The sequence below is a fragment of the Streptosporangium sp. NPDC023615 genome, from assembly GCF_040640155.1.
GTDB lineage: Bacteria > Actinomycetota > Actinomycetes > Streptosporangiales > Streptosporangiaceae > Streptosporangium.
Map to the genome: position 1 here is coordinate 1,541 of NZ_JBFABE010000007.1, position 48,552 is coordinate 50,092.

Here is a 48,552-nt window from a genome sequence, read left to right on the forward strand (position 1 = left end):
CTGGGTCGCGCTGCCCTGGGTCGCGCTGCCCTGGGTCGCGCTGCCCTGGGTCGCGCTGCCCTGGGTCGCGCCGGCCTGGGTCGCGGCGGCCTGGTTCGCGCCGGCCTGCCCAGGCCTGGGTGTGGTCGGTCCCGAGTTGTCCAAGGCCGGCCTCGGACATCAGAGGCACAGGGGTGCCTTCACGATGGGTGAGGGTCCGATGGCCCGCCCGAGTGACCTCCCCCGCGCTTATCCACAGAACGCCGTTCTAGCCATCCGGCTCCTGGGCCGATGGAGAAACCTGGTCGGGCACCGGGCGCCGGGTCCGGACGGGAGCTTCAGGAGGAGCAATGGTTGGAATGAGCACCGGTCGGGTCCGAGGCGGCCGGTCACGGTGGCTGCGCGCACGATGGTCGCTGCTGGTCTCCGGTCATCACCGCGACCGCGGCATGTCCACCGCGGAGTACGCGGTCGGAACGATCGCCGCCTGCGCGTTCGCCGCGCTTCTCTTCAAGGTGGTGACAAGCTCCGACGTCCAGCAGATGATCACGACTCTGATCAACCGAGCGCTGACCGTCGCCGGATGAGCCTTCATGTGCCGCGGGTCTCCTCTCGCCGCCGGCGCTCCAGGGGGTCGGTGACGGCGGAGACGGCCGCGGTGCTTCCCGCCTTCATGGTCGTGCTGGGAGCCGGCCTGTGGGCCGTGGCGGCGGTCGAGGCGCAGTTGGAATGCGTGGATGCGGCCCGGTCCGGAGCTCGTGCCGCCTCACGCGGTGACCCGGTGGAGCAGATCCACCGCAGTGTGCTCTCGATGGCCCCGGCCGGTGCCCGGGTGGTGATCACTCGGGGTGCGGAGGTCACCCGGGTGGAGGTCACCGTCGACGTCAGACCTGACTGGGGCGCTCTCCTGCCGAGCGTTCCCGTTCACGCGGCCGCTGTCTCGGCCACCGAGCCAGGGATGCCGGAGCAGTAGACGCGACGGGATGCGGAGAGGCGAAACACGGCGAGGCGAAACACGGCGAGGCGAAACACGGCGAGGCGAAGGAACTCGATGAATCGTGAAGAGCTGAAGGTGCCCGACGGGTCGTGCGCCGGGTCTGATTCCGAAAGCACGAGTGAACGATCTCCACGGCAGGCCGGGAGCCGGAGGCGAGTGTGAGCGTCGATGAGACGGGCGTGATCCAGGAGGGGCGCGAGCGGGGATCGGCGACGATCTGGACGGTGGCTCTCATGGCGTTGGTCTTCGCCGTCGCGATGGCGATCGCAATCGCCGGTACGGCGCGTGTCGCGCGCCATCGTGCGCAGGGCGCCGCCGATCTGAGTGCGCTCGCCGCCGCCAGACTGGCATTCGCGAATCCCGATCAGAGTTGCGTGAGGGCCGGCTCTGTCGCCGCGGAGAACGGAACCGCCGTCACCCACTGTTCCGTGGCCGAGGACGGCATCGTGGAGATCGAGGTGAAGATGGAGATCGCACTGCCGTTGAAAGGCAGGGTGACGATGACCGCCAGATCGCGTGCCGGACCGGTTCATGTGACCGATCCCGGCAGGTGAAGGTGAGAGGTGAGGGTGTGCCGGTAAGTATGGGCCCGTTCAAGATCTGATTCCTCCCGGCCGAGCAGAGAGAAAGAAGGGAAAGGATCTCGAGCCTCATTCGGCACATGGGAAAGCGCAGGTGGAAGCCATTGCCGCTCAGATGTCACGCCGAATATGACAGCGGAACGAGACACGCTGACGTGACGGCGACGACCCCGGGGCGCGATCGGAACGGTCGTCGTCCAGAGCCGTCAATCCCCTGCCCGAGGGGATGCTTCCGCAGGTGAGAAGCGCCGGCTATGTTCCCGTGGACGAATCCGAAATGGATGATCACCCTTTGGCGGCCGAGATCACAACTGTGGGCACGGAAGAGCGGCACTCGGAGAAGGCGGGGCGGGGGAATGACGTTCGGAGAAGAGCGATGATGTTCGGTGAATGAGGTCGCAATCAAATCACGAACTCTTGGACACCGTGTCCAAGAGTTCTCGACCTCGCGTAAGGTTCCACTTACCTTTGATCCGTGCCCTTTCTGGCTGGTCTTAAGGGGGTGAACTGCGCGCCATCAGGCAGGTGGAACGACGGAGTGGCCTCTCGCTCGCGCCGACGGATGCCGACGGACTCGGAGAGCCGCCCCGGAGAGCCGCATCGTAGAACCGGACCGGAAAGCGTCCGTCCCGGGAAACGGTGCCGTTCGGCCACCGCCTGCCCTCGCGGACACCGGGCGAGGCCTTGTGCACCCGAGTGGCCGAGCGCGTGACTCCTGACCTGGTGGGGCGGGGCTCTCGATGAGGGGAGACATCGTGACGACGGTTCGCGGACGCATCGCCGTGGGGGTGATCGCGCCCATCGTGTTCGTGTTCGCGGTGTTCACCGCCGCGAGTCCCGCATGGGCGGTGGCACGGCTGGACGCTCCGTCCCGGGTGACCTCCAACCAGACGGTGACCCTCTCCGGCACGGTGGACCACCTGTTCGACGCGGTGCTCTTCATCGACGGCAGGCAGGTCGCGAAGGGGGATCGCGAGGTCTCCTATGCCTGGAGGCCCCGCGACCACCGTAACGGGAGCCACCGGATCAGGCTCGAGCAGAAGGGCAAGGTTCTGGGAGCCGAATGGCACCGGACGAGTCGGACGCTGGTGCAGGTCGCTTCCCCGGTGACACCAGGTGGGCCGGTCGTCCGGCTGCGGGGCAGGCAGGTGACCCTCACCTGGAGGAGGGGGCCGGAGCCCGACCTGCGGAGGTACGAGATCACGGCGAGCAGGACCGGCAGGATCGGTTCCGTAGGGGTGAAGAGCGCGTGTTCCGACAGCGTGTGCGGCGCGACCGTCACCGTTCCGGCGAATGCGGCCGGCCGCCGGATCGGGTTCGCGGTCAGGGCCCTGCGGAGTGACGGCGCCGGTGGCACCGTGGCCTCCGGCGACTCGGCCGCCACCTCGGTGACCGTCCCCCAGGCCGGGGCGACTGGGCACCGGAAGGCCGGGGCCCGACAGGGGGCGGGTGTTCGGAGCGGAAGAGGCGAGCAGGAGAGCGCTGATCGGAACAGCGTTCGGAGCGGGGATGAGAAGAGCGTCGGGAACAGGAACGATGACGAACGGGCGGGGGTCCGGGACCTCCCGCGACTGCCGGCAAAGGAACCGGTGACGACCGCGTCCGGATCTCATGAGCCGTCCGAGGCCCCGTTGACTTCGGCGACAAAGGACGACGCTGTCACCGTACCGACCGGCCGGGACATCGAGAAGGACGGTACGAAACAGGAAAGCGAAGAGGGCGTGACGGCCACCTCCGGTTCAGAAACGGATGGCACGACCGGGGCGGGTGATCTCGTCGTCGTCGACCGTACGGACGTCACGACCCGGTCGTCGGATTCGCCGTCCGGCGGGATGAGCCTGTACGGCCTCGTCATCGCCGGAGCCCTGATCCTGCTCGTCGCCGGGGCACACGGTGGTGCCTGGTTCCGCCGCAGGTCACTCATCATGGGAAGAGGGCCCGCCGGTCGGAACGACGTGGCGACGCGTTCTACCGGCGAGACGAACGACGTGACGGCGAGCTCCGACCTCAGGTCTCTCATGGGTGACGCATCCGACGGTGAGCACAGGGACGGTCGCTCCCGGGGCGTCGCGACCGACCAGGCCGCAGGAACGAGCGTGACGGGTCGCATCAGGGAGGCCGGCAGGGCCGTCATGGCGGGCGGGAACGGCCGGTTCAGGAGAGGTGCCGAGGCCACGACCGCTTCGGAGCGTCCGACGGTCGTCCTCGCGGTGGTCAAGACACGTTCGATCCTGAAAGGAGCGCCCTCCGCCTCCCGCGAGCCTGTTCACCTCATCTCGCCCGACCGGATCGGGTCTGACCAGCCCTCTCTCTGCCAACCTCTTTCCGACCCGCTTCCTTCCGACCCGCTCCCTTCATACTTGCCTCCCTTCGACCAGGCTCCCTTCGACCGGGCTTCCTCTGACCGGGCTTCCTCTGACCGGGCTCCCTTTTCCCCACCGTCTTCCTCCGACCGGTCTTCCCCCGCCTTGCCTTCTTCCGGCCCGCCTCGCTCTGATTCGGCTCTCTCTGATTCGGCCCCGCCTGGCCGGATCCCGTTCGGGCGGAGGGTGTTCGGTGCTCCGGTCCGGCCGATCGCGGTCCGCCCTGCTTCCCTCCGTCTGGCAGCGGTTCAAAGGCTGTCCTCCCCACCCGTTGAGACAGAGGGACACCAAGGGGCGAGGCGACAGACGAACGCGGAACAGCGGGAAAAAGGTGAACACAAGGCCGACGCGAAACAGCGCGGAGAGGGGGAACATCGGGAAGAGCCGGGGCGGCGAGCGGAGACGGAACCGCCTGGAAGGCGGCAGGCCGACCCTTCTCAGGCGCCCGTCCGATGGACGAGAGCCGAACGGGCGACGAGAACTGAACGGGCACAGGACGCACGGGCGGAGACGCGATACGCGAAGGCCGATCAAGCACGGGGTGAACGGATACAAAGGCCCTCGGTACGGGTCAGGGTGACACGGATCGGGATGACCCACGATGAGGCGATGCGGGTTGAGACGGTACGACCCGGGCGTGTGCAAGACGAGCGCGTGCAGGTCGAGGGCGTAGAGGCCAAGCCCGTAGAGGCTGAACGCGTAGACGTTGAGCCCGTAGACGTTGAGCGTGTGAAGGTTGAGCGCGTAGAGGTTCAGCGCGTGCGGGGCGGGTCGGTGTCCGGCGAGACGGTACGGACCCGGCGCGGGAAGGTCGTGCAGGAGAAAGGAGAGCGGTCGGGGAACCGGTCCTCGCCAGACGCCACGGCCTTTTCGCCGGGGACGAGCCCGGGAGCGGCTCCACCGCCGGTGACGAACGCGGCTGCCCCCTCACCGGTCCGCGTGGCCCACCGGTGGGACGACTACCTCCCGCCCGCGCCCCGTTCCATGGAGGACAGCGGATTCTGGGGACGTCCGCAACCGGGAGCGACCGACTTCTGGGGCGACGACCGCCACATCCGCGACGAGTGACGGCCGGCGCGGCGTCCGGGCCTCACCTCTGAACCGTCATGTCCGGGTTCCACATCAAGCCTCACGTAGGGGTCGTCATGTCCGGGTCCCACGTCCGGGCCTCGTCTTCAGGTCCCACGCCCGAGTCCTGCGTGCGGCCCGGACGCGCGGGTCCCACGCGCGGGTCTCACCGGACCGTCACGTCCGTGGCAGGCCCCGGGAGGGGTGGCGTGTCCTGGGAGAGCAGGACCGCCAGCAGGCGAAGGGCTCCGGCCTTGTCCAGGGGTTCGTTGCCGTTGCCGCACTTGGGCGACTGGATGCACGACGGGCAGCCGCGTTCGCACTCGCAGGAGGCGATGGCCTCGCGGGTGGCCGTCAGCCAGTCGCGGGCGCGGGCGTACCCGCGTTCGGCGAAGCCTGCGCCGCCCTCGTGGCCGTCGTAGACGAAGACGGTGAGCAGCCCGGTGTCGGCGTGGAGCTCGGTGGAGACGCCCCCGATGTCCCAGCGGTCGCAGGTCGCGAAGAGCGGCAGCAGGCCGATGGCCGCGTGTTCGGCCGCGTGCGCGGCTCCGCCGAGGTCCAGCCCCTCGGCGGCCAGCGCGGCGACCGCCGAGGTGGGCAGCGTCCACCAGACGGCCCGGGTCCGCAGCGTGCGCGGCGGCAGGTCGAGAGGCTCGTCGCCCATGAGCTCGCCGCTCTGCGCGCGGCGCTTGAGGTAGCCCACGACCTGGTTGGTGACCTCCACCGAGCCGAAGTGGAGCTCCCCGGGGCCGAGGGCGTGCGAGGCGAGGGACTCGATGATCGAGATGTCGGTGACGTCCCTGGCGAAGGTGGTGTACTCCGGTGCCCCGGCCTCGACGAGGGCGACCTCCGCCTCCAGGTCCAGCTCGACCACCAGGAACGTCTCTCCCCGGTGCACGTGGACGGCGCCGGTGTGCACGGACGTGTGGGCCGAGGCCTCGTCCACGGTGCCGAGCAGCCGTCCGGTGGACATCTCCACGACCTGGACGGGCGCGCCGCCCGCTCCCCGGATGTCGGCCAGGTCGGTGGCCCGTCCCCTGCTGGTCCAGAACCAGCCCGTGGCGCGTTCCCGCAGCAGCCCGTCGGCGACCAGGTCGGCGAGCACCTCCTTGGCGGCGGGGCCGAAGACGTCCAGGTCGTCGTGGGTCAGCGGGAGCTCGGCCGCGGCGGCGCACAGGTGGGGACCCAGCACGTACGGGTTGGCGGGGTCGAGCACGATCGTCTCCACGGGCCTGCCGAACAGGGCCTCTGGGTGGTGGACGAGATAGGTGTCCAGGGGGTCGTCCCTGGCGATCAGCACCGCGAGCGCGTCCTGCCCGTCGCGTCCGGCCCGGCCGGCCTGCTGCCAGAGCGACGCGCGGGTGCCCGGCCAGCCGGCGATGAGGACGGCGTCCAGGCCGGAGACGTCGACGCCGAGTTCCAGCGCGTTGGTCGTCGCCAGGCCGAGCAGCTCGCCCGAGCGCAGCGCCCTCTCCAGGGCCCTGCGGTCCTCGGCCAGGTATCCGGCGCGGTAGGCGTCCACCTTGCCGGGCAGGTCCGCGGGCGCGCCCGCGCCGACGACGAGGTCCTGGAGCCTGGCGCGGGTGGTGAGGGCCACGGACTCGGCGGCCCGGCGGGATCGGACGAAGGCGAGGGTGCGCACCTCGGAGGCGACGAGGTCGGCCAGCAGGTCGGCGCTCTCGGCGGTCGCGGGGCGGCGGATCGGGGCCCCGCCCTCGCCGCGCAGATCGGTCAGGGGCGGCTCCCACAGCGCGAAGGTCGTGGCACCCCGGGGTGAGGCGTCCGTGGTCACCGCGGCCATCTGAAGGCCCGTCAGGCGCATCGCGAAGACCTCGGGCTCACTGGCCGTGGCCGAGGAGAGCAGGAAGGTGGGACGGGAGCCGTGGCGCGCGCAGATCCGGCGCAGGCGGCGCAGGATCTGGGCGACGTGGGAGCCGAACACGCCCCGGTACCCGTGGCACTCGTCCACGACGACCATCCGGAGCCGCCGCCAGAAGGACGACCACTGCGAGTGACGGGGCAGCAGGCCGCGGTGGAGCATGTCCGGGTTGGTCAGGACGTAGTTGGCGTACCTGCGTGTCCAGGCCCGCTCCTCGAAGGGGGTGTCGCCGTCGTGCACGGCGGCGCGCAGTTCGGGCGGGTCGAGCTCGCGCAGCGAGCGGAGCTGGTCGGCCGCCAGCGCCTTGGTGGGTGACAGATACAGGACCGTGCCGCCCTCCAGCACCGCGGAGAGCGCCGGGACCAGGTACGACAGGGATTTCCCGGACGCCGTCCCTGTGGCGATGATCACGTTTTGGCCACGGTGGAGCAGCTCGGCCGCTTCGGCCTGATGGGGCCAGAGACCGGAAATACCGTGGTTCGCCCAGCGCGTAACGAGCCGTTGATCGACCCATTCCGGCCACCGGACATCACCCGCCTGACGTGCGGGAACGTGCTCCACATGGGTCACACGCTCGCGACGTGCGGGAACGTCGAGCAGGCGGCGGAGCGCGGCGCCCGCCCGGAGGGGCGAGGATGATGGCGGGGTCACTGGTTTCCAGTCTCACATCTGTGGGCAGAGTCGCCGGGAATCGTGATTTCGTATAGACACTGAGCGTACGCATGGTTGAATGCCGCGCGTCGGGGCTTGTCGCCCAGGGGTCATCCGGCCCCGGGAGGCAGGCTCGAATCGGTACTTTCGCAGGCAAGGCGCTGGAGGATCTGTGGATCTGAAGTTGGACCACCATTCCGAGGACCGTCTCACCATCGTTGAGGTCGAGGGTGAGATCGATGTCTACACCGCGCCCAGATTGCGTGAGCTCCTGATCGACCTGGTCAACAAGGGGAACTTTCACCTGCTCGTCAACATGGAGAAGGTCGACTTCCTTGACTCCACGGGCCTTGGTGTCCTGGTCGGCGGGCTCAAGCGAGTTAGGGCGCACGATGGCTCACTGGAGCTTGTCTGCACCCAGGAGCGCATCCTGAAGATTTTCCGGATCACCGGACTCACCAAGGTCTTCGGGATCTACGCCTCGGTGGAGGAGGCCAAGGAAGCTCACGGTCGAGACAAGTAGTCGTGGCTACCGTCGAGCTGACGTTCAGCGCTCTCCCCGCGCACGTGCGGACGGCGCGCCTGGTCGCCACGGCGATCGCCAGGCGTACCGGTGTGCAGGAGTCGTTGCTGGACGAGGTACGGCTCGCTGTCGGTGAGGCATGCTCGCGGGCCGTGGAGGCACACCGCCTCCACTGTCCGGGAGAGCCGATCCGTATCGAGCTACGCGATGACCTGGGGCGCTTCGAGGTGACCGTCACCGACTCCGCCCCCAGCGACGAACTGGAGCACGATCGCGCCCTCCTGGGGTTCGACGATCCGTTCGGGCAGCTTCCCGACGACCTGATGGCCGGTTTCGGCATCGCGGTCATCGCGGGGCTGGCCGACGACGTCCAGGTCTATCCGAGCCAGAAGGGCATGCGCATCCGCATGAGCTGGCCGGCGGCGACCAACGGGCTGTCTCCGGTCTGACAGACGACTTCGGCGGCCGGGCGTGTCCTTGTGGACACGCCCGGCCGTTCGTCTGTGCATCTCCGGTTTTCGGTCAGGAGGTAATCCCTGTATACGTTGGCCGAAATCAGGGGGAAACAGGGACGGGTGAGACGGGTGTGACAGCCGAAATGGCGTTATAAGCAGGCCGGTCGACGATTGATGCTGGACCCGTCGTCAATTGGCGGACCGCAGAGGCTTCATATCCGCGTCATCGCTGCGTAGACTCCCGGAACCGGCCAAGGTTTATCCTTCGGAGCGGCCCGCACGCGAGCCGTTCTCCGTGGGGGTCTGCAACTGGAAGCGGCACTGCCAACCACCCCGGATGTGCGCCGCTTCGCTCCTCTTCACCCCTATGGCTGCGCACTCCGGGCAGGACGTGTTCCCGTCTTGCCAAGGAGAGTCGGATGTCTGTGCTCCATCTCGCCGCTGTCGAAGAACCAGCGGTATCCCTCAGCGGTCACCACTTCACCATCGTCATCGTGGTGGCCGCGGTCGCCCTGCTCGCGCTCGCCGTCGCCGGCGCCCTGGTGCGGGAGGTGCTGGCCGCCGGCCAGGGCACCGAACGCATGCAGAACATCGCGCGGGCCGTACAGGAAGGCGCTTCCGCGTATTTGACGCGGCAGTTCCGGACGCTCGCCCTGTTCGTCATTCTGATCCCTTTCCTGCTGTTTCTCCTTCCGGCCGAGACGACCGGTGTGAGAATCGGCAGATCGGTTTTCTTCGTCGTGGGCGCGCTTTTCTCGGCGCTCACCGGATTCATCGGGATGTGGCTGGCGGTACGCGGTAATGTCCGCGTCGCCGCGGCCGCCCGTGAATCCGGTGAGAAGGTCGCCATGCGGATCGCGTTCCGCACCGGCGGTGTGGCCGGAATGATCACTGTCGGTCTCGGCCTCCTCGGTGCGGCCGTGGTGGTGATCTTCTACGAGGGGTACGCCCCGGCCGTGCTGGAGGGCTTCGGCTTCGGCGCCGCGCTCCTCGCCATGTTCATGAGGGTCGGCGGCGGTATCTTCACCAAGGCCGCCGACGTCGGCGCCGACCTGGTCGGCAAGGTCGAGCAGGGCATCCCCGAGGACGACCCGCGCAACGCCGCCACCATCGCCGACAACGTCGGCGACAACGTGGGCGACTGCGCCGGCATGGCCGCCGACCTGTTCGAGTCCTACGCGGTCATGCTGGTCGCCAGCCTGATCCTGGGCAGGGTGGCCTTCGGCGTCGAGGGCCTGGTGTTCCCCCTGATCGTGCCGATGATCGGTGTGATCACCGCGATCATCGGCATCTTCGTCACCGCCCCGCGCGCCGGTGACCGCAACGCGATGGCCGCGATCAACCGTGGCTTCTTCATCTCGGCGGCCATCTCGGCGATCCTGGTCGCCGTCGCGGCCTACCTCTACCTGCCCTCCACCTTCGCGGGCCTGACCGGGGAGAGCGAGACGGTCTCCGGGATCACCTCCGACCCGCGTCTGATCGCGATCGCGGCGGTGCTCATCGGCCTGGTGCTGGCGAGCGCCATCCAGATCCTCACCGGCTACTTCACCGAGACGAACCGCCGCCCGGTGCGGGACATCGGCGAGAGCTCCCGGACCGGCCCCGCCACGGTCATCCTGGCCGGCATCAGCGTCGGCCTGGAGTCGGCCGTCTACTCGGCGCTGATCATCGGAGCCGCCGTCTACGGCGCCTTCCTGCTCGGCTTCGGCAACGTCACCGTGGCGCTGTTCGCGGTGGCCCTCGCCGGCACCGGTCTGCTGACCACGGTCGGCGTGATCGTGTCCATGGACACCTTCGGGCCGGTCTCCGACAACGCCCAGGGCATCGCCGAGATGTCCGGCGACGTCGAGGGCGAGGGCGCCGCGGTCCTCACCTCCCTGGACGCGGTCGGCAACACGACCAAGGCCATCACCAAGGGCATCGCGATCGCCACCGCCGTGCTCGCCGCCACCGCGCTGTTCGGCGCGTTCCGTACGGCGGTGGAGACCCAGCTCGCCCTGGCGTCCGAGTCGGTCAAGACGGCGCTGGGCTCGTTCAGCGTGTTCAGCCTCAGCGTCGACTCCCCGAACGTGCTGGTCGGTCTGATCATCGGCGCCTCGGTGGTGTTCATGTTCTCCGGCCTGGCGATCACGGCGGTCGGCCGCGCGGCCGGCCGGGTGGTCTTCGAGGTGCGCGAGCAGTTCCGCACCCGGCCGGGGATCATGGCCGGGACCGAGCTGCCCGACTACGGCAGGGTGGTGGACATCTGCACCCGCGACTCGCTGCGGGAGCTGGCCACGCCCGGCCTGCTGGCCGTGCTGACCCCGATCGCCGTCGGCTTCGCCCTGGGGTACGCGCCGCTCGGGGCGTTCCTGGCCGGTGCCATCGCGTGCGGCACGCTCATGGCGGTCTTCCTGGCCAACTCCGGCGGTGCCTGGGACAACGCCAAGAAGCTGGTCGAGGACGGCCACCACGGAGGCAAGGGCTCCCCGGCGCACGAGGCCACCATCATCGGTGACACCGTCGGCGACCCGTTCAAGGACACCGCCGGTCCGGCGATCAACCCGCTGCTGAAGGTGATGAACCTGGTGGCGCTGCTGATCGCTCCGGCCGTGGTGACCTACGCCGACAACACGGTGCTGCGCGTCGCCGTCACGCTGCTGGCGGTCGGCATCGTCGTCGGCGCGGTCGTCGTCTCCAAGCGCCGGTCGTCGAGCATCGCCCCGACGGAGGAGAACAACACCGACCGCAAGCCCGAGCCGGTCTCCGGCTGAGCCACGTCCGCGCGGAACCGGCCCGGTCCCCGGCCCGGTCGTCCCGTCGAAGAAGGGGTACGCGAGCCACGCGTACCCCTTCCGCGTGTGCGGACCCCCTCGATGGGAAACTGGCCGCTATGGAAGAGCAGCCCTCCGGCGGCAAGTCACTCGTTCTCATCCTGCTGGCGATGGCCGCGGTGTTCGCGGTCATCGTGGGTCTCGCCGTCTGGGCGTCGAGATGACGGCCCGCAGGCTCGTCGTCCTGCGTCACGCCAAGGCGGCCCACCCCGCCGGCGTCGTCGACTGGGAGCGCCCCCTGACCGAGAGCGGCGAGCGCGACGCCCGCAGGGCCGGCGCGACCCTGACCGAGCTCGGCCTGCGACCGGACCTGGTTCTCTGCTCGCCGTCGTCGCGGACCCGGCGGACCGCGGCGCTGGCCCTCCCGGACGCGGACGTGTCGTTCGAGCCGGCCGTCTACGAGGCCTACGCCGACGAGTTGCTGGCGCTCCTGCGGCGGAGCGGGGCCGAGGCGCGCACCCTGGCCCTGGTCGGTCACAATCCGGGCGTGCAGGAGCTGGTCGGGATGCTGGACCCGGAGGACGGCGCCGCCGGTTTCCCCCCCGGCGCCTTCGCCGTCGTCGAGACCGACGACGAGTGGGCCGGGCTCGGCACCGGCCGTGTGATCACCCGTTGGAGTCCCAAGGAGGACTGAGGGGCGCGGGCAGGGCCCGGCCGCGGTGCCGGGACCGGCGGGTGCGGGCGCCGTCCCCGGCGCCGTCCCTGAGCCTTCCGGGCGGTGGTGACGCCGTCCTCGGCGTCGGCGCTCGGCGGCGGGACGCCTTTCTCGGCGTCAGCGTTCGGCGGTGGGGACGCCGTCCTCGGCGTCGGCGTCCTCCACCTCGGCGCGGGGGATGCCCAGCAGGTAGAGGATCGAATCGAGGTAGGGGACGTTGACCGCGGTGTCGGCGGCGCGGCGGACCACGGGTTTGGCGTTGAACGCGATGCCCAGCCCGGCGGCGGCGATCATGTCCAGGTCGTTGGCGCCGTCGCCGATGGCCACGGTCTGGCTGATCGGGATGCCCGCCTGCCTGGCGAAACGCTCCAGGGCCCGCGCCTTGCCCGGCCGGTCCACGATGTCGCCGACGACCTTCCCGGTGAGCACGCCGTCGACGACCTCCAGGGTGTTGGCCGCGGAGTAGTCGATGCCGAGGTCGTCCACCAGGGCGTCGGTGAGCTGCGTGAACCCACCGCTGACGATCGCGAAGCGGTAGTCGAGCCGCTTGAGGGTCCGCACCAGCGTGCGGGCGCCGGGGGTCAGCACGAGTTCCTTGCGCACCTTCTCGAAGACCTCCTCCGAAAGGCCCTCCAGCAGCGCGACCCGGCGGCGCAGCGACTCGGCGAAGTCGAGCTCGCCGCGCATCGCCTCCTCGGTGACCCGGGCGACCTCCTCCAGGCAGCCGGCGTGCGCCGCGAGCAGCTCGATCACCTCGGCCTTGATGAGCGTCGAGTCGACGTCCATCACGATCAGCCGCTTGGCCCTGCGGTACAGGCCGGTGCGCTGCACGGCCACGTCGACCTGCTGGGTGTGCGCCTCGACGGCGAGCTCGGCCCGCAGGGTGTCGGGGTCGGCGCCGGAGACGGAGAGCTCGATGCAGGTGACCGGGTAGCTGGACAGCCGCTCGATGCGGTCGATGTTGGCGCCGGCGGCGGCGATCCGCCCCGCGATGCCCGCCATGGCGGCGGGCTGGAGGGGCGAGCCGAGCACGGTGACGGTGAGCTGTCCCCTGCGCCGCTTCTCCTTGGGGTCGGAGCCGGTGGACAGCTCCACGTGCAGGCCGAGGTCCTCGGCGGTCCGCTCGACGGCGGTCCAGAGGGCGCCCAGCGTGCCACCGGTGCCGGTCGGCGGGACGCCCGCGTAGGAGACGAGGACGCCGAGGGTGAGCCGGCCGCGGATGACGACCTGCTCCACATCGGCGACGACGACGGGGAAGCCCGCCAGGACCGAGAAGAGGCGTGAGGTCACGCCGGGTCGGTCGGGGCCGGTCAACGTGATCAGAAGCGTGCGCTGGTTCATTGGTTCCTACGCTACTTGGCTCCGAATCGGGCCGTGAATGTGGTTCACCATCCGGACGCCCGCCCCTCGCCGGGCGGTCACCCCTCCGGAGGCGTCCGTTCCCGGCCCAGCTCCGCGGTCACCTCGGCGGCGGTCCGCTTGAGGGCCTCGGCGAGCGGGGAGTGGGTGCCGGCGGGCACCGAGGAGGTGGTGCCGACGATCGCCATGGCGGCCAGCAGGACCGAGCCGCGGAAGACCGGGGAGGCGATGCTGCGCACGCCGTTGACGGACGGGGTGTTGGCCGAGATGTCGTCCTGGCGGATCTTCACCAGTTCCTGGCGGAGCTCCGGGGAGGCGTCGAGCTGCTCCTGGAGGCCGGGCACCTCGTCGGGGGGCAGGAACGCGCAGAACACGCGGCCCTGGGCCGACTCGGTCCGCGACAGGCGCGAGCCCATCCGCACGCTGACCCTTATGGTGCGGTCGGTGTTGTCGTCGACGCGGACCACCACGGCGGTGTCGCCGTCCCAGACGCTCAGGACCACGGTCTCGTCGATCTCCCTGACCAGCCGCTGCATGTACGGGCCCGCGATGCCGATCACCGGCATGCCGACGCGGGCGGCGGCCGAGAGGGTCAGGATCTGGGGGCCCAGGGAGTACAGCGCCTCACGCTCGTCGTAGCGGAGCAGGTTGCTCTCCCGCAGGGCCTTGGTGTATCGATGTGCGGTGGCCTTGCTGGTGCCCAGGCTCGCGGTGAGCTGGTTGAGGGTCAGGTGCGGCCGGCTCACCGTGAACGCGCTGAGGATCATCGCGGCCCGCTGGACGGTCTGGATCGCCGGGATTCTGGTCTCGCCCGCGGTTCCCTGCCGGCCAGGCGCGCTGTCGTCACCCATGTCGTTCCTTCGAGTCAGGTCTGCAGGCCCGGCGCCGGGCGAACATTTTGCATTGCGAGACAGCATCCTGTCATCCAGAACACCTAATGTCGATGCCCCGGCAGTCCTCACATGCCGGGAGCGCCGAGCGCGTGCCTGAGGGCGATCCCGGCGTACAGGCGGGCGAAACGCGCCAGCACCCGCGGGTCGAAGACGTCCCGTCGCGGATCGGCCGGGTCGGGCGCGGCGGCCGGGCCCACCCGGGCGGTCGGGATCCCGTGACCGCGCAGCACCACGCCGTCCGTCGAGCCCTTCCAGCCTGAGATCTCCCGCGGGGGCTCGCCGTGCTCGTCCTGCCAGGCGGTCACCGCGTGGCGGATCACCGGGGCGTCCGGGGCGGTGCTCCCGGCCGGGTGGGCCGTCCACGCGTCCACGCTCACCCGGTGGCCGTCCAGTGGCCCGTGCTCGACCCCGGCCCGCAGCCGGGCCAGCACGGTGCGGGCGATCTCGTCGGGATCGTCGCCCGGGACGGTGGTCAGGTAGAGGTGCAGCTCCATCCGGCCCGGCAGCAGGTCCGGCTTCTCCGGCAGGCCGCCCCGGACCGCGCCGATGCCCGCCTCGGCGGCGAACTGGCGTCCCGGGACGGCCCTGGCCGCGAGGTGCTCGGCGCGCCAGGACTCCAGGATCTCGACGACGGTCCCCAGGCCCGCCAGGAGCCCGCCGTCGGCCCCCCTGGCCAGCACCGGCCGGTAGGCGTCGCCCAGCCGTACCCGGAGGAAGATCGCGCCGGGCTCCTCGTGCAGGACGCCGGGCGGGCCGCACTTGGCGACCACGGCGGCCGCGGGCAGCGGGTGCGACCGGAGGTACTCCTCGATGCCCGTCGGCCGCGCCAGGTGGGGCTCCCGCGCGTGCGCGAAGGGCGAGGAGTGCGTACCGGCCGAGGCCAGGAGCAGGCAGAGACGGTGCGGCAGGCCCTCGCGCCGCAGGGCCGCCGCGGCGGCCGCGTACCCCACCAGCGCCGCGGCGGCCGGCGCCCGGGCGACGCCGAGACCGAACCCGGACAGCAGGCCGGTGGCCGGGTCGAGGGCGAGCGGGGCGACCGGCCCGTCCAGCCCGGTCGCCCACCGGTCGTGCCCGGCGTCGCCGGAGAGCGAGGTGTCCAGGTGGGAGTAGACGAGCAGCTCGGGCCCGGATCCGCCGGCGGTGGAGGTGAGGTTCGTCCCCTCGGGGCCGACCGCCTCCATGTTCCAGGGGAGCCGGGGCCAGCGGTCCCGCGCCCACGCCGCCAGCCGGGCCGCGGTCGCGCGCTCGGAGCCTCGCGGGCTGGGACCCGCGGACATCACCTGGATCGCCTCGACGATCGTCTCACTGGAGATCGCCGAGGCGGTGACCTCCCGCAGGCGTCGCAGGACATCGCTCGTCATGGCTCCATGTTAACTCTATGCAAGACGGCATCTCGCATATTGACAATGCGCGTGACAGGCTCCTACTGTTCCCCCACGTTGACGACGAGGGAGGACTGATGGTCTACGTCGTGACAGACGCGTGTGTGGACGTGCAGGACAGGTCGTGTGTCGAGGAGTGCCCGGTCGACTGCATCTACGAGGGCGACCGGATGATGTACATCCAGCCCGACGAGTGCGTCGACTGCGGCCGGTGCGAGCCGGTCTGCCCGGTGACGTCCATCTTCCACGAGGACGATCTCCCGCCGGAGGCGGCCAGGTTCGCCGGCATCAACGCCGAGTTCTTCGCCGACCTGGGTTCGCCCGGAGGCGCCAGGAAGGTGGGCCGCGTCGGGAGCGACCATCCCGCCGCGGTACCGCCCGGCGGCGGATCATGACGGCGTACGACGTCGATCTGGTGATCGTCGGCGCGGGCCCGTCGGGCCTGTACGGCGCCTACTACGCGGGCTTCCGCGGCATGTCCGTGGCCGTGATCGACTCGCTGCCCGAGCCCGGCGGGCAGATCTCGGCGCTGTACCCGGAGAAGGAGATCTTCGACGTCGCCGGATTCCCCGCGGTCAAGGGCCAGCGCCTGGTGGACGAGCTGGTGGCCCAGGCCGCGCAGGCGAACCCGGTCCTGCTGCTCGGGGAGGGCGCCGTCGAACTCCGGCACCACGAGGACTCCGTGGAGGTCGTCACCGACGCCGGCACCGTGGTGCGGGCCAAGGCCATGCTGCTCACCGGCGGCATCGGCACCTTCACCCCGCGCGAGCTGCCGGTGGGCGAGGACTACCTGGGCCGGGGACTGCGCTACTTCGTCCGCAGGCTCGACGAGGCGGCCGGTCACGACGTGGTGGTGGTCGGCGGCGGCGACTCCGCGGTGGACTGGGCCCTGGCCCTGGAACCGCTGGCACGCTCGGTGACGCTCGTGCACCGCAGGCCCGCCTTCCGGGCGCACGAGCGCAGCGTCGCCACGCTGCGCTCGTCGTCGGTGCGGGTGCTGACGCCGTACGAGGTCGCGGGGATCGGCGGCGAGCATCTGGTCGACGAGGTCGTCGTGGAAAGGGTCGGTGCCACGAGCAGGGTCGGCGTCGCGGACGGGGCCGGCGAGGGGGAGCGGGAGGACGACCGGGACGACCGCCTCACCCTGCCCGCCCAGACGGTGGTCGCGGCGCTCGGCTTCATCGCCGATCTCGGGCCGGTCCAGAAGTGGGGGCTGGAGCTGCGCAGGAGGCACGTGCTGGTCGACCGGTCGATGCGGACGAACCTGCCCCGGGTGTTCGCCGCCGGGGACATCAGCGACTACGACGGCAAGGTCAGGCTGATCTCCGTCGGGTTCGGCGAGGCGGCCGCCGCGGTCAACAATCTCGCGCCACTGGTGAATCCCGCCCTCGGTACCGCGCCGGGCCATTCTTCCGATGCGGCCTGAGTCCCCCGGTCTGTAGAGTCCGATCCAACGGACGGTCTGTGCGGAGGAGTCGGCATGGCGGAGCAGGCACGGCTCGGCGACACGGGTGTGGCCGACAGGATGCCCGCCGGTGTGCCCGGCCAGGCGCCCGCCGGTGGTCCGGCGGGGACGGCCGGGAAGGTTCCCGGCGGGGCGCGCGGGCGCGGGGCACGCGGGAGCGGTGCCGAGGGGGCGCCCGGGAGCGTCTCCGGGGGGCTTCCCGCGAGCGGCTCCGAGGACGTCCTCGGAAGTGGCCCCGAAGGCGTCCCCGACGATGTGCCCGCCATCCAGACGGTGCGCCGCGCCGCGCTGATCCTGAGCGGCTTCACCGTGGAACGTCCCCGGCTGACCCTCAACGAGATCACCGCCCGGCTGGGCGTCAGCAAGCCCACCGCCCACCGGTACGCCCGGGCGTTGCGAGCGGCCAACCTGCTGCGCTACGACGCGCGCAGCGCCACCTACTCGCTCGGCCCCCAGCTTCTCGGGCTGGAGGCCGCGGCCAGGGCGGGCCTGCCGATCGCCGCCGCCGCCGAGCCCTACCTCGAACTGCTGATGCGCGAGATCAACCAGACGGTCGTGCTGAGCGTCTGGAACGGCGAGTGCCCGGTGGTGGTCGGCTGCGTGGACAACACGATCGGCGACGTCCGGCTGAGCGTCCGTACCGGATCGCAGCTCGACGTGGTGCGCTCGGCCCAGGGCAGGGTCTTCAGCGCCTACCTGCCCACCGGTGAGGTTCCCGGGCTGGCGCGGCGGCTACGGGCCTCCGCCGAGCTGCGCGAGCTCCTCAAGGACGTCCGGCGGACCGGGGTGGCGGTCAACTCGCCGGTGGACCACGGGGTGCACGTGCTCGCGTCGCCGATCTTCGAGGGGGACCAGGTGGTCGCCGCGATGGCGGTCGTCGGCACGGTGGCCTCCCTCGCGGGCGACCGGGAACCGCAGGCCGCCGCCGCACTGCTGAGGGTGGCGGGCGACCTCTCGCGCGACCTGGGCGGCACGCGACCGGTCTGAGCGGTACGAGAACGGCCCGGGCCCGGCGGCGTGAGGCCGACCTGGCGATACGCGCCTGCCCGGGGGCGCGAGGGTGACCCACTCCCGGCCCGCCGTTCCTTGTCCTCCCGGCCCGCGGCCCTTCCCGGTCCGTGGACCTTCCCCGCCTGATGGTCTTCCCGGGCCGGGTCCTTCCGGGGTCTCACGCTCCCTTCGTGCGGCCGGACCCGTTTCCGGAGTGTGGTTCCGGTCACCCGGACAAGATCGTTCGATGGGTCCTCCCGGGGTCCTGGATCCCCTGGAAGGCGTTCTCGCTGGTCGTGGCCTTGTGGCCATGGCCGGACCGAGGATGCGTCCAAGGGAAACATGGTCGCACCATGACGCAATGCGAGATGTGATTCCGCATCTTGACACGCAGTGAGCCTTCCTCGTACGTTCGTGACGCCTGGCCGACCTGGTACGGCGACGGGAGAGCCCGCTGCCGGAGAGACGCCGGCGTTTCGACGAGAGCCCCTGAAAACCCCGTCGCCCCTCCGCGCCGGGTGGCCGCGGGAGTAGGAGCAGACATGGGTATGCGACGCACGGGAGCCGCCCCGGCCCGCCCGGCAGCCCTCCTGATCACGGCCTCGGGCCGGCAGGACCGCTGGGAACCGCGGGACCGGCGGGACCGGGACCTGCGGGACCGGTTGCCGGGGGCGGGCGCGTGAACCTGCTGGCGACCCCCGGCGGCCTGGCCCGCCTCGACGGCGACGCCGGCGACGGCGACGACGCGGTCCTGCTCGACCTGCCGTTCGGCGACGTGGCGACCATGCTCGCCGCCGGTGAGGGCTTCGCGCCGGCGCGGGCCGCGCGGGAGCTGGGCCGGGTCTCCCTCGACGGGCTGCTGCCCCCGCTGCGCGGCGCCCGCGCGATCTGGGGAGTGGGCCTCAACTACCACTGCAAGGCGCGGCTCACCGGCCGGTCGATCCCCGCCGACCCCATCCTCTTCCTGAGATCGCCGTCGGCGGTGTCGGCGCCGGGGGCGGAGGTGGAGCTGCCGAGCGACCGTTCCAGCCAGGTGGACTACGAGGGCGAGGTGGCCTTCGTGGTGGGGCGGCGGATGTGCCGGACCGCGCCCGACCGGGTGTGGGAGCACCTCGCCGGGGTCACCGCGGCCAACGACATGACCGCGCGCGACGTCATGGTCGCCACGGCGACGCCCACCCTGGCCAAGAGCTTCCCCGGTTTCGGGGCGCTCGGCGCCTCCGTGCTGGACCTGTCCACGGTCGAGGACCCCACGGACATCGCCGTGCGGACCAGCGTGAACGGGACCGTACGGCAGGACGCGAGTACCGAGGCGCTGATCTTCGCGGTGCCCGAGCTGCTGGCCACGATCTCCCGCTTCGCCGTGCTGGAGCCCGGGGACGTGGTGCTGACCGGAACCCCGGCCGGCACGGGGCAGGACCGCAAGGTCTTCCTCCGCCCCGGTGACGAGGTCGAGGTGTCCGTCGCGGGGGTGCTGCCGCTGCGCACCCGCTTCCGCTGAAGCCCGCGCCCGCGCCCTCGCCCTCGCCCTCGCCCTCGCGCCGCCCCCGCCCCGTCCCGCCCTCGCGCCGCCTCCGCTCCCGCGCCGCCTCCGCCCCCGTCCCCGTCCCCGTCCACGCGCCGTCCCCCATGTCCCAGCCCTCAGGGCCCCGGAATCCGGCCCCAGGGCCCCTCAGAACCGAAAGAACGAGAAATGACCGAGACTGCATACGATCTGGTCCTGTCCGGCGGCACCGTCTTCGACCCCGTGGCGGGCACCCACTCGGTCACCGACGTGGCCGTGACCGGGGACAGGGTGACACGCATCGCGCCCTCGCTGGCCGCCCAGGGCGCCGAGGTCGTCGACTGCGCGGGCAAGTGGGTCCTGCCGGGCCTGGTCGAGGGGCACACCCACGTCTTCGAGAACGTCTCGAAGGTCGGCGCCCCGCCGGACGAGGCCCACCTGCGCCGGGGGGTGGTCGCCGCCGCCGACGCCGGTACGGTCGGCGCCTCGACCTTCGCCGCCTTCGACCGGTACGTGGTCCAGGCGGCCGAGATGCGGCTCGTCAACTTCCTCAACGTCTCGGTGCTCGGGCTCATCGACTTCCGCTTCGGCGAGCTGCTCAACCCGGGCACGCTGGTCCCCGAGGACGCGCTGGCCGTCGCGGCGGAGAACCCGGGCGTGGTCCGCGGCTTCAAGATCCGCCTCTCCGAGGACGTGGTCGGCTCCGCCTGGCGTTCGCTGCTCAAGACCTCCCTCGCGCTCGCGGCCGACGCGGGGCTGCCGCTGATGGTCCACATCGGCGAGACCGAGGAGCCGCTGCCCGAGGTGCTCGGGCTGCTCCGCCCGGGGGACGTCGTCGCCCACTGCTACACCGGCAAGCCGCACGGCATCCTCGACGGCGAGAAGGTCATCGCCGAGGTGCGGGAGGCGCGCGCCCGCGGGGTGCTCTTCGACAGCGCCCACGGCAGGAGCAACCTCAGCTTCGAGGTCGCCAGGAAGGCCATCGCCGACGGGTTCCTGCCCGACCTGCTCACCTCCGACACCAGCGCGCGGAACTGGCGCGGGCCCGTCTTCGACCTGGTCACCAGCGCGGCCAAGCTGCGCGCGCTCGGCATGACCATGGACGAGATCGTGCCGCGGATGACCATCGCCCCCGCGCGGCTGCTCGGCCTGGACGCGGAAGGGTACGGCACTCTGGTCGAGGGCGGTCCCGCGCACGTCACGGTGCTGGAGGACACGCCCGAGACGACCCTGCCCGACGCCTCCGGCAACTCGATCACGGCCACCAGGCTGGAGCCCGCGCTCGTCCTGCACCACGGGCGGCGCGTGGAGACGACGCCCTGGCGTGGCCTGGACCAGGACCGGTGACGGGGGTCGCCGCGTCGCGGCGGAGGTTGCGGGAGGCGCTGGCGGGCGGGGAGCGGGTGCTCGGCACGTTCGTCAAGCTGCCGACCGCCGACTGCGTGGACCTCGCCCGGTGGGCCGGGTTCGACTTCGTCGTCGTGGACCTGGAGCACTCCTCGCTGCCGGAGGCGACCGCGCTCGCGCTCGTCCGGCACGCCGCCGCGACGGGCCTCCCCGCCCTGGTGCGGGTGCCCTCCGTGGACCCGGCGCTGATCAACAGGGTGCTGGAGGCGGGCGCGGCCGGGGTGCAGCTCTCCACGCTGACCGCCACCGCCGAGGCGGCGGCCCTGGCCGACGCGGCCCGCTACGCCCCCCACGGGCGGCGGAGCGTGAGCCTGTCGCATCCCACCGGCGGCTTCGGCGCGGTGGACCTGGCGGCCTACCTGGCGGCCGAGGAGCAGGACCCGCCGCTGCTCGTCGGGCAGATCGAGACCGCCACCACCCACGACCCGGTGGCGGAGCTGGTGGGCGGCCTGGACGTGGCCTTCGTCGGCACCACCGACCTGGCGGTCAGCATGGGGCTTCCCGGGCCGGAGGCGCTGCGCGCGAAGGCCGAGGAGATCGTCGGCGCGGCCCTGTCCGCCGGGGTGGCGCCGGGCGGCTGGATCGCCCGCGCGGACGAGGCGCTGCTCGCGGGCAGCGGCCTGGGCGCCGCCCGCTACGTCGTCGTCGGCTCCGACGTGCAACTCCTCGGCTCGGCCCTGCGCGAGGTGACCCATCGATGGAAGGAAGCCCGATGACCACTTTCAGCCCGTTGCTGTACGGCGTCGCGGTCAACTGGGACGACATCCCCGCGACCGTGATCCGGCCGGGGGTCTCCCGCAAGGTGTACTCGACCGACGAGGTCATGCTGGCCTGGCACGAGCTGGCCGTCGGCATGACGCTCAACCCGCACCGGCACGACGACTTCGACCAGCTCGTCCTGATCCTTCAGGGCAGGTGCGACTACTACGTCGACGGCGTGCCGCACGCGATGTCGGCCGGGTCGATGCTGCTGGTCCCCCGGGGTGCCGAGCACTACGTCGAGCCCACCGAGGGGCCGTGCGTCAACGTCGACGTGTTCAGCCCGCCGCGCGCGGACTTCCGGGACGCGGTCTGGTCGCCCGAAGGCTGACGGCGCGGCGGGGACGGTCACAGCCCGAAGTCGGCCTTCCTGATCATGCAGTGGACTCCCTTGACCTGGTCCACGACCTGGCTGACCTCGAAGTCGGCCGCCGCGCTGAGGTAGGCCAGGGCCTTCGGCCGCTCCATCCCCTGGGTGCGCTCCAGGAAGCCCACGGCGGCCCGTACGGCACGGCGCATAGCCTCGTCGAGGTCGGTGTGCAGGCCGACCGGGAGCCAGTGCGTGGCGGTCTCGGCGAACGGCTGATCCAGCGCGCCCAGGAGCGTCCGGGCCTGGCTCGCGGGGATCACCGACAGGCGCAGGGTGGCGCGCAGCGGCGCCTCCAGAGCGGTCAGCGCGACCTCGCCGTCCCCTTGCGCGTAGTGCGGGTCCCCGGCGTAGAAACCGGCGCCGGGGACCTGGACCGGCAGGTAGAGGCTCGACCCGACCTGGAGCTCGTTGATGTCGAGGTTGCCGCCGAAGGCGCCGGGCGGTACCGAGTGGACCGGCTCGGCGGTGTCGGAGGCCACCCCCATCAGGCCCAGGAACGGCGCGAGCGGGAAACGCGCCGACCGCCCCCGGCCGAACGGGATGACGCCGTGCAGGCGCCCGGCCTCCTCGACGACCTCGGTGAAGACGCAGACGCTGTTGTACTCCCGGGTCCCGTCCGGGCGCGGGCCGGTGTCGGCCGGGGTCTGGGGGAACTCCCCGGGCAGCGCGCCGTAACCGTGCCTGCTGCTGATGAACCCGTACGGCGCCCGGATCAGCAGGCTCAGGACGTCCACCCGGAGCACGTCGCCGGGCTCGGCGCCGGCGACCGAGATCGGTCCGGTCACCACGTGGGGGCCGTCGGCGTCGTAGTCGTGGGGGATCCCGGAGGCGGCGAGCTCGCGCGCGTCGGCGAGTACCCGGTCCGCGCCGACGCCGAAACCGGCGAGGTAGGCGTCCGGGTCGCGGCCCTGGTCCTCCAGGATGCCCTCGTGACTCAGCGTGTCGATGGTCACGGTCTCGCCGGAGTCGACATGGAGCACGGGCGGGTGGTCGCGGTTGGGCAGCAGACCCCAGAGGCTAGTGTCTGAGCTGGTGGGGAGGTAGTGCGAACCATCGATGCGGCCGATCTTCGGCTGGAGCATTGTCCCTCCACGGGGGATATGTCGCTGTCACCGGCTGAGAGAACCCCACGGGTGTTGCGTCGCCGTTAACGGGGAGTAACCGAAGATTTCGGCCTGCCGGCTCGCACTTGACACCGGGAAGGCGCGGTAGCAGCATCACATAGCGAGATGCCATCTCGAATTCTCGTTCAAGATTCACAAGGAAGGCCGGGCGCCGCGATGACGGAGCTGACACAGGGACATCCGATCGCCTCTCTCGTGGAGGAGGACGGGGAGGCACTCTCGTTCCGGGTGCACCGGTCCGCCTACCGGTCCCAGGAGGTCTTCCAGACGGAGACGTCCCGCATCTGGGGGCACACCTGGCTCTACCTGGGCCACGAGACGGAGATCCCCAAGCCGGGCGACTTCAAGACCAGGACCCTCGGCGGGCGCCCGCTGATCTTCTGCCGTGACTCCTCCGGCGAGATCCAGGTCTTCCTCAACGCCTGCACCCACCGGGGCACGGTGCTGTGCCGCTTCAGCGAGGGCAACACCAAGTTCTTCCAGTGCTTCTACCACGCCTGGGCGTTCAGCAACTCCGGCGACCTGGCGGCCCTGCCCGGCGACGACGCCTACGCCGACGTGGACGGGTTCCGCGAGCGGATGAGGCTCCGCTCGGTGCCCAGGATCGCGAGCCACGAGGGCTTCGTCTTCATCGCCTTCGACCCCGACGTGCCCGACCTGCTGACCCACCTCGGCAAGGCCGCCCACTACATGTCGCTGACCGCCAGGATCGGCCCCGCGGGCATGGAGACCGTGCCCGGCGTGCAGCTGTACTCGGTCAAGGGCAACTGGAAGCTCGCCGTCGAGAACGCGATGGACGGCTACCACTTCGCCCCCACGCACAACACCTTCGTGGGCTACCTGCGCGAGACCGGCTTCGCCGTCACCGACGACGACCAGTACGCCTACGACCTGGGCGGCGGCCACGGCCTGCTCATCCTGACCGGCCACAACGGGCGGATCGGGATGGTCTGGGAGCCGAGGTTCGGCGAGGCCGAGCGGGAGCGGACGGTCGCCAAGCGCGAGGAGATGGTGGACCGGCTGGGCTCCGAGCTCGCCGCCGAGATCGCCGACGCCAGCCGCATCCTCTTCGTCTTCCCCAACCTGCTCCTGTTCGACCTGGAGGCGCTGACCATCCGCCAGCTCGAACCGGTCGCCCCGGACCGGACCGACGTGCGGGCCTGGCAGTTCGTCGAGGTGGACGAGCCGGCCGACGTGCGGGCGCTGCGGATCAAGACGATGGTGAGCTTCGTCGGCCCCGGCGGACTGGCCACCCCGGACGACATCGAGGCCTACGAGGCGGTGCAGCGCGGGATCGAGGCGACCGCGGACTCGGCCGACCCCCGCTTCGACTGGAGCGACATGTCGCGCGGCATGGCCAACGAGCGCGAGGGCAACCAGGGCCGCTCCATCGACGAGGGCGCGATGCGCAGCTTCTGGCGGCACTGGGCCGCGGTCGCGGGCAGGGACTGAGCCCGGTGAGCACGGAGCGGACCCAACAGGTGGAGCGGTCGGAGCGACCGGAGCAGGTGGAGCGTAAGGAGAACGTCGTGGGCGGCAGGACCATCACCCGGCCCGAGGTGGAGGACTTCCTCTACCGGGAGGCCCAGCTGCTCGACGAGTGGCGGCTGGACGAGTGGTTCACCCTCTTCGAGGAGGGCGGAAGGCTTGAGGTGGCCACCACCGACTGGAAGGGCTGGGACAGCTCCTCGGCCGGCTCCTTCATGTGCGACGACTACGACCTCATCAGGGCCAGGGTCAAGCGCCTCAAGAGCCGCAAGGCGCACGCGGAGAACCCGCACTCCAGGACGCACCGCATGATCTCCAACGTGCTCATCCTGGAGCAGGGCGAGAGCACGGTCTGGGTGGCGGCGAACTTCATCGTGCACCGCTACCGGGACGGCGGGACGTACACCTACGTGGGCCGCTACGAGCACGTCCTGCTCGTCGAGGACGAGGGACTGCGCTTCCGGCTCCGCAGGGCCATCCCCGCCATGGAGGCCATGGACGCGGGCGCACGGCTGAGCTTCATCCTCTGATGATCAAACACGTGCTGCTCTTCCGCTTCCGCTCCGACGTGCCGGCCGGGACGGCCGAGGCCGTCCTGGCGGAGCTGGAGACGTTCCCCGGCAGGTACCCGGCCATGCGCGGCTGGGCCTGCGGCCCCAACATCAGCACCCGCGACACGAGCATGACGCACGGCTTCGTCGTCGAGTTCGACTCCGAGCGGGACCTCCTGGACTACCTGAACAGCTCCTCGCACGAGGAGTTCGTCCGGCTGCGCTGGCGCCCGGTGATCGAACGGCAGGCCATCGTCAGCTTCTCCTTCTGAGAAGGACCGCCCGCACCGCCCGGCCCGGACCTTCCCGGCCCCGAACGACCCGCACCACCCGAACGACCCGCCCGACCCCGCGGACGCGTACGAGACACACGGAAACGACAAGGAAGAGGTAGCACCATGACAACCGCCACCCGCCGCCGGGCGCCGTACGGGATGGAGTACGCCCGGATCGCGGTGCCCGACATGGCCGCGACCATCGAGTTCCTCACGTACCACGTGGGTCTCCAGCTCGAACAGCACGACGACGAGCACGCCTACCTGCGCGCCGACATCGAGCACCACTGCGTGGAGCTGCTCAGCGAGCCCGGCAGGGAGGTGTCGGAGACCGTCGCGGTCGGCTTCAGCGTGGAGTCCGGCGAGGTCCTCGACGACCTGCGGGAGCGGGTCACCGCCGCGGGGCTCGAGGTGCTCCCGCTACAGGACCGGATGAAGGCACTCTGCGAGCGCGGCTTCGGCGTGCGCGACCCCAACGGGCTGATCGTCGAGCTGTTCACCGAGTTCCACGAGTACGCCGAGCCGCCGCTCGTCGAGCTGCGCCCACTCGACCTGGTGCACCCCTTCATCGCCACCGACAAGTACGACGAGTGCCTGGCCTTCTACACCGAGGTGCTCGGGTTCCAGTCCTCCGACCACGTCGGGGACGTCACCGTCTTCCTCAGGGCCGAGGACCGCTACCACCACAGCCTCGCCCTCCAGCGCAACGAGGAGTACTACGTCGCGCACCTGTGCTTCATGATGAAGAGCTTCGACCACGTGATGCGCGGCCGGGCGCGTGCCCTGTACAAGAACGTCCCGATCGCCTCGGACATGGTCAACCATTCCGCCTCCACCTCGATCGCGTTCTACCTGTTCGACCCCAAGCACGGGCCCAGGTTCGAGCTGTGCGACGGTCATCGTGTCCTTACCCCCGAGGAGCACGAGACGCACCGGCCGCGCAGGATGACCGTGGACCCGCGCAACATCGACGTCTGGCGTGCCGCCTCCGACGACTGGGGCCGCTTCTAGGACCTGCCCCGGGCCGCCGCCGGGGCGCCGGGGCCGGTCGGACGCGGGGCCGGACGGCGTCGACGGCGCCAGCCGGGCGGGCGCCGGGGCACGTCCGGGCGTCCCGCCGTCAGCGGTGGATCCGGGTCCTGACCTTCACGTACTTGACGTCGCCGGTGATGTCGATGCCGTGCACGTCGAAGGTGCCGAGCCCGCCCGCGGGCACGTCGATCGAGGTCGAGCCGAACTCCGCGGTCGCGGTGCCCGAGGCGCTGTTCCTCAGCCACACCTTGACCTTGACGGTGGCCGACCTGCCGGGGTTCAGGGTGTCGAGGAAGCAGCCCATCCTGCGGCCGGAGACCTCGCAGCGGGACCCGGCGGGCCTGCCGACGATGCGGACCCCGGACGCCTGCCTGGGCAGGACCCCCTCGACATAGGCGATGTCGGTGTACCACTTGCCGACATTCTTGATCTTGAGCGTGTACACGTACGCGTCGCCCGCCCAGGCGCCGCGCGGGAAGTACGCGGTCAGCCTCAGCGGCGAGAGCGGCTTGCCGGCGTGGGCGGCCGTCCCCTGCGGGGCGGCGGCGGGGGCCGCGGCGCTCGCGCTCCCGGGGGTGAGCAGCACGCCCCCGGCCAGGGCGAGGGCGGCGAGGGCGGTGAGGTGCCGGCGCATTTCTTTACTCCAGTCGGGATCCGGTGATCCCCGTAGGGTGACGGCCTCAGCCTTCCGGGCCCCACTTGGAAACCTCTTGTGACCGACTGACCGGGCCGCCCGCGATGAGGTGGACGTCGCCGAACTCGTGCCAGAGGTACCCCTCGGCGAGCGCCGCCGCGTACGACCGGGAGAGCAGGGCGCGACCGGCGATCGCCGAGAGCATCAGCAGGTGGCTGGAGCGCGGCTCGTGCAGCCCGGTGAGCAGGCCGTCGACCGCCCGTACCCCCGTCTCGGGGGTCACCAGGTGCGATGTCCAGCCGCTCGCGGCCCGGATGCGGCCGTCCGGCGCCACGGCGGTCTCCAGTGCCCTGACCACGGTCGTGCCGACCGCGATCACCCGGCCGCCGGACGCGCGCGTCAGCTCCACCTGACGGGCGGTGGAGCCGGGCACCTCGAACCGTTCCGGGAAGGGCGGCTCGTCGCGCTCGGGGGAGGCCACCCCGGTGTGCAGGGTGATCGGCGCGATCGCGACCCCGCGCGACACCAGCGCGGTCACCAGGGCGGTGGTGAACGGCCGTCCCGCGCTGGGCATCTCCGCGCTGCCCGGCCGCACCCCGAACACGGTCTGGTAGTCGGCCAGCGGCCAGTCCCGGTCCACGTAGGAGTAGCGGATCGGCACGCCGTGGCGGCGCAGGTAGCCGGTGACCTCACGGTCCAGGCGCGCCCGCCACAGCCGGGGCGTCTCGCGCCCCAGCAGCCGCAGCGTCGCCCCGCCCGGCAGCGGCAGCCACTCACCGGCCACCCCGCCCCGATAGGACTCGCCCGCCCACCCGGGGTCGCCGCCGCCACCGGAGGCGTCGAAACCGGGGCCACCGGGGACACCCGTGCCGCCGGACGCGCCGGACGCGCCGGATCCACCGGGTACGCCGGCACGTCTCCCGGGTCCGGCCCCCTCCGGCTTTCGGCGCCGGCGGAGTTCGACCAGCCAGGTCCCGTCCTCGCGTTCGGTGGAGAAGTGCACCGCCAGGCGGTCGAGCCGGACCGCGGCCGGGAGCGTTCCGGAGTTGTTGACCACCAGAAGGTCACCGGGGCCGAGCAGGTCCGGCAGGTCGGCGAACGCGTGGTGGCCGACCCGCCCGGTGTCGCGGTCGGAGACCAGCAGGCGCACCCCGTCGCGGGCCGTCCCCCGGGCCTCCGGCGGCTCGTGCGCCTCCAGTTCGGGCGGGAGCGTGAAATCGGCCGCCATGGCGTCCACGCGGCCCGCGCGAGCCACGCCGTCCATGCCGTCCATGCCGCCCATGCCGTCCACGCCGTCCACGCCGTCCACGAGACCCGTGCGAGCCGCACCCTCCGCGCCCTCCATGCCGTCCGCGCCCTCCATGCCGTCCACGCCCTCCATGCCGTCCACGCCCTCCGCCTCGTCCGTGCCGTCCGTGCCGGTGACGGCCGGCGTGCCCGTCGTCCCGCTCACGTGTGCCTCACCCGCCCGCTCCTGGGGCGCTCGGCGATCAGCCGCAGCAGGGTGGGCACCACGGTCTCGGGGGCGGGCGCCGCCGCGGCCTCGTCCGGGCCGACCGCGTCGGCGAGCATGGCCGTGGACATCTCCCCCGGATCCACCCACCAGACCGCGACGTCCGGTTCCTCCACGGCCAGCACGTGGGAGAGCCGCTCCAGGGCGGCCTTGGTCGCGCCGTACCCGCCCCATCCCTCGTACGCCTCCACCGCCGCGTCGGAGGAGACGTTCACGATCGCGCCGCGCCGGTCCCTGAGCCCGCGCAGGGTCGCCTGGACCAGCGCCAGCGGGGCCAGCACGTTGACCTCGAACAGGTCGCCGAGCGCGCCGACCGGATAGGCGGCCAGCGGCGGCAGCGGTACGGGGCCCAGCCCCGAGGCGTTGTTGACCAGCAGGTCCAGCCCGCCGCTCTCCGCCGCGGCCCGTGCCAGCCGGTCCCGGTGGGCGGGGTCGGCGACGTCCCCCGCCAGGGTGAGGGCGCCGAGCCCGTCGGTGGCCGAGCGCAGCGCGTCCTCGCCGCGCGCGGTGAGGATGAGCCGCCAGCCGCCGGCGGCCAGGGAACGGGCCAGGGCCAGGCCGAGACCGCGGGAGGCGCCGGTGATGAGTGCCGTCTTCGTCATGCCCCGACGCTAGGAGCCGCCCGCCCGCCGCACATCGGCCGTCGGACCCGGTACGGCCCGGGCCGATGGTCGTAGGCGGACCGGGGAGGACCTAGGACCGACGGCGCGCGCGGCGGGCGCCCGCCGCGGCCTAGAGTCGTCTCGTGAGTGCCGAGAGCCCCGAGAGCTCCCAGAGCTCCCAGAGCGAGGACCCGGGCGCCGTGCTGGACGCGGTGAGCTCGGCCGTCCTCGCGGTGACCAGGCACCTTTCGGTACGGGAGGTGCTCCAGGTCATCGTGCGGTCGGCGCAGCGGTTGCTGGACGCCCGCTACGCCGCGCTGGGCGTGCCCGACGAGGCCGGGGCGTTCGCCGAGTTCGTCGCCGAGGGCATCTCGGACGAGCAGTGGAAGGCCATCGGGCCCATGCCCCGCCAGCACGGCATGCTCGGCGCCATGTTGCGCGAGGGCGTGCCGGTCCGGCTGCCCGACATCCGCAGGGACCCCCGGTTCGAGTACTGGCCGCGCGCCCATCCGGTGCTCAAGGACTTCCTCGGAGTGCCGATCATGGACGGCGAACAGGTGCTCGGCATCATCTTCCTGTCCGACAAGCGGACGCCGGGCGGCTTCACCGAGGCCGACCAGCGGCTGCTCACCATGTTCGCCGCGCACGCCGCGATCGCCCTCACCAACGCCCGCCTGTACGAGCGGAGCCGGGAGCTCACGCTGGTGGAGGAGCGCACCCGGATGGCCAGGGACCTGCACGACGCGGTGACCCAGAAGCTGTTCTCGCTGCGCCTCACCGCGCAGGCCGCCGCCTCGCTGGTGCCCGGCGACCCGGTGCGGGCACTGCGGGAGCTCGACCGGGTGGAGCGGCTGGCCGGGGAGGCGCTGGCCGAGCTCCGCGCGGTGATCGTGGAACTCCGCCCGGCCGAACTCGGCCGGCACGGCCTGGCCGAGACGCTCCGCAAGCACGTCCGGCTCCTGGACCGGCTCCATCCGGCCTCGTTCTCGTTCGAGGAGACGGCCGGGAGGAGGCCGGCGCGCGCGCCCGGCCCCGAGGCCGAGGCGGCCGGGCTCGATCCCGAGGCCGAGGCGGCCGGGCTCGATCCCGAGGTCGAGGTGGCCGTCCTGCGGGTGGCCCAGGAGGCGCTGCACAACGCCTCCCGGCACTCGGCGGCGCGGGCCGTCACCGTGCGGCTGGGCCGCGAGGGCGGGCGGGTGGTGCTGGAGGTCGGCGACGACGGGACGGGGTTCGACGTGGCCGCCGCGGCGGGGCGGGGGCTGGGCGTCGCCTCGATGGCCGACCGGGCCGAGGCGGTCGGCGGGAACGTGCTGGTGAGATCGGAGCCGGGCGCCGGCACGGTCGTCCGGATGGAGGTGCCCGCGTGACCCGTGTGACCCGCGTGACCCGCGTCCCGATCACCGGCGGCCGTCCGCCGGCGCGGAAGGAGGTGCCCGTGTGATCCGTGTCCTGATCGCCGACGACCATCCGGTGGTCCGGCAGGGGCTGCGTACCTTCCTGGACCTCCAGGACGACCTGGACGTGGTCGGCGAGGCCGCCGACGGCGCCGAGGCGGTCGCGCTGGTGGAGTCCCTCGCCCCGGACGTGCTGCTGCTGGATCTGAGGATGCCGGTCCTGGACGGGCTCGGCGCCCTGCTCTCGCTGGCCGAGCGCGGCCTCTCGCCCCGGGTCCTGGTGCTGACCTCGGTCGGCGACCCCGGCGGGGTGGCCCCGGCGATGCGGGCGGGCGCGGCGGGCTTCCTCTACAAGGACGTCGAACCGGCCGCGCTGGTACAGGCGATCCGGGCGGTGCACGGCGGTCAGGTGCTGCTCGCGGCCGAGGCCGCGGAGGCCATGCTGTCCGGCGCCGGCCCGTCCGCCGCGTCGCGGACGGGCCCTCCGGACGGGCGGGACGGGCAGGAAGGACGGCAGGGCGGGCCGGTGGCACCGCTGACCGACCGGGAGCGCGAGGTGCTCGCGCTGATCGCCTCGGGCCGTTCCAACCGGGAGATCGCGAGAAGGCTCTCGGTGGCGGAGAAGACGGTGAAGACCCACGTCTCCAACGTGCTGATGAAACTGGGCGTGCAGGACCGGACGCAGGCCGCCCTGTACGCGGTGCGCAACGGTCTCGCCTGACGGCCCCGGCGGCCCCGGCGGGCCCGGGCCCGTCAGACCAGCTCGGTCATGGCGTGGTGGGCGACCACCCGGGCGCGGCGCACCGCCCGGTCCAGCTCGCGCAGCGCCTGGCCGCGTACGGCGACCTGGCCCGAGGTGAGGCCCCGGTCGTCGGCGACCCGGAGCACCGCGGCCAGCCGGGCGGCCAGCGCGGCGACCCGGTGGGCGCGCGCGGGGTAGCCGGGGGCCAGGCCCTCGTCCATGATCTCCACCCGCCGCCTGCCCTGGGCCGGGCCCTCGACGCCGAGCAGGGCGTCGGTGGCCGTCCGCATCGCGCGGGTCAGCTCGTGCTCGGCCTCGGCCAGGGAGGGCAGGTCCGGGGCCGCGGTACGGGCCTGGAGCACGCTCCAGCGAACCCCGGCGTACGATGACCCGCGGCGGTCCTTTACCGGGACCAGGCCGAGGCATCTGTCGGGAAGCACGGCTATCGCCGCCTGCCCGGCCTCGATGGCCGCGGAGTTGAAGGGGGGCGGTCCGGTGAGACCGAGCGGGTCACCCGCGACCGGCAGGGCCAGCCGCAGCGACTTCATGCCCTCGATCCGCAGGTCGGCGAGGAATCCGCGCAGAGGGACGTCGCCGGCGTCACCGGCGACGAGTTGGGGGCCTGCCTGCCGCTCCACGCGGTCGGCGGCCTCGTCGAGGCCGACCTGCCCGGCGAGCCAGGCGTTGCCCCAGCAGACGAGGGTGGCCGAGATCGGTGAATCAGGGTGCACCGATCCACGATATGCGCTTGTCCTGCAATAGGTTTTGTTCCAGCGATTCACAAGGAGGCTTCAGGGATGGGCGGTCAGGTGCTTCGGCTACAGGACGTCACCGTCCGCAGAGACGGGGCGGCCCTGCTGCGGGAGATCGACTGGACCGTTCACGAGGACGAACGGTGGGTCGTCATCGGTCCCAACGGCGCGGGCAAGACGACGCTGCTGCAGGTGGTCGGGGCTCTGCTGTTCCCCACCGAGGGAATCGTGGAGATCCTGGGCGAGCGGCTCGGCCAGAGCGACGTCTTCGAGCTGCGGCCCCGCATCGGGCTGGCGAGCGCCGCGCTGGCGGAGAAGGTCCCGCCGGAGGAGAAGGTCATCGACCTGGTCCTCACGGCCTCGTACGCCATTCTCGGCCGCTGGACGGAGGAGTACGACTCCAACGACGTCACGCGGGCCGTCGAGCTGATCGACCAGCTCGGCTGCGCCCACCTGATCCGGCGGCGCTTCAACACGCTGTCGGAGGGGGAGCGCAAGCGGGTCCAGATCGCCCGCGCGCTCATGCCGGACCCGGAGCTGCTGCTGCTGGACGAGCCGGCCGCCGGCCTGGACCTGGGCGGGCGCGAGGACCTGGTCCGCCGCCTGGCCACGTTCGCGCACGACCCCAAGGCGCCGACCATGGTGCTGGTCACCCACCACGTCGAGGAGATCCCCGGCGGGTTCACCCACGCGCTGCTGCTGCGGCACGGCTCGGTGGTGGCCCAGGGGCCGATCGAGCAGGTGATGACCGCGGAGAACCTCTCGCGCACCTTCAGCGTCCCGCTCACCCTGGACCGGGGGCGTGACGGCCGCTGGTACGCGCGGGCCCACCAGCTCTGAGACCGTTATCGGCGTTCAAAGGCCGGTGAACGGAAAAGCAAATATCCTGCGGTCAGGGGTCCACGTGAACCGACCGCCGGGGATTGCTCATGGAATCGCTCGTCGTCACGCTCGTCGTCGTCGCCGTGGCGGCGTTCGCCGTGTACCGGACGGTCCATGTGGTGCCCCAGGCCACCGCCGGGGTCGTGGAGCGGTTCGGGCGCTACCACCGCACCCTCGGCCCGGGGCCGAGCCTGGTGGTGCCGTTCATCGACCGGATCAGGGACGTCGTCGACCTGCGCGAGCAGGTCGTCTCCTTCCCGCCGCGGCCGGTCGTCACCCGTGACCACCTGGTGGTCTCCGTCGACGTGGCCGTGTACTTCCGCGTGGTCGACGCCCGCGCGGCCACCTACGACATCGCCAACTTCCTCCTCGCCGTCGAGCAGCTCACCGTCACCGGGCTCCGCGACGCGATCGGCGCCAGGGACCTGGAGGAGGCGCTGGCCTCCGGCGGCGAGATCGGCGCCGAGCTGTGCGAGGCGCTCGGGCGGGCCGCCGGCGCGTGGGGGGTGCGGGTCGGCGGGGTCGAGCTCAAGGCGATCGATCCGCCGGTCTCCGTCCAGGAGTCGATCGAGCGGCACGCGTGCGCCGAGCGGGACAGGCGGGCGGCGGTCCTGGCCGCCGAGGGGAACCGGGAGGCCGCCGTCCTGGCCGCGGAGGGGGCACGGGAGGCGGCCGTGCTCAGGGCGCGGGGCGAGGCCGAGGCGGCGGTGCTCGCGGCACGGGCCGAGGCCGACGCCAGGAGGGAACGGGCGCTGGGGGAGGCCGAGGCGGCCGAGACGCTCATGCGGGCCGTCCGCGAGGACGGTCCCGGCGCCGAGGTCCTCACCTACGCGTACCTGCGGGCGCTTCTGGAGATCGCCGAGAGGGATCCCGGCCCCGGGACGAGACCCCGGCCTCCGCGCGAACCCGCCGCGGGCTCCGGGGCGGAACCCCGGGAGTCCCGGACCCCGCCCGCCGGCTGACGACCCTCGCGCGCCGTTTCCCCGTCCGCCCGGTGCCGGCCTGACGACCGGGCCCCGGCCGCGGGCCGGCGACCCTCGCGTGCCCCCTGGCAGGCGGACCCCGCCCTCGGGGACTTGTCGATCTCCTCCTAGCATCCCTGGAGGGCCGTGCACCCCGTGATGGGCGCGAGCCGTACACGTGAGGGGAAGCGCATGACACCGTGGGAGGCCGTCGCGATCTTCGTGGCCGGTATCGGGGCCGGGAGCATCAACGCGGTCGTCGGCTCCGGATCGCTGATCACGTTCCCGACGATGGTCGCGCTGGGGATGCCGCCGATCGTCGCCAACGTCTGCAACAGCATCGGCCTGGTCCCCGGGTCGCTGACCGGCGCCCTCGGCTACCGGGCGGAGTTGAGGGGGCAGCGCCAGCGGCTGATCCGGCTGGGCCTGCCCACGATCGTCAGCGCGGTGATCGGCGGGGTGCTCCTGCTCTACCTTCCCGCGGAGACGTTCGACATCGTCGTGCCGGTGCTGATCGGCCTGGCGTGCGTGCTGGTGGTGGTCCAGCCCCGGCTGAACAGGTGGCTGAGCGCCCGCCGGGAGCACCCCCGCGCGCACGGGGGTCCCTGGCTGTGGGCGGGCGTCTTCGCGTGCGGCATCTACGGCGGCTACTTCGGCGCGGCCCAGGGCGTTCTCCTCATCGGGCTGCTGGGCAGCTTCCTCGACGACGACCTGCAGCGGATCAACGGGACCAAGAACGTGCTGTCGCTGCTGATCAACACCGCGGCGGCGACGTTGTTCGTCCTGATCGCGGAGATCGACTGGATGGCGGTGCTGATGGTGGCGCTGGGCGCGGCCATCGGGGGCTTCCTGGGGGCGAAGATCGGCAGGAGGCTGCCCGCCCCGGTGCTGCGCTGGTTCATCGTCTGCGTCGGCGTGATCGCGATAGTCAAACTGGTGTACGGGTGAACTTGCCTGCCATTGGGTACTTATCAGGTATGAAAGGTGACAAGGTCGAGGTTGTCATCGACGCAGGAGACAGTTCACGAACCTACGAGGTCAGCGCCACCAGAGCCGGACGCCGCGTGGAGGTCGCCAACGCGCGCGGCGGCGTGGTGGAGGTGAGCGAGGTCACCCGGAGCGGTACGGCCGTGCGCACCGCCCGTTTCATGTCCAGCCGTATTCTCGCCCTGGTCGAACACCCCGCCGACGGCAAGCCCGCCTAGGTGCGGCGGCACGCCCGCCCGGACCCCGCGCCGGCCCGGGACGCGCCCCGGGCCGGTTCACGCCCGGCCGGGGCGCGTCCCGGGCCGGGTCACACCTGGGCCGGTCGGACCTGGAGCACGCCGTCGCGGCGGACGCGGGTCTCGAAGGACGGCTGCGGCGCGGTGGCCGGACCGTGCACGACGGCCCCGTCGGAGAGCCGGAAGGTGCTCCCGTGCCACGGGCAGACCACGCAGGCCGTACCCTCCTCCGAGACCAGGCGTCCCTGGTGGAGCGGGCCGGCCAGGTGGGCGCAGTGGTCGGCGAGCACGGTGACGCCGCCGCCGACGCGGAGCACGAACAGGTCGATGTAGCCGAGCCGCCGGGTGACCGGGCGCCCGTCCGGCAGGTCGGAGACCTCGCACAGGTCGTGCCAGCCCAGCGGGACCAGGTGGGCGACCGACTCGGCGTGGTTGGCCCCGGCCGCCTGCCGGTAGGCCAGGTGACCGCCGAGGTAGCCGCCCACGCTCGCGGCGCCCAGGCCGGCGAACGAGAGCATCCGCCCGGTCCGGTCCCGGCCGGCCAGCCTCAGGGCCAGGGACCCGGTGTAGAGCCCCAGGGCGGTCAGGTTGGCGATCGCGTGCACGAAGCCCACCCGTTGCTGCTCGCGGTGCAGCGCGGACCAGTCGGTCACGCCCGCCGCCATCGCGGGTACCGCGGCGACGAGCCCTCCGGCCACCAGCACGCGCGACGCGCGGGGGTCGGAACGGGTCACGTCCAGCACCGCCGTGGCGGACCAGAGCCCCAGGGCGAGGTTCGCGAGCGGCGGATGGAGCGGTTTGCCGGTCGGCACCCCGTGCAGCAGGTCCCGGAGCGGCCCGGGGCCGATCCTTCGGCGTACGGCCTTGGCGAGCACGCGGATCGGCCTGTCGGCTCTGGGCGACCGCTCGATCCGGTCGGTGAGCTCTACCCCGGGCACCAGACGCTTGAAGGTTCTGCGTCCTGTTTTGACGGTTTCCTCCACCATCGCCCCTTTCTTAGCCCTAAGGGACCTACCCGGGAAAGGCGTTATGCACGCGCCAAATGCCCCCGGCTGACCGATAGAGCGATGATCTCGGTGGCGTAGGCGCCCAGTGTCGGCGACCCCTCCTCGATGATCCTCACCTTCTCCAGCACCTGCTCGGCCGTCACCTTGTACAGCGACCAGGTGCCTCCCTCGTTGTGATGGTTGGCCATGATGGGCGCGATGCGGTCCAGGGCCTTGGCGAACCGGGCCTCAGGAGTCCTGCGCTCCTCGAACTCGTCCCAGAGCGCGCGCAGCCGGCACGCCTGGTCGTCGGGGAGGAGCCCGAAGATCCGGTCGGCGGCCTTGCGCTCGATGCCGAGCTGGGCCTCGACGGCCTGGCTGTCGTAGATGAACGTGTCCCCGGCGTCGATCTCGACGATGTCGTGGACGAGCAACATCGCCACGACCCTGTCGAGATCGGTGCCCGGGGGTGCGTGCTCGGCCAGGACCATCGCCAGCATGCCCACGTACCACGAATGCTCGGCGTCGTTCTCCCGCCGCGACCCGTCCATGAGGGTGTTGCGGCGGACGACGCGCCTGAGCTTGTCGATCTCCATGGCGAAGCTGAGCTGAGCGTGCAGGCGGTCCTGTGCTGGAGGGGTGGTCACGCGCGCAAGCCTAATGCGCGCCGATCCCCCTTTTCCGAGCGATCATGGGATCACGCGCGGCCGAGCGTGACCGGAACCCCGTTGAACACGGCGTTTCCCGAGGGAACGTCCACCACGGAATCGTCGGTGAGCGTGTTGGCGTTCACCCCGGCGTGCTCGGCGGCCACCGTCTGCGAGCTGCCGGCGTGCCCCCACCCGTGCGGCAGGCTCACCACCCCCGGCATGATCGTGTCGGTCGGCTCCAGCGGCACGACCAGCTCGCCTGTGGCCGACCGGACCACGGCGTGCCCGTCCAGCCCGAGCCGGCTCACGTCGTCGGGGTTGATCTGCAGGGTGCACCGGTTGGTCCCGCCGACCAGCGGGCCCACGTTGTGCAGCCAGCTGTTGTTGGAACGCAGGTGGCGCCGGCCGATCAGCACCATCTCCGCGGGCGGCACGGCCAGCCGGTCGCGCAACCGCGCGACGTCCTCGACGAGCGGCGGCGGGGCCAGCTCCACCCGCCCGGAGGCGGTGCGCAGGATCTCCTTCAGCCGCGGTTCCAGCGCGCCCAGGTCGACGCCGTGCGGGTTCTCCAGGAGCGCGGCGAGCGAGAGCCCGTACGGGCCGAGCCTGAGCATGGCGTCCAGCCGCCTCTCCGCGCCGCTCGCGCCGTCCAGCGAGGCGCGCAGCTCGGCCACGTCACGGCCCTCCACCGGCGAACCGGGCGTGGCGACGGCCCGCTCGAGCATCCGTTCGAGGATCAGCTCGTCCAGCGAGGCCGGGTCCGCGTCCGCGCCCTGTCCCGAGGCGATCATCGTCAGCCGCGCCATGATCTCGGCCTCCGAGGGGCGTCCCGGCTCCAGCGGCAGCACCGGCGGGGAGAACCGCGCGTAGTTGCGGACCGCGAAGGACAGCAGCGACAGGTCGTAGTGCGGCGACTGCGTCGTCCGCGGCGGCGGCAGGATGACGTTCGCGTGCCGGGTGGTCTCGTTCAGGTAGGGGTCCACGCAGACCATGAACTCCAGGTCGCGGAAGGCCCTCTCCAGCCGGGGGCCGCCGGGCGCCGAGAGGACCGGGTTGCCGGCCACCATGACCATCCCCCTGACCTGCCCCTCGCCGGGGGTCTCGATCTCGTCGGCGAGGGTGGCCACCGGCAGTTCGCCGTTCGCCTCCGGCAGGTTCCGGACGCGGCTGTGCCAGCGTCCCGTGGCGTACGGCCTGGTGCGGCGGCCGTTCTCGGTGGCGGGCTTGGCGAACATGACCCCGCCGGGGCGGTCGAAGTTGCCGGTCAGGACGTTGACGACGTCGACCAGCCACTGCGCGAGCGTGCCGAACTCGGCGGTGCAGGTGCCGATGCGGGCGTAGACGGCGGCCGTCGGCGCCGCGGCCAGTTCGCGCGCCAGCCCCGCGATCCGGCCGGCGGGCACGCCGCAGATCGGCGCCACCGCCTCGGGGGCGAAGTCGGCCGCCAGCCGCCGGACCTCCTCCAGTCCCTCCACCTCGACGTCGATCGAGGTGAGGTCCTCGGCCAGCAGCGTGTGCACGATGCCGAACAGCAGGTAGGCGTCGGTGCCCGGCCGGACGAACAGGTGCTCGTCGCCCAGGGCGGCGGTGCGGGTGCGGCGCGGGTCGACGACCACGAGCCTGCCGCCCCGCGCGCGCAGCGCCTTGAGGCGGCCGGGGAAGTCGGGGGCGGTGCAGAGCGAGCCGTTGGACTCCAGCGGGTTGGCGCCGAGCATCAGCAGATGGTCGGTGCGGTCCAGGTCGGGCACGGGGATGGCCATCGGGTCGCCGAGCATCAGGCCGCAGGAGACGTGCTTGGGCATCTGGTCGGCGCTGCTCGCCGAGAAGACGTTGCGGGTGCCCAGGGCCCGGATCAGCGATCCGCCGTACAGGGCGCCGGCCATGGAGTGGGCGTTCGGGTTGCCGACGTAGACGGCCAGCGCGGAGCGGCCGTGGGTGTCGATCACCGAGGTCAGGCCCTCCTCGACCACGCGGAACGCCTCCGGCCAGGAGACCTCGCGCCACGTCTCGCCCGTCCGGACCATCGGCGCGCGCAACCGGTCGGGGTCCTCGTCCAGGCGGCCCAGGCTCGCGCCCTTGGGGCAGATGAACCCCTTGGAGAACGGATCGTCCGGGTCGCCCTTGACCGAGGTGATGTGCCCGGCGTCGTCGAGGGTGAGCCGGAGACCGCAGACGGCCTCGCAGAGGGGACAGGTCCGGTGCGCTGTTCTCATCGGCACTCCTGAGTTCGACGAATGAACTCATCATGGCCGCCGGGTGCGGTGAGGGGAAGCCCCGGGCACGCGCCTCGCGGCCCGGGGCCTCCCCCGTACCGGGGCGCGGTCGTCGCCCCCGGTACGGGGGCGCGGTCGTCGTCACGGAACGGGGACGGGACGGTCAGGCGGCGACGTCGCCGCCCGCGACCTTGTCCGGGACGGGGGAGAGAGCCAGGGCCGGGGTGACGATCCGCTCGGCCCGGAGCAGGTCGAAGCGGGGGTCGCGGTAGTGCCGGGCCCCGAACCCCGTCCTGGTCACGGTCCAGCCGAGGCGGTGGGCCCACTCGTCCTGGTCCATGCAGAGCTCTCGGTCGCTCACGTAGATCAGGTCGCGGGCGAAGGTCTTGATTCCACGGAATCTGTTGGTACGGTGAAAGGACATAGGAGACTCCCTTCGTGGCTTTGACGCGGAGTTCTCGTGCCAACCGGGTCGGTGGCCGCCGACCCGGTTTCTTTGCGCCCGGCGGGGCGCGTCTGATCGCGTGCGACTCTTGGCCGTCGCCGGCCCGTCCCCTGGACTCCCCGCTGGCCTCCCGTGTCCCCTCCGTCGTGCCGGAGCGGCGCCGTCACCGAAGTGGCCGCCCGCTCGCGACGCCCCGCGCGCACGGCTCTCACAGGTCCCGTGAACACGCCACCGGATGATCGTCGGTGGCCCCCCCGGCCTTCCGGGAACCTTTCTGTTCTGATAGTCGCTCAGCGGAGATTTACCTGCAAGGCTTGCCGTAAGGAAAAAAGCAATGAACTTCCGCGTATGCACTGCAATGATCCCTGTAATTTGCACTAACATGCGTGAGGTTCCTGTCGAGGCCATGACATCCGTCCGCCCGTCATGGATGAGGAGGTCGTGATGCCGGAACGTGGCAGTCCAGCGCTCCGCCGGCGACGACTGGGTGTGGAGCTGCGACGGCTCCGCGAGAACCTCCACATGACGGGTGACGAGGCGTCCGAACGCCTCGGCTGGTCGACCGCCAAGATCAGCCGCATCGAGAACGCCAAGACGCTGGCCTCCCAGGCCGACGTCGAGGCGCTCGGCGAGCTCTACCGGGCCGGGGAGACCCTCCTGCGGCAACTGGTGGCGCTGCGGCACGACGCCGCCCAGAAGGGGTGGTGGGAGAGATACCGAAGTTCCGTCCCCGATGACTACATCACGCTCATCGGGATGGAGGCGGAGGCCACCGTGATACGAAACTGGGAACCCCAGGTCGTTCCCGGTCTTCTCCAGACAGAGGAATACGTCCGGTCCGTCGCGTGGGCGAACCAGCATGCCAGCCAGGTTCCGCCCAGCTGGCTCCAGGACCGGGTCGAGATACGGATGACGCGGCAGCGCACCCTGCTGCTCGCGCCGGACCCGCTGACCCATGTGAGCGTGCTGCACGAATCCGTGCTGAGGAATCAGTACGGCGACGCCTCTGTCATGCGGGAACAGCTCGCGTACCTGATCGAGGTCTCGCGACTGGAGCACGTGGAGATGAGAATCCTTCCCCAGCGCGTTCCGCCGCCGGTGTCGACCGGCGCGTTTCTGCACCTGGCCTTTCCCGACTTCCAGGACGTCGTCTATGTGGAGTCGCTCCCCGGCGGGCAGTTCGTCGAGGATCCGGAAACGGTCTACGCGTACGAACGCGCCTTCGGATACCTGGTGGAACGGGCTCTCGACGAGACGGCGTCACAGGAGCTGATCAAAAAAACAATCGATTACTGGAGCGAGTAGGGGCGTACTCCGCCCATTGCTCGTCTGATATTTCCGGAAAGAATGATGAACGCGAACAATCACAATGACGTGATCTGGAAGAAGAGCGCGCGAAGCGGCACCAACGGCAACTGTGTCGAGGTGGCGGCGCTGAACGGGGGGCACGTGGGGGTCCGCGACAGCAAGGACAGGTCCGGCCCCGTTCTCACCTTCACCCCCGGTGAGTGGAGCGCATTCGTCGCGGGTGTCCGGGACGGGGAGTTCGACCTGTAGCCGGAACCGTGGGAGAAGCGGCCCCGGCACTCACCGAAGAGCACTCGCCGGAGAGCGTTCACCGAGGAGCGTTCGTCGAGGAGCACGGGAGCCGCCCCGCCGGGATCGAGTGAATCCCTGTTTCCTCGCCCGCCGGATGGATTGCGGCCGGTCGGCGGGCCCGAGGAATCATCGCACGGCGCGACCGTACGGCGGACACCGTCCCGGCCTCCCCGGTCGCTCTTCGATGCCTTGTCAGTTGCTCTTTGCGCGTTCATCCTTAAAGTGCCTTGCGTGACCTCGTAGGCGAAAGGTGACGCTATGACTGATATATGGCCGTCTACGATGACATGGCATAAGAGCCGACGCAGCGCGGCGAGCGGGAACTGCGTCGAGGTGGCACGTCTTCCCGGGTGGGGGATCGCCGTCAGGGACAGCAAGGACAGGGGCGGGGTGCCGCTGGTCTTCGGCACCCGCGCGTGGGCCGCGTTCGTCGCCGAGGTGAAGGGCGGGCGCTTCGACCGCTGAGACACCCCCGCCGACCCCGCCGGAGCGGGAGGGCGGTTCCCGGCGGGAGCCGATCCCGTGGCGCCGGTGAGACACCCCGGCGAATCCGCTAGGGCGAGTTGTGTCGCTCGGCGCGGGTGAGATGGCATCCTCGGATACCGATGGACACGTACACAGCCCGCCGCCGCGCCCTGATCGCCGCGATCACCGCCTCGGCCGCGCTTCTCGCGGCCTGCTCCGCGGCCGAGTCGGCGGCCCCCGCGGCGTCCGACGTCGTGGAGAAGCCGACCCGACAGGCCGAGCCCGACCCCACCCCCACGCCGGAGCGCAGACCGTTCACCATCTCCTTCGGTGGCGACGTGCACTTCGAGGGCGTGCTGCGGAACCGGCTGAACGCCGACCCCAGGACCGCGCTCGGCCCCATCGCCAAGGTGCTCAGACGCTCCGACCTGGCGATGGTGAACCTGGAGACCGCGATCACCACCGGCGGCACCCCGGCTCCCGGCAAGCAGTTCACCTTCCGTGCTCCGGCCACCGCGCTGACCGCGCTGAAGGCCGCCGGGGTGGACGTCGCGTCGCTGGCGAACAACCACGGCATGGACTACATGCAGACCGGCCTGACCGACTCCCTCGCCGCCATCAAACGCTCCAGGTTCCCCGTCGTGGGCGTGGGCAGGAACGAGGCCGAGGCGTACCGGCCCTGGCGCACGACGGTGAACGGCAACCGCGTCGCCATCATCGGCGCCACCCAGGTGCTGGACGCGGAGTTCATCCAGGCGTGGACGGCCACCGGCGACAAGGGCGGCCTGGCCTCGGCCAAGAACGAGGCGCGGCTGATCCAGGAGGTGCGCAGGGCCCGCAGGAACTCCGACACCGTCATCGTCCACCTGCACTGGGGCACCGAGCTGCAGAAGTGCCCCAACGAGGCGCAGCGCGGCCTGGCTCCCAGGCTGGTCGCGGCCGGTGCGGACGTCGTGGTGGGCGGCCACGCGCACATCCTGCTGGGTGGCGGCTACCTGAAGAACAGCTACGTCAACTACGGGCTGGGCAACTTCGTCTTCTACAACTGGGGCCCGGACACCGGCAGGACCGGCGTGCTCACCCTGACGATCAACGGCCGCAAGGTGCTCAAGGACCAGTGGACCCCGGCCGGCATCCAGGGCGGGGTGCCGATCCCGATCACCGGGCTCGGGCGGCAGCAGGCCATCGCGGGCTGGAAGGCGCTGCGCGCCTGCACGGGCCTGGCGGCCAAGCCGGCGGGGTCCGGCTGACGCGCCCGGCGTCGCCATAGGGGGCCGCCTCCGGGGTAGGGGATTGGCAGAAGCTGATTCTGTTCCTTTACTGTATTGGACTAACCGTCCAACAGGAGGCTGTAATGCGGTGGGTCGAATCCGGTGACGTACGGCTGGCGCTGTTCGAGCAGGGCGACCCCGCCGCGCCCACCGTCCTGCTGATACACGGCTACCCCGACACCCACCGGGTCTGGGACGAGGTCGCCGAACTGCTGGAGGACCGTTTCCACGTGGTCCGCTACGACGTGCGCGGCGCCGGCCTCTCCGGCGCCCCGGCCGACACCGGCGGCTACGACTACGACCACCTGGCCTCCGACCTGACCGCGGTCCTGGACGCGGTGGGCAAGCCGGGCGTTCACCTGGTCGGGCACGACTGGGGGTCCATCCAGGGCTGGCGGCTGATCGGCAGGCCCGGCATCGAGGGGCGGATCCTCTCGTTCACCTCCCTGGGCGGTCCCCACCCGGGCCAGGCCGCCCACTTCCTGCGGCACGCCAAGAGGCGCAAGGTCGCCGGCCAGCTCCTGCGCTCCTGGTACATCGGCGCCTTCCAGATCCCCGCGCTTCCCGAGGCGGTCCTGCGCAAGACGCTGCCGCGTCTGGCGAGCCGGTTCGGCGCGCCCGCGCGCCCGGGACACCCCGCGGACACCCTCGTCAAGGACGGCGTGAACGGCCTCGGTCTCTACCGCGCCAACATGCCCCTCGGCGCGTCCGGCGGCGCTTCCGACGAGGCCCCCGTCCCGCGGATCCCCGTCCAGCTCGTCGAGAGCACGAAGGACCCGTTCGTCTCCCCGGCGCTGCTCGACTCCACGGACCAGTGGGCGTCCCGGCTCTGGCACCGCCGCATCCACGCGGGCCACTGGCCGCAGCGCAGCCACCCCCGCGTGCTCGCCCGCATGATCACCGAGTTCGCCGAGCACGTGGAGGGGGCGGAGCCGTCCCGGGAACTGCGCAGGGACGGCCCCGGCGAGCGCGGCCCCTTCGACGACCGGCTGGTGGTGGTCACGGGCGCGGGCAGCGGGATCGGACGGGCCACCGCCCGCGCCTTCGCCGCGCACGGCGCCGAGGTGATCTGCTCGGACATCGACCTCGACGCGGCCCGGCACACCGCCGAGGGCATCGCCGACCGCGGGGGAACGGCGCACGCCCTGCGGGTGGACGTCGCGGACGCCGCGGCCATGGAGGAGTTCGCCCGCCTGGTGAAGGAGCGTCACGGTGTTCCCGACATCGTGGTGAACAACGCGGGCGTCGTGGTCGCCGGCGCCTTCCTGGACCACTCGGTCGAGGACTGGCGGCGCACCCTGGACGTCAACCTGTGGGGGGTCGTCCACGGCTGCCGCCTGTTCGCGGCGCAGATGGTCGAGCGCGGCGAGGGCGGGCACATCGTGAACCTCGCCTCGGTCGCCTCCTTCCTGCCGACCCGGCTGCTGCCGGCGTACTCGGTCTCCAAGGCGGCGGTGAAGTCGCTCAGCGACTGCCTGCGCGCCGAACTCACCGGACGGGGCATCGGGGTCACCGCGATCTGCCCGGGATTCGTCTCCACCCCGATCGCGCACAACACCGTCTACGTCGGCGAGCTCTCCAGGGAGACCGAGGAACCGGCAGGGAAGGCGCTGGCCGCGCGCGGGTACCCGCCAGAGCGGGTGGCCGCGCACATCCTGCGGGCCGTCCACCGCAACCTGCCGGTCGTCCCGGTGAACGCCGAGGGCAAGTTCGGCTACGCGCTCTCGCGCGTCTCCCCGGCGGCCGTCCGTGGCGTGGCACGGCTCACCGGGGCCGGAGAAATCTCGCGATTGACGAATAAGCACTGACCCGGCGGTGTCAGAGGGGCAAGATGGTGGGGTGTCCATCGTGCCTGCCGAGGAGTCATGTCAGGCGCCCCTGCGGCGCCGCCCCACCCAGCGCCGGAGCGCGCGACGCGTCGAGCGGATGCTCGACGCGTGTGCCGACCTGCTCGATGAGATCGGTTACGACGCGCTCTCCACCACACGGATCGCCGAGCGCGCCGGGGTCGCGATCGGTTCGGTCTACCAGTTCTTCCCCGACAAACGGGCCATCGCCCAGGCGGTGACCCGGCGCCACGTCGAGAGCTTCGTCTCGCGGGTCGGCAACCGCTTCCTGTCGGAGGACTACGCGGGCTGGTGGGAGGCGATCGACGCGATCATCGACGAGTACGTGGAGATGCACAGGACCGTGCCCGGTTTCCGTTCCCTGCACTTCGGCGACGTGGTCGACCTCAACCTGCTCGACCCCGAGTCCGACAACAACACGGTGATCGCCGGACGGCTCCGCGGCCTCCTGCTGCAGGAGTACGGGCTGACCGACAGCGAGGAGTTCGACCTGGCCATCCTGGTCGCGGTCGAGGCCGGGGACGCGGTGCTCAAGCTGGCCTTCAGACGTGACCCGAACGGCGCCCCGGAACTCGTGGCGGAGGCCAAGAGCCTGATCCGCGGCTACCTGAGCCGTCAGTTCGGACGCGACCCGGACCCCGATCCGGGCTGAGAGAGGCCGAAGTCGTCAGTTCGGGCGCGGTCCGGACCGGGAGAGGCCAGAGTCGTCAGTCCGGGCGCGATCCAGGCGGGGAGAGGCCGGCGGGGAGGCCTCCGTCAGGAGCTCGCCGCCCTGTCCCGAGGGGCTCCCACCGGACGGTTCCGATCCCGGTACGAGAGGTCCCGGCTGTCGCCCCATCCGCCTGCCGATCTCCCGGCCGTCCTGCCCGCCGATCTTCCACACGGTCTCCCGGGGGATCTCCTCGCCGGACGTCCGACCGGCCTCCCGGTCGCCGATGAGCCCCTCCGTGTGCCCGTCCGTGCGCCCGTCCGCCCTGGCCCGGGGTTCGGGCCTCACCCGGTACGGATCCCACACGGAGGCCTCGCCGCCCGTTCCGGTGACCCCGTCCGTTCCGTCCGTCCCCTCGTGCTCCCCGGGCCCGGCCGCCCCGGCCGCCTCGGTCGCCGCGTACGGTCGCGCCGCCGGCTCGTGCTCCCGGAGGTCGCGGGCCTGCCACCGGGCCCACCGGTCCTCGGCCTGTCGCCGTCGCTCGTCCTGCCGCCGCGCGTCCTGCCACCTGCTGTGGAACCACCGCCTGCGGATCCAGGCGTCGTACGGCCGGTCCGCGTCCGGTCCGGCCTGCGCGGACACGACCGAGGAGGGGATCGGCGGACGCCGCCCGGCCCCCCCGGTCCCTTTCCGCCCGCTCCCGGAGTCGCGGGCGGACCTGCAGGGCTCGCGGTCGGCCGAGGCGACCGGCTGCAGCCGCCGGTGCCGCTGGGCCCGTTCCACCCTCTTGATGCGTGCCGCGAGCCGTTCCCGATGAAACCGGCTCTCCAGACTGAGCAGATCCCGATGAGCCTGTCCGATGGCCTCCATCTTGACCGACAGGTAGCCCGCGGACCCCGGAACGATCACCGAGAAGGCCAGGAGGAGCATCAGGACGAAGGCCGTCTGCTTGGACATGCCCATCGCGGCTCCTCCCGGCGAGGCCCTCCTCCAGCGGGAGTCGGGGCTCATATGCCCGTCACGCTGGGAGGACACGCCGAAGGTGACGATTCGTTTACCCAAGGTCACGGGGACAATACCTGCCGTTGGGCGTACGCGATCGAGCGTCGCTCGGTACTCTCGCGATGTGGCGCATGTGACACGTGAGCAGCTTGATCGACTGCTTGAGCAGGCACTTCTGGCCGACGATCATGAGGACCTGGCCCGACGGCTCGAAACCCTGGTCGAGACGTACGCGTCCGGCGACATATCACGGGCGGCGATCCTCGTGCTCGCCGCCGAGGAGTGGCGGCAGGCCGGGCAGCCCGCCCGGGCTCTCGACTGCTTCCAGCGAGCGGTGGACGACGGCGGTGAGGTGAGCGTCGATCCCCGTGCCGGGATCGCCGACACCCTCTTCGAGCTCGAACAGCCCGGTGAGGCGAGGGAGCTGATCGAGGCGATCCGCGCCGTCGGCGACGTCAGCGCGGCCACCGCTCTCACGATCGCCGAGACCCTCGTCGCCTACGGTGACCTCGAAGAGGCCCACCGGTGGGCCACCGAGGGTGCGCACCGGGCGGCGCAGGGCGGTGGCGAGCACATCGCCCTGCTACGGACCCGCTACCGGATCCGGGTCGACCTCGGCCTCCCCGAGGACGAGCTCGACGCCCTCCTGGACGTCTCGCACTGATCGCCGCCGGACGGTCCGCACCGATCGTCCCGCCGTCGCTCTCGCGGTCCTCCCGGGCCGGCGCGGGAACACTCCCGCGCTCGTGAGCGACGGCTGTGAGCGGCGTCGTGAGCGGTGGGACGGGGTCCTCTCACGAGGCCGGTCCTCTTGCGGGGGCGGTCCTCTCGCGGGGCCGATGCCCCTTCGTGAGGCCGACGCCCTCTGTGGAGCAGTGCCCCCTGTGAAGACGGGGCCGGAAACGGCGGAGAGGGCCGCGCCTTGGCGCGGCCCTCTCCGAGGGTGATGCAGAACCCGGTTGTCACACGGTGGCGGGTCCCTGGAGCGTTCCCTACGCGGTCGCCGCCGAAGAGGCGGGAGCCTCTACGACCTGCTCCGGAGCGACGGTGTCACCCGCGGCGGCTTCCGGTGCCGCGGGGGCCTCGGGAGCAGCAGGAGCCTCTGGCGCCGCCGGGCTTCCCTGAGCCGCAGGGGCCTCGGGAGCCGCAGGGGCCTCGGGAGCGGCGGGAGCCTCGGGGGCCTCGGGGGCGGCAGGTGCCTCCGGAGCCTCAGGGGCGGCGGGGGCCTCAGGGGCGGCGGGGGCTTCGGGAGCCTCCGGCGCCTCGGGGGCGGTAGCGGCCTCAGGTGCGACGGGAGCCGCGGGGGCCATGGGGGCCTCCGGAGCCGCCGGGCCTTCCGGCGTCATGGTGTTCTCCGGAGCCGCGGCGGCCTCCGGGCTCTCCGGCGCCTCCGAGGTTCCCGGGAGGACGATGACCAGCGGTGTCTCCGCGGGCCTGTCCGTGACGGTCATCTCCATGGTGGCCTGCTCGCCGCCGGTGGCCTGGGCCGGAGCCGGGGCGACCTCGGCGCCGGCCGGAGCCGGAGCAGCCTCGGCCGGAGCAGCCTCGGCCGGGGCGGCCTCAGCCTGAGCTGCCTCAGCCTGAGCCGGAGCAGCGGGGGCCGGAGCGGCCTCGGCCGGGGCCGGAGCGGTCTCCGCACCGGCCGGAGCCGGGTCGGTCGCCGTGTTCGCCGGGATCGGGTCGATGGCCGTCGCGTCACCCTCGGGCGTGACGGTCGTCTCGACGGTCTGCTCGGCCGCCGGAGGCGCCGGAGCGCGCAGCCAGCTGATGCCTTCCCCGGGCATCTCGGAGAGGTTCGGCGCTACGGCCGCGAGGCTCACCCACGAGCTCGACCGCTCGTTCTCGGGAAGAGCGGCGAGCCCGACCGGCAGGGCGGTCGTGCGCGCAAGACGGTCCGCGGTCGCCGGCATCTCGGCTTCCGTGACCGCCGGGCTCTGAGCAGCCTCGGCGTCGGCCGGAATCCGGGGCTGGTCGGCGGCGGGGGCCTCGGCGGGAGCTTCGGCGGGAGCCGGGGCCTGAGCGGGGGCCTCGGGGTTGGCCGGAGCGGGAGCCGGGGCGGGTGCCTCGGCCGGGGTCTCGGCGTCGGCCGGAGCCGGCGCCACGGGGGCCTCGGCCGGTGCCGCGGGGGCCTCGGCGGGAGCCGGTGCCGCGGGGGCGT

Annotated in this window: 47 protein-coding genes and 1 pseudogene; 33 read left to right on the forward strand and 15 right to left on the reverse strand. The window is 71.8% G+C overall.

Annotated elements, in window-relative coordinates:
- Positions 1-338: 338 nt before the first annotated feature.
- From AB0G16_RS07605 to AB0G16_RS07620, 4 genes are all read left to right on the forward strand, one after another.
- Positions 339-566, forward strand: coding sequence for a DUF4244 domain-containing protein (locus AB0G16_RS07605; RefSeq protein WP_362800235.1), 228 nt, complete (start codon positions 339-341; stop codon positions 564-566).
- Positions 563-952 carry a TadE family type IV pilus minor pilin gene (locus tag AB0G16_RS07610; RefSeq protein WP_362800238.1) on the forward strand — a complete coding sequence of 130 codons (390 nt, stop codon included), beginning with the start codon at positions 563-565 and terminating at the stop codon, positions 950-952. Before AB0G16_RS07605 ends, AB0G16_RS07610 begins: the two co-directional genes overlap by 4 nt.
- 182 nt (positions 953-1,134) lie before the next feature.
- The gene (locus tag AB0G16_RS07615) at positions 1,135-1,530 is read left to right on the forward strand and encodes an Rv3654c family TadE-like protein (protein WP_362800241.1); all 396 of its coding nucleotides are present in this window, start codon (positions 1,135-1,137) and stop codon (positions 1,528-1,530) included.
- A gap of 782 nt (positions 1,531-2,312) precedes the next feature.
- Positions 2,313-4,988: a hypothetical protein gene (locus AB0G16_RS07620; RefSeq protein WP_362800244.1), complete on the forward strand. Its 2,676-nt coding sequence runs from the start codon at positions 2,313-2,315 to the stop codon at positions 4,986-4,988.
- 166 nt (positions 4,989-5,154) lie between these two features.
- Here the strand turns inward: AB0G16_RS07620 and AB0G16_RS07625 are convergent, their stop codons facing one another.
- The gene (locus tag AB0G16_RS07625; RefSeq protein ID WP_362800851.1) at positions 5,155-7,437 is read right to left on the reverse strand and encodes a DEAD/DEAH box helicase; all 2,283 of its coding nucleotides are present in this window, start codon (positions 7,435-7,437) and stop codon (positions 5,155-5,157) included.
- A gap of 253 nt (positions 7,438-7,690) precedes the next feature.
- On the opposite strand from AB0G16_RS07625, the gene AB0G16_RS07630 reads away from it, so the two are divergent.
- The 4 genes from AB0G16_RS07630 to AB0G16_RS07645 all read left to right on the forward strand — a co-directional run bounded on the left by AB0G16_RS07630 (position 7,691) and on the right by AB0G16_RS07645 (position 11,943).
- Positions 7,691-8,041, forward strand: coding sequence for an STAS domain-containing protein (locus AB0G16_RS07630; protein ID WP_012887265.1), 351 nt, complete (start codon positions 7,691-7,693; stop codon positions 8,039-8,041).
- Positions 8,042-8,043: 2 nt separating this feature from the next.
- On the forward strand, positions 8,044-8,490 hold the full coding sequence (locus tag AB0G16_RS07635) for an ATP-binding protein (protein WP_362800247.1): 447 nt from the start codon (positions 8,044-8,046) through the stop codon (positions 8,488-8,490).
- Between the two features lie 425 nt (positions 8,491-8,915).
- Positions 8,916-11,249 (forward strand): sodium-translocating pyrophosphatase, encoded by a 2,334-nt coding sequence (locus AB0G16_RS07640; protein ID WP_362800250.1) that lies wholly within the window; start codon positions 8,916-8,918, stop codon positions 11,247-11,249.
- 220 nt (positions 11,250-11,469) lie between these two features.
- Positions 11,470-11,943, forward strand: a complete 474-nt coding sequence (locus tag AB0G16_RS07645; RefSeq protein WP_362800253.1) for a histidine phosphatase family protein — start codon at positions 11,470-11,472, stop codon at positions 11,941-11,943.
- A gap of 138 nt (positions 11,944-12,081) precedes the next feature.
- Here the strand turns inward: AB0G16_RS07645 and serB are convergent, their stop codons facing one another.
- The 3 genes from serB to AB0G16_RS07660 all read right to left on the reverse strand — a co-directional run bounded on the left by serB (position 12,082) and on the right by AB0G16_RS07660 (position 15,577).
- On the reverse strand, positions 12,082-13,305 hold the full coding sequence (gene serB / locus AB0G16_RS07650) for a phosphoserine phosphatase SerB (protein WP_362800256.1): 1,224 nt from the start codon (positions 13,303-13,305) through the stop codon (positions 12,082-12,084).
- A gap of 77 nt (positions 13,306-13,382) precedes the next feature.
- The gene (locus tag AB0G16_RS07655) at positions 13,383-14,174 is read right to left on the reverse strand and encodes an IclR family transcriptional regulator (RefSeq protein ID WP_362800259.1); all 792 of its coding nucleotides are present in this window, start codon (positions 14,172-14,174) and stop codon (positions 13,383-13,385) included.
- 107 nt (positions 14,175-14,281) lie between these two features.
- Positions 14,282-15,577 carry a hypothetical protein gene (locus tag AB0G16_RS07660; RefSeq protein ID WP_362800262.1) on the reverse strand — a complete coding sequence of 432 codons (1,296 nt, stop codon included), beginning with the start codon at positions 15,575-15,577 and terminating at the stop codon, positions 14,282-14,284.
- Positions 15,578-15,675: 98 nt separating this feature from the next.
- Between AB0G16_RS07660 and fdxA the strand changes: the two genes are divergently transcribed.
- The 8 genes from fdxA to AB0G16_RS07700 all read left to right on the forward strand — a co-directional run bounded on the left by fdxA (position 15,676) and on the right by AB0G16_RS07700 (position 22,054).
- Positions 15,676-15,993 (forward strand): ferredoxin, encoded by a 318-nt coding sequence (gene fdxA, locus AB0G16_RS07665; protein WP_362800265.1) that lies wholly within the window; start codon positions 15,676-15,678, stop codon positions 15,991-15,993.
- Positions 15,990-17,024: an NAD(P)/FAD-dependent oxidoreductase gene (locus AB0G16_RS07670; protein ID WP_362800267.1), complete on the forward strand. Its 1,035-nt coding sequence runs from the start codon at positions 15,990-15,992 to the stop codon at positions 17,022-17,024. The genes fdxA and AB0G16_RS07670 overlap by 4 nt, the downstream gene beginning before the upstream one ends.
- Positions 17,025-17,078: 54 nt before the next feature.
- Positions 17,079-18,050: an IclR family transcriptional regulator gene (locus tag AB0G16_RS07675; protein ID WP_362800270.1), complete on the forward strand. Its 972-nt coding sequence runs from the start codon at positions 17,079-17,081 to the stop codon at positions 18,048-18,050.
- 551 nt (positions 18,051-18,601) lie between these two features.
- Positions 18,602-18,736, forward strand: coding sequence for a hypothetical protein (locus AB0G16_RS07680; protein ID WP_362800273.1), 135 nt, complete (start codon positions 18,602-18,604; stop codon positions 18,734-18,736).
- Positions 18,733-19,554: a fumarylacetoacetate hydrolase family protein gene (locus AB0G16_RS07685; RefSeq protein ID WP_362800276.1), complete on the forward strand. Its 822-nt coding sequence runs from the start codon at positions 18,733-18,735 to the stop codon at positions 19,552-19,554. Before AB0G16_RS07680 ends, AB0G16_RS07685 begins: the two co-directional genes overlap by 4 nt.
- A 192-nt stretch (positions 19,555-19,746) precedes the next feature.
- Complete coding sequence (locus AB0G16_RS07690; RefSeq protein ID WP_362800279.1) at positions 19,747-20,904, forward strand: amidohydrolase family protein; 1,158 nt, start codon at positions 19,747-19,749, stop codon at positions 20,902-20,904.
- Complete coding sequence (locus tag AB0G16_RS07695) at positions 20,901-21,680, forward strand: aldolase/citrate lyase family protein (RefSeq protein WP_362800282.1); 780 nt, start codon at positions 20,901-20,903, stop codon at positions 21,678-21,680. Before AB0G16_RS07690 ends, AB0G16_RS07695 begins: the two co-directional genes overlap by 4 nt.
- Positions 21,677-22,054, forward strand: a complete 378-nt coding sequence (locus AB0G16_RS07700; RefSeq protein ID WP_362800285.1) for a cupin domain-containing protein — start codon at positions 21,677-21,679, stop codon at positions 22,052-22,054. The genes AB0G16_RS07695 and AB0G16_RS07700 overlap by 4 nt, the downstream gene beginning before the upstream one ends.
- Positions 22,055-22,071: 17 nt before the next feature.
- Here AB0G16_RS07700 and AB0G16_RS07705 read toward each other — a convergent pair whose 3' ends face one another.
- Positions 22,072-23,175: an acetamidase/formamidase family protein gene (locus AB0G16_RS07705; protein WP_362800288.1), complete on the reverse strand. Its 1,104-nt coding sequence runs from the start codon at positions 23,173-23,175 to the stop codon at positions 22,072-22,074.
- A gap of 198 nt (positions 23,176-23,373) precedes the next feature.
- On the opposite strand from AB0G16_RS07705, the gene AB0G16_RS07710 reads away from it, so the two are divergent.
- The 4 genes from AB0G16_RS07710 (at position 23,374) to AB0G16_RS07725 (ending at position 26,542) form a co-directional block, all read left to right on the forward strand.
- Entirely contained in the window at positions 23,374-24,669 is a 1,296-nt protein-coding gene (locus AB0G16_RS07710; protein ID WP_362800291.1) for an SRPBCC family protein, read from the forward strand.
- A gap of 5 nt (positions 24,670-24,674) precedes the next feature.
- Entirely contained in the window at positions 24,675-25,235 is a 561-nt protein-coding gene (locus AB0G16_RS07715) for an aromatic-ring-hydroxylating dioxygenase subunit beta (protein WP_362800294.1), read from the forward strand.
- Positions 25,235-25,528, forward strand: coding sequence for a Dabb family protein (locus tag AB0G16_RS07720; RefSeq protein WP_362800297.1), 294 nt, complete (start codon positions 25,235-25,237; stop codon positions 25,526-25,528). Before AB0G16_RS07715 ends, AB0G16_RS07720 begins: the two co-directional genes overlap by 1 nt.
- A gap of 126 nt (positions 25,529-25,654) precedes the next feature.
- The gene (locus AB0G16_RS07725) at positions 25,655-26,542 is read left to right on the forward strand and encodes a VOC family protein (RefSeq protein ID WP_362800300.1); all 888 of its coding nucleotides are present in this window, start codon (positions 25,655-25,657) and stop codon (positions 26,540-26,542) included.
- Between the two features lie 109 nt (positions 26,543-26,651).
- Here the strand turns inward: AB0G16_RS07725 and AB0G16_RS07730 are convergent, their stop codons facing one another.
- Genes AB0G16_RS07730 through AB0G16_RS07740 form a run of 3 tightly spaced genes read right to left on the reverse strand, consistent with a single transcriptional unit; the run spans position 26,652 to position 29,312 of the window.
- Positions 26,652-27,197 (reverse strand): hypothetical protein, encoded by a 546-nt coding sequence (locus AB0G16_RS07730; RefSeq protein WP_362800303.1) that lies wholly within the window; start codon positions 27,195-27,197, stop codon positions 26,652-26,654.
- Between the two features lie 46 nt (positions 27,198-27,243).
- Entirely contained in the window at positions 27,244-28,650 is a 1,407-nt protein-coding gene (locus AB0G16_RS07735; protein ID WP_362800306.1) for an S-adenosylmethionine:tRNA ribosyltransferase-isomerase, read from the reverse strand.
- Positions 28,647-29,312, reverse strand: coding sequence for an SDR family oxidoreductase (locus AB0G16_RS07740; protein WP_362800309.1), 666 nt, complete (start codon positions 29,310-29,312; stop codon positions 28,647-28,649). The genes AB0G16_RS07735 and AB0G16_RS07740 overlap by 4 nt, the downstream gene beginning before the upstream one ends.
- A 143-nt stretch (positions 29,313-29,455) precedes the next feature.
- Here AB0G16_RS07740 and AB0G16_RS07745 point away from each other — a divergent pair, with 143 nt between their 5' ends.
- Both AB0G16_RS07745 and AB0G16_RS07750 read left to right on the forward strand, forming a co-directional pair.
- Entirely contained in the window at positions 29,456-30,679 is a 1,224-nt protein-coding gene (locus AB0G16_RS07745) for a GAF domain-containing sensor histidine kinase (RefSeq protein ID WP_362800312.1), read from the forward strand.
- Between the two features lie 70 nt (positions 30,680-30,749).
- Entirely contained in the window at positions 30,750-31,427 is a 678-nt protein-coding gene (locus AB0G16_RS07750) for a response regulator transcription factor (RefSeq protein WP_362800315.1), read from the forward strand.
- A 32-nt stretch (positions 31,428-31,459) separates the two neighbouring features.
- Here the strand turns inward: AB0G16_RS07750 and AB0G16_RS07755 are convergent, their stop codons facing one another.
- Positions 31,460-32,179 carry a hypothetical protein gene (locus AB0G16_RS07755; protein ID WP_362800317.1) on the reverse strand — a complete coding sequence of 240 codons (720 nt, stop codon included), beginning with the start codon at positions 32,177-32,179 and terminating at the stop codon, positions 31,460-31,462.
- 66 nt (positions 32,180-32,245) lie between these two features.
- Here AB0G16_RS07755 and AB0G16_RS07760 point away from each other — a divergent pair, with 66 nt between their 5' ends.
- The 4 genes from AB0G16_RS07760 to AB0G16_RS07775 all read left to right on the forward strand — a co-directional run bounded on the left by AB0G16_RS07760 (position 32,246) and on the right by AB0G16_RS07775 (position 35,249).
- A complete protein-coding gene (locus tag AB0G16_RS07760) occupies positions 32,246-33,040 on the forward strand; it encodes an ABC transporter ATP-binding protein (RefSeq protein WP_362800319.1) in 795 nt (264 codons plus the stop codon).
- Positions 33,041-33,129: 89 nt separating this feature from the next.
- Entirely contained in the window at positions 33,130-34,044 is a 915-nt protein-coding gene (locus tag AB0G16_RS07765) for an SPFH domain-containing protein (RefSeq protein ID WP_362800321.1), read from the forward strand.
- A 192-nt stretch (positions 34,045-34,236) separates the two neighbouring features.
- Positions 34,237-34,992: a sulfite exporter TauE/SafE family protein gene (locus AB0G16_RS07770; protein WP_362800324.1), complete on the forward strand. Its 756-nt coding sequence runs from the start codon at positions 34,237-34,239 to the stop codon at positions 34,990-34,992.
- Positions 34,993-35,021: 29 nt separating this feature from the next.
- Positions 35,022-35,249, forward strand: a complete 228-nt coding sequence (locus tag AB0G16_RS07775) for a hypothetical protein (protein WP_329088968.1) — start codon at positions 35,022-35,024, stop codon at positions 35,247-35,249.
- An 89-nt stretch (positions 35,250-35,338) separates the two neighbouring features.
- Here AB0G16_RS07775 and AB0G16_RS07780 read toward each other — a convergent pair whose 3' ends face one another.
- From AB0G16_RS07780 to AB0G16_RS07795, 4 genes are all read right to left on the reverse strand, one after another.
- Positions 35,339-36,253 carry a Rieske 2Fe-2S domain-containing protein gene (locus AB0G16_RS07780; RefSeq protein ID WP_362800326.1) on the reverse strand — a complete coding sequence of 305 codons (915 nt, stop codon included), beginning with the start codon at positions 36,251-36,253 and terminating at the stop codon, positions 35,339-35,341.
- A gap of 41 nt (positions 36,254-36,294) precedes the next feature.
- Positions 36,295-36,849 (reverse strand): HD domain-containing protein, encoded by a 555-nt coding sequence (locus AB0G16_RS07785; RefSeq protein WP_362800854.1) that lies wholly within the window; start codon positions 36,847-36,849, stop codon positions 36,295-36,297.
- A gap of 101 nt (positions 36,850-36,950) precedes the next feature.
- A complete protein-coding gene (locus AB0G16_RS07790; RefSeq protein WP_362800329.1) occupies positions 36,951-39,116 on the reverse strand; it encodes a molybdopterin-dependent oxidoreductase in 2,166 nt (721 codons plus the stop codon).
- Between the two features lie 163 nt (positions 39,117-39,279).
- Complete coding sequence (locus AB0G16_RS07795; RefSeq protein ID WP_362800331.1) at positions 39,280-39,540, reverse strand: hypothetical protein; 261 nt, start codon at positions 39,538-39,540, stop codon at positions 39,280-39,282.
- 465 nt (positions 39,541-40,005) lie between these two features.
- Between AB0G16_RS07795 and AB0G16_RS07800 the strand changes: the two genes are divergently transcribed.
- From AB0G16_RS07800 to AB0G16_RS07825, 6 genes are all read left to right on the forward strand, one after another.
- The gene (locus tag AB0G16_RS07800) at positions 40,006-40,866 is read left to right on the forward strand and encodes a helix-turn-helix transcriptional regulator (protein ID WP_362800334.1); all 861 of its coding nucleotides are present in this window, start codon (positions 40,006-40,008) and stop codon (positions 40,864-40,866) included.
- A 69-nt stretch (positions 40,867-40,935) separates the two neighbouring features.
- Complete coding sequence (locus AB0G16_RS07805) at positions 40,936-41,118, forward strand: DUF397 domain-containing protein (RefSeq protein ID WP_362800337.1); 183 nt, start codon at positions 40,936-40,938, stop codon at positions 41,116-41,118.
- Positions 41,119-41,442: 324 nt separating this feature from the next.
- Positions 41,443-41,625 carry a DUF397 domain-containing protein gene (locus tag AB0G16_RS07810; RefSeq protein ID WP_362800339.1) on the forward strand — a complete coding sequence of 61 codons (183 nt, stop codon included), beginning with the start codon at positions 41,443-41,445 and terminating at the stop codon, positions 41,623-41,625.
- Between the two features lie 140 nt (positions 41,626-41,765).
- Complete coding sequence (locus tag AB0G16_RS07815) at positions 41,766-42,875, forward strand: CapA family protein (protein ID WP_362800342.1); 1,110 nt, start codon at positions 41,766-41,768, stop codon at positions 42,873-42,875.
- Positions 42,876-42,979: 104 nt separating this feature from the next.
- Entirely contained in the window at positions 42,980-44,704 is a 1,725-nt protein-coding gene (locus tag AB0G16_RS07820; RefSeq protein WP_362800345.1) for an SDR family oxidoreductase, read from the forward strand.
- 31 nt (positions 44,705-44,735) lie between these two features.
- A complete protein-coding gene (locus tag AB0G16_RS07825) occupies positions 44,736-45,395 on the forward strand; it encodes a TetR family transcriptional regulator (RefSeq protein ID WP_362800348.1) in 660 nt (219 codons plus the stop codon).
- Between the two features lie 15 nt (positions 45,396-45,410).
- Here AB0G16_RS07825 and AB0G16_RS07830 read toward each other — a convergent pair whose 3' ends face one another.
- Positions 45,411-46,349, reverse strand: a complete 939-nt coding sequence (locus AB0G16_RS07830) for a hypothetical protein (RefSeq protein WP_362800351.1) — start codon at positions 46,347-46,349, stop codon at positions 45,411-45,413.
- A 169-nt stretch (positions 46,350-46,518) separates the two neighbouring features.
- Between AB0G16_RS07830 and AB0G16_RS07835 the strand changes: the two genes are divergently transcribed.
- On the forward strand, positions 46,519-47,058 hold the full coding sequence (locus AB0G16_RS07835; protein ID WP_362800354.1) for a hypothetical protein: 540 nt from the start codon (positions 46,519-46,521) through the stop codon (positions 47,056-47,058).
- A gap of 328 nt (positions 47,059-47,386) precedes the next feature.
- On the opposite strand, the pseudogene AB0G16_RS07840 reads toward AB0G16_RS07835, so the two are convergent.
- Positions 47,387-48,552 (reverse strand): annotated as a pseudogene (locus AB0G16_RS07840) (hypothetical protein); the annotation flags it as partial.

Coding starts and splice junctions, on each gene's coding strand:
- AB0G16_RS07605 (WP_362800235.1), top strand. CDS start 339: ATGAGCACCGGTCGGGTCCGAGGCGGCCGGTCACGGTGGCTGCGCGCA.
- AB0G16_RS07610 (WP_362800238.1), top strand. CDS start 563: ATGAGCCTTCATGTGCCGCGGGTCTCCTCTCGCCGCCGGCGCTCCAGG.
- AB0G16_RS07640 (WP_362800250.1), top strand. CDS start 8,916: ATGTCTGTGCTCCATCTCGCCGCTGTCGAAGAACCAGCGGTATCCCTC.
- AB0G16_RS07645 (WP_362800253.1), top strand. CDS start 11,470: ATGACGGCCCGCAGGCTCGTCGTCCTGCGTCACGCCAAGGCGGCCCAC.
- serB (WP_362800256.1), bottom strand. CDS start 13,305: ATGAACCAGCGCACGCTTCTGATCACGTTGACCGGCCCCGACCGACCC.
- AB0G16_RS07655 (WP_362800259.1), bottom strand. CDS start 14,174: ATGGGTGACGACAGCGCGCCTGGCCGGCAGGGAACCGCGGGCGAGACC.
- AB0G16_RS07660 (WP_362800262.1), bottom strand. CDS start 15,577: ATGACGAGCGATGTCCTGCGACGCCTGCGGGAGGTCACCGCCTCGGCG.
- fdxA (WP_362800265.1), top strand. CDS start 15,676: ATGGTCTACGTCGTGACAGACGCGTGTGTGGACGTGCAGGACAGGTCG.
- AB0G16_RS07670 (WP_362800267.1), top strand. CDS start 15,990: ATGACGGCGTACGACGTCGATCTGGTGATCGTCGGCGCGGGCCCGTCG.
- AB0G16_RS07675 (WP_362800270.1), top strand. CDS start 17,079: ATGGCGGAGCAGGCACGGCTCGGCGACACGGGTGTGGCCGACAGGATG.
- AB0G16_RS07680 (WP_362800273.1), top strand. CDS start 18,602: ATGCGACGCACGGGAGCCGCCCCGGCCCGCCCGGCAGCCCTCCTGATC.
- AB0G16_RS07690 (WP_362800279.1), top strand. CDS start 19,747: ATGACCGAGACTGCATACGATCTGGTCCTGTCCGGCGGCACCGTCTTC.
- AB0G16_RS07700 (WP_362800285.1), top strand. CDS start 21,677: ATGACCACTTTCAGCCCGTTGCTGTACGGCGTCGCGGTCAACTGGGAC.
- AB0G16_RS07705 (WP_362800288.1), bottom strand. CDS start 23,175: ATGCTCCAGCCGAAGATCGGCCGCATCGATGGTTCGCACTACCTCCCC.
- AB0G16_RS07710 (WP_362800291.1), top strand. CDS start 23,374: ATGACGGAGCTGACACAGGGACATCCGATCGCCTCTCTCGTGGAGGAG.
- AB0G16_RS07720 (WP_362800297.1), top strand. CDS start 25,235: ATGATCAAACACGTGCTGCTCTTCCGCTTCCGCTCCGACGTGCCGGCC.
- AB0G16_RS07725 (WP_362800300.1), top strand. CDS start 25,655: ATGACAACCGCCACCCGCCGCCGGGCGCCGTACGGGATGGAGTACGCC.
- AB0G16_RS07730 (WP_362800303.1), bottom strand. CDS start 27,197: ATGCGCCGGCACCTCACCGCCCTCGCCGCCCTCGCCCTGGCCGGGGGC.
- AB0G16_RS07740 (WP_362800309.1), bottom strand. CDS start 29,312: ATGACGAAGACGGCACTCATCACCGGCGCCTCCCGCGGTCTCGGCCTG.
- AB0G16_RS07760 (WP_362800319.1), top strand. CDS start 32,246: ATGGGCGGTCAGGTGCTTCGGCTACAGGACGTCACCGTCCGCAGAGAC.
- AB0G16_RS07765 (WP_362800321.1), top strand. CDS start 33,130: ATGGAATCGCTCGTCGTCACGCTCGTCGTCGTCGCCGTGGCGGCGTTC.
- AB0G16_RS07770 (WP_362800324.1), top strand. CDS start 34,237: ATGACACCGTGGGAGGCCGTCGCGATCTTCGTGGCCGGTATCGGGGCC.
- AB0G16_RS07775 (WP_329088968.1), top strand. CDS start 35,022: ATGAAAGGTGACAAGGTCGAGGTTGTCATCGACGCAGGAGACAGTTCA.
- AB0G16_RS07780 (WP_362800326.1), bottom strand. CDS start 36,253: ATGGTGGAGGAAACCGTCAAAACAGGACGCAGAACCTTCAAGCGTCTG.
- AB0G16_RS07785 (WP_362800854.1), bottom strand. CDS start 36,849: ATGGAGATCGACAAGCTCAGGCGCGTCGTCCGCCGCAACACCCTCATG.
- AB0G16_RS07790 (WP_362800329.1), bottom strand. CDS start 39,116: ATGAGAACAGCGCACCGGACCTGTCCCCTCTGCGAGGCCGTCTGCGGT.
- AB0G16_RS07795 (WP_362800331.1), bottom strand. CDS start 39,540: ATGTCCTTTCACCGTACCAACAGATTCCGTGGAATCAAGACCTTCGCC.
- AB0G16_RS07800 (WP_362800334.1), top strand. CDS start 40,006: ATGCCGGAACGTGGCAGTCCAGCGCTCCGCCGGCGACGACTGGGTGTG.
- AB0G16_RS07810 (WP_362800339.1), top strand. CDS start 41,443: ATGACATGGCATAAGAGCCGACGCAGCGCGGCGAGCGGGAACTGCGTC.
- AB0G16_RS07815 (WP_362800342.1), top strand. CDS start 41,766: ATGGACACGTACACAGCCCGCCGCCGCGCCCTGATCGCCGCGATCACC.
- AB0G16_RS07820 (WP_362800345.1), top strand. CDS start 42,980: ATGCGGTGGGTCGAATCCGGTGACGTACGGCTGGCGCTGTTCGAGCAG.
- AB0G16_RS07830 (WP_362800351.1), bottom strand. CDS start 46,349: ATGTCCAAGCAGACGGCCTTCGTCCTGATGCTCCTCCTGGCCTTCTCG.